This window comes from Burkholderia reimsis (genome assembly GCF_003294055.1).
Taxonomy (GTDB): Bacteria; Pseudomonadota; Gammaproteobacteria; order Burkholderiales; family Burkholderiaceae; genus Burkholderia; species Burkholderia cepacia.
Genome location: NZ_QMFZ01000045.1, coordinates 1 through 56,113 on the forward strand (window position 1 = coordinate 1; position 56,113 = coordinate 56,113).

General features: G+C 67.6%; 54 protein-coding genes and 1 tRNA gene (1 of these 55 cut by a window edge). 33 read left to right on the forward strand and 22 right to left on the reverse strand.

All coding sequences use genetic code 11. The features are described from left to right. Positions 1-549 precede the first annotated feature (549 nt). Positions 550-1,821 carry an SGNH/GDSL hydrolase family protein gene (locus DPV79_RS34955; protein ID WP_113047573.1) on the reverse strand — a complete coding sequence of 424 codons (1,272 nt, stop codon included), beginning with the start codon at positions 1,819-1,821 and terminating at the stop codon, positions 550-552. A 198-nt stretch (positions 1,822-2,019) separates the two neighbouring features. Here DPV79_RS34955 and paaA point away from each other — a divergent pair, with 198 nt between their 5' ends. The 8 genes from paaA (at position 2,020) to DPV79_RS34995 (ending at position 8,299) form a co-directional block, all read left to right on the forward strand. Then, positions 2,020-3,018, forward strand: coding sequence for a 1,2-phenylacetyl-CoA epoxidase subunit PaaA (gene paaA / locus DPV79_RS34960; protein WP_059490183.1), 999 nt, complete (start codon positions 2,020-2,022; stop codon positions 3,016-3,018). Positions 3,019-3,055: 37 nt separating this feature from the next. Continuing rightward, positions 3,056-3,340, forward strand: a complete 285-nt coding sequence (gene paaB / locus DPV79_RS34965; RefSeq protein WP_027788585.1) for a 1,2-phenylacetyl-CoA epoxidase subunit PaaB — start codon at positions 3,056-3,058, stop codon at positions 3,338-3,340. Between the two features lie 10 nt (positions 3,341-3,350). Then, the gene (paaC, locus tag DPV79_RS34970; protein ID WP_021158570.1) at positions 3,351-4,154 is read left to right on the forward strand and encodes a 1,2-phenylacetyl-CoA epoxidase subunit PaaC; all 804 of its coding nucleotides are present in this window, start codon (positions 3,351-3,353) and stop codon (positions 4,152-4,154) included. Positions 4,155-4,177: 23 nt separating this feature from the next. Next, positions 4,178-4,738 (forward strand): 1,2-phenylacetyl-CoA epoxidase subunit PaaD, encoded by a 561-nt coding sequence (gene paaD, locus DPV79_RS34975; RefSeq protein ID WP_021158571.1) that lies wholly within the window; start codon positions 4,178-4,180, stop codon positions 4,736-4,738. Between the two features lie 5 nt (positions 4,739-4,743). Next, a complete protein-coding gene (gene paaE / locus DPV79_RS34980) occupies positions 4,744-5,832 on the forward strand; it encodes a 1,2-phenylacetyl-CoA epoxidase subunit PaaE (protein ID WP_059620901.1) in 1,089 nt (362 codons plus the stop codon). A 128-nt stretch (positions 5,833-5,960) separates the two neighbouring features. Next, positions 5,961-6,785 carry a DUF1835 domain-containing protein gene (locus DPV79_RS34985; RefSeq protein ID WP_042974140.1) on the forward strand — a complete coding sequence of 275 codons (825 nt, stop codon included), beginning with the start codon at positions 5,961-5,963 and terminating at the stop codon, positions 6,783-6,785. A 16-nt stretch (positions 6,786-6,801) separates the two neighbouring features. Further along, entirely contained in the window at positions 6,802-7,407 is a 606-nt protein-coding gene (locus DPV79_RS34990; RefSeq protein ID WP_011350658.1) for a TetR/AcrR family transcriptional regulator, read from the forward strand. A gap of 244 nt (positions 7,408-7,651) precedes the next feature. Next, positions 7,652-8,299, forward strand: coding sequence for a GNAT family N-acetyltransferase (locus DPV79_RS34995; protein WP_021158574.1), 648 nt, complete (start codon positions 7,652-7,654; stop codon positions 8,297-8,299). 58 nt (positions 8,300-8,357) lie between these two features. On the opposite strand, the gene DPV79_RS35000 is transcribed toward DPV79_RS34995, so the two are convergent. After that, complete coding sequence (locus tag DPV79_RS35000; protein ID WP_113047557.1) at positions 8,358-8,882, reverse strand: Lrp/AsnC family transcriptional regulator; 525 nt, start codon at positions 8,880-8,882, stop codon at positions 8,358-8,360. A 212-nt stretch (positions 8,883-9,094) separates the two neighbouring features. Here DPV79_RS35000 and hppD point away from each other — a divergent pair, with 212 nt between their 5' ends. Beyond that, entirely contained in the window at positions 9,095-10,192 is a 1,098-nt protein-coding gene (gene hppD, locus DPV79_RS35005; protein ID WP_021158576.1) for a 4-hydroxyphenylpyruvate dioxygenase, read from the forward strand. Between the two features lie 130 nt (positions 10,193-10,322). Here the strand turns inward: hppD and DPV79_RS35010 are convergent, their stop codons facing one another. After that, the gene (locus DPV79_RS35010; protein ID WP_113047558.1) at positions 10,323-10,517 is read right to left on the reverse strand and encodes a hypothetical protein; all 195 of its coding nucleotides are present in this window, start codon (positions 10,515-10,517) and stop codon (positions 10,323-10,325) included. A 329-nt stretch (positions 10,518-10,846) separates the two neighbouring features. Here DPV79_RS35010 and DPV79_RS35015 point away from each other — a divergent pair, with 329 nt between their 5' ends. After that, entirely contained in the window at positions 10,847-14,437 is a 3,591-nt protein-coding gene (locus DPV79_RS35015; protein ID WP_113047559.1) for an indolepyruvate ferredoxin oxidoreductase family protein, read from the forward strand. 142 nt (positions 14,438-14,579) lie between these two features. Here the strand turns inward: DPV79_RS35015 and DPV79_RS35020 are convergent, their stop codons facing one another. Next, positions 14,580-16,850, reverse strand: a complete 2,271-nt coding sequence (locus DPV79_RS35020) for an NADP-dependent malic enzyme (protein ID WP_113047560.1) — start codon at positions 16,848-16,850, stop codon at positions 14,580-14,582. Between the two features lie 458 nt (positions 16,851-17,308). Between DPV79_RS35020 and DPV79_RS35025 the strand changes: the two genes are divergently transcribed. The 7 genes from DPV79_RS35025 (at position 17,309) to DPV79_RS35055 (ending at position 24,885) form a co-directional block, all read left to right on the forward strand. Continuing rightward, the gene (locus tag DPV79_RS35025) at positions 17,309-17,995 is read left to right on the forward strand and encodes an orotate phosphoribosyltransferase (protein WP_011546659.1); all 687 of its coding nucleotides are present in this window, start codon (positions 17,309-17,311) and stop codon (positions 17,993-17,995) included. Positions 17,996-18,235: 240 nt separating this feature from the next. Beyond that, positions 18,236-18,856, forward strand: coding sequence for a YbhB/YbcL family Raf kinase inhibitor-like protein (locus DPV79_RS35030; protein ID WP_113047561.1), 621 nt, complete (start codon positions 18,236-18,238; stop codon positions 18,854-18,856). Positions 18,857-19,101: 245 nt separating this feature from the next. Next, entirely contained in the window at positions 19,102-19,674 is a 573-nt protein-coding gene (locus tag DPV79_RS35035; RefSeq protein ID WP_021158582.1) for a flavodoxin family protein, read from the forward strand. 153 nt (positions 19,675-19,827) lie between these two features. After that, the gene (gene argC, locus DPV79_RS35040) at positions 19,828-20,778 is read left to right on the forward strand and encodes an N-acetyl-gamma-glutamyl-phosphate reductase (RefSeq protein WP_021158583.1); all 951 of its coding nucleotides are present in this window, start codon (positions 19,828-19,830) and stop codon (positions 20,776-20,778) included. A 437-nt stretch (positions 20,779-21,215) separates the two neighbouring features. Continuing rightward, the gene (locus DPV79_RS35045) at positions 21,216-22,643 is read left to right on the forward strand and encodes a DUF2957 domain-containing protein (RefSeq protein ID WP_048025341.1); all 1,428 of its coding nucleotides are present in this window, start codon (positions 21,216-21,218) and stop codon (positions 22,641-22,643) included. A 139-nt stretch (positions 22,644-22,782) separates the two neighbouring features. Further along, complete coding sequence (locus tag DPV79_RS35050; RefSeq protein WP_059687841.1) at positions 22,783-24,033, forward strand: DUF2957 domain-containing protein; 1,251 nt, start codon at positions 22,783-22,785, stop codon at positions 24,031-24,033. 18 nt (positions 24,034-24,051) lie between these two features. Then, positions 24,052-24,885: an OmpW/AlkL family protein gene (locus DPV79_RS35055; protein ID WP_113047562.1), complete on the forward strand. Its 834-nt coding sequence runs from the start codon at positions 24,052-24,054 to the stop codon at positions 24,883-24,885. A gap of 184 nt (positions 24,886-25,069) precedes the next feature. Here the strand turns inward: DPV79_RS35055 and DPV79_RS35060 are convergent, their stop codons facing one another. Next, positions 25,070-25,999 (reverse strand): LysR family transcriptional regulator, encoded by a 930-nt coding sequence (locus tag DPV79_RS35060; RefSeq protein WP_021158589.1) that lies wholly within the window; start codon positions 25,997-25,999, stop codon positions 25,070-25,072. A 97-nt stretch (positions 26,000-26,096) separates the two neighbouring features. Here DPV79_RS35060 and DPV79_RS35065 point away from each other — a divergent pair, with 97 nt between their 5' ends. Continuing rightward, positions 26,097-27,392, forward strand: coding sequence for an MFS transporter (locus tag DPV79_RS35065; protein WP_113047563.1), 1,296 nt, complete (start codon positions 26,097-26,099; stop codon positions 27,390-27,392). A gap of 75 nt (positions 27,393-27,467) precedes the next feature. On the opposite strand, the gene DPV79_RS35070 is transcribed toward DPV79_RS35065, so the two are convergent. Both DPV79_RS35070 and DPV79_RS35075 read right to left on the reverse strand, forming a co-directional pair. After that, on the reverse strand, positions 27,468-28,109 hold the full coding sequence (locus tag DPV79_RS35070; RefSeq protein ID WP_021158591.1) for a LysE family translocator: 642 nt from the start codon (positions 28,107-28,109) through the stop codon (positions 27,468-27,470). Positions 28,110-28,183: 74 nt separating this feature from the next. After that, on the reverse strand, positions 28,184-29,140 hold the full coding sequence (locus tag DPV79_RS35075; protein WP_306465135.1) for an NAD(P)-dependent oxidoreductase: 957 nt from the start codon (positions 29,138-29,140) through the stop codon (positions 28,184-28,186). Positions 29,141-29,149: 9 nt separating this feature from the next. Here DPV79_RS35075 and DPV79_RS35080 point away from each other — a divergent pair, with 9 nt between their 5' ends. Further along, positions 29,150-29,920: a Mut7-C RNAse domain-containing protein gene (locus DPV79_RS35080; protein WP_059687846.1), complete on the forward strand. Its 771-nt coding sequence runs from the start codon at positions 29,150-29,152 to the stop codon at positions 29,918-29,920. 80 nt (positions 29,921-30,000) lie between these two features. On the opposite strand, the gene DPV79_RS35085 is transcribed toward DPV79_RS35080, so the two are convergent. Next, positions 30,001-30,234, reverse strand: coding sequence for an invasion associated locus B family protein (locus tag DPV79_RS35085; protein WP_021158594.1), 234 nt, complete (start codon positions 30,232-30,234; stop codon positions 30,001-30,003). A 371-nt stretch (positions 30,235-30,605) separates the two neighbouring features. Here DPV79_RS35085 and DPV79_RS35090 point away from each other — a divergent pair, with 371 nt between their 5' ends. Genes DPV79_RS35090 through DPV79_RS35105 form a run of 4 tightly spaced genes read left to right on the forward strand, consistent with a single transcriptional unit; the run spans position 30,606 to position 34,868 of the window. Continuing rightward, on the forward strand, positions 30,606-31,811 hold the full coding sequence (locus DPV79_RS35090) for an efflux RND transporter periplasmic adaptor subunit (protein WP_113047574.1): 1,206 nt from the start codon (positions 30,606-30,608) through the stop codon (positions 31,809-31,811). A gap of 7 nt (positions 31,812-31,818) precedes the next feature. Beyond that, positions 31,819-32,517 carry an ABC transporter ATP-binding protein gene (locus DPV79_RS35095; protein ID WP_027788609.1) on the forward strand — a complete coding sequence of 233 codons (699 nt, stop codon included), beginning with the start codon at positions 31,819-31,821 and terminating at the stop codon, positions 32,515-32,517. A gap of 21 nt (positions 32,518-32,538) precedes the next feature. Continuing rightward, positions 32,539-33,693: an ABC transporter permease gene (locus DPV79_RS35100; protein WP_113047564.1), complete on the forward strand. Its 1,155-nt coding sequence runs from the start codon at positions 32,539-32,541 to the stop codon at positions 33,691-33,693. Positions 33,694-33,701: 8 nt separating this feature from the next. After that, the gene (locus DPV79_RS35105; RefSeq protein WP_021158597.1) at positions 33,702-34,868 is read left to right on the forward strand and encodes an ABC transporter permease; all 1,167 of its coding nucleotides are present in this window, start codon (positions 33,702-33,704) and stop codon (positions 34,866-34,868) included. Between the two features lie 19 nt (positions 34,869-34,887). Here DPV79_RS35105 and DPV79_RS35110 read toward each other — a convergent pair whose 3' ends face one another. The 3 genes from DPV79_RS35110 to DPV79_RS35120 all read right to left on the reverse strand — a co-directional run bounded on the left by DPV79_RS35110 (position 34,888) and on the right by DPV79_RS35120 (position 37,172). Continuing rightward, positions 34,888-36,219: a carotenoid oxygenase family protein gene (locus DPV79_RS35110; protein WP_113047565.1), complete on the reverse strand. Its 1,332-nt coding sequence runs from the start codon at positions 36,217-36,219 to the stop codon at positions 34,888-34,890. 17 nt (positions 36,220-36,236) lie between these two features. Next, positions 36,237-36,863, reverse strand: a complete 627-nt coding sequence (locus tag DPV79_RS35115; protein WP_113047566.1) for a DUF2239 family protein — start codon at positions 36,861-36,863, stop codon at positions 36,237-36,239. Between the two features lie 123 nt (positions 36,864-36,986). After that, a complete protein-coding gene (locus DPV79_RS35120; protein ID WP_244321855.1) occupies positions 36,987-37,172 on the reverse strand; it encodes a hypothetical protein in 186 nt (61 codons plus the stop codon). A 193-nt stretch (positions 37,173-37,365) separates the two neighbouring features. Here DPV79_RS35120 and DPV79_RS35125 point away from each other — a divergent pair, with 193 nt between their 5' ends. From DPV79_RS35125 to DPV79_RS35135, 3 genes are all read left to right on the forward strand, one after another. Beyond that, complete coding sequence (locus DPV79_RS35125) at positions 37,366-38,706, forward strand: MFS transporter (RefSeq protein WP_059687851.1); 1,341 nt, start codon at positions 37,366-37,368, stop codon at positions 38,704-38,706. Between the two features lie 62 nt (positions 38,707-38,768). Beyond that, a complete protein-coding gene (locus tag DPV79_RS35130; RefSeq protein WP_113047575.1) occupies positions 38,769-40,184 on the forward strand; it encodes an enolase C-terminal domain-like protein in 1,416 nt (471 codons plus the stop codon). Between the two features lie 117 nt (positions 40,185-40,301). Next, positions 40,302-40,613 (forward strand): hypothetical protein, encoded by a 312-nt coding sequence (locus DPV79_RS35135; protein ID WP_113047567.1) that lies wholly within the window; start codon positions 40,302-40,304, stop codon positions 40,611-40,613. Positions 40,614-40,735: 122 nt separating this feature from the next. Here the strand turns inward: DPV79_RS35135 and DPV79_RS35140 are convergent. The 5 genes from DPV79_RS35140 to DPV79_RS35160 form a co-directional block, all read right to left on the reverse strand. Beyond that, positions 40,736-40,811: transfer RNA gene (locus tag DPV79_RS35140), tRNA-Ala, on the reverse strand. 66 nt (positions 40,812-40,877) lie between these two features. Continuing rightward, entirely contained in the window at positions 40,878-41,240 is a 363-nt protein-coding gene (locus DPV79_RS35145; protein WP_021158617.1) for a c-type cytochrome, read from the reverse strand. Continuing rightward, positions 41,237-42,034, reverse strand: coding sequence for a BON domain-containing protein (locus tag DPV79_RS35150; protein ID WP_027788619.1), 798 nt, complete (start codon positions 42,032-42,034; stop codon positions 41,237-41,239). Before DPV79_RS35150 ends, DPV79_RS35145 begins: the two co-directional genes overlap by 4 nt. 17 nt (positions 42,035-42,051) lie before the next feature. Beyond that, a complete protein-coding gene (locus DPV79_RS35155; RefSeq protein WP_042974154.1) occupies positions 42,052-42,636 on the reverse strand; it encodes an SIS domain-containing protein in 585 nt (194 codons plus the stop codon). 126 nt (positions 42,637-42,762) lie between these two features. Continuing rightward, on the reverse strand, positions 42,763-43,191 hold the full coding sequence (locus DPV79_RS35160) for a YraN family protein (protein WP_208866761.1): 429 nt from the start codon (positions 43,189-43,191) through the stop codon (positions 42,763-42,765). Positions 43,192-43,237: 46 nt separating this feature from the next. Here DPV79_RS35160 and rsmI point away from each other — a divergent pair, with 46 nt between their 5' ends. Further along, positions 43,238-44,119, forward strand: a complete 882-nt coding sequence (rsmI, locus tag DPV79_RS35165; protein ID WP_021158621.1) for a 16S rRNA (cytidine(1402)-2'-O)-methyltransferase — start codon at positions 43,238-43,240, stop codon at positions 44,117-44,119. Between the two features lie 108 nt (positions 44,120-44,227). Here the strand turns inward: rsmI and DPV79_RS35170 are convergent, their stop codons facing one another. After that, positions 44,228-44,839, reverse strand: coding sequence for a septal ring lytic transglycosylase RlpA family protein (locus DPV79_RS35170; protein ID WP_027788623.1), 612 nt, complete (start codon positions 44,837-44,839; stop codon positions 44,228-44,230). A 657-nt stretch (positions 44,840-45,496) separates the two neighbouring features. Between DPV79_RS35170 and DPV79_RS35180 the strand changes: the two genes are divergently transcribed. The 3 genes from DPV79_RS35180 to DPV79_RS35190 all read left to right on the forward strand — a co-directional run bounded on the left by DPV79_RS35180 (position 45,497) and on the right by DPV79_RS35190 (position 47,347). Then, positions 45,497-46,141, forward strand: coding sequence for an MBL fold metallo-hydrolase (locus DPV79_RS35180; RefSeq protein ID WP_027788624.1), 645 nt, complete (start codon positions 45,497-45,499; stop codon positions 46,139-46,141). Continuing rightward, positions 46,138-46,797 carry a 3'-5' exonuclease family protein gene (locus DPV79_RS35185; protein ID WP_027788625.1) on the forward strand — a complete coding sequence of 220 codons (660 nt, stop codon included), beginning with the start codon at positions 46,138-46,140 and terminating at the stop codon, positions 46,795-46,797. Before DPV79_RS35180 ends, DPV79_RS35185 begins: the two co-directional genes overlap by 4 nt. Before the next feature lie 79 nt (positions 46,798-46,876). Continuing rightward, positions 46,877-47,347, forward strand: coding sequence for an Lrp/AsnC family transcriptional regulator (locus DPV79_RS35190; RefSeq protein WP_006477376.1), 471 nt, complete (start codon positions 46,877-46,879; stop codon positions 47,345-47,347). A gap of 45 nt (positions 47,348-47,392) precedes the next feature. Here the strand turns inward: DPV79_RS35190 and DPV79_RS35195 are convergent, their stop codons facing one another. The 3 genes from DPV79_RS35195 to DPV79_RS35205 all read right to left on the reverse strand — a co-directional run bounded on the left by DPV79_RS35195 (position 47,393) and on the right by DPV79_RS35205 (position 50,112). Further along, positions 47,393-48,550, reverse strand: coding sequence for a cation diffusion facilitator family transporter (locus DPV79_RS35195; RefSeq protein WP_113047569.1), 1,158 nt, complete (start codon positions 48,548-48,550; stop codon positions 47,393-47,395). A 243-nt stretch (positions 48,551-48,793) separates the two neighbouring features. Beyond that, positions 48,794-49,087, reverse strand: coding sequence for an H-NS histone family protein (locus DPV79_RS35200; protein WP_006491875.1), 294 nt, complete (start codon positions 49,085-49,087; stop codon positions 48,794-48,796). A gap of 365 nt (positions 49,088-49,452) precedes the next feature. Continuing rightward, the gene (locus tag DPV79_RS35205; protein ID WP_113047570.1) at positions 49,453-50,112 is read right to left on the reverse strand and encodes a HugZ family pyridoxamine 5'-phosphate oxidase; all 660 of its coding nucleotides are present in this window, start codon (positions 50,110-50,112) and stop codon (positions 49,453-49,455) included. Positions 50,113-50,352: 240 nt separating this feature from the next. On the opposite strand from DPV79_RS35205, the gene DPV79_RS35210 reads away from it, so the two are divergent. Next, on the forward strand, positions 50,353-51,570 hold the full coding sequence (locus tag DPV79_RS35210; protein ID WP_059493946.1) for an MFS transporter: 1,218 nt from the start codon (positions 50,353-50,355) through the stop codon (positions 51,568-51,570). Between the two features lie 104 nt (positions 51,571-51,674). Here the strand turns inward: DPV79_RS35210 and DPV79_RS35215 are convergent, their stop codons facing one another. Further along, complete coding sequence (locus DPV79_RS35215; RefSeq protein ID WP_027788629.1) at positions 51,675-52,817, reverse strand: branched-chain amino acid ABC transporter substrate-binding protein; 1,143 nt, start codon at positions 52,815-52,817, stop codon at positions 51,675-51,677. Positions 52,818-53,232: 415 nt separating this feature from the next. After that, positions 53,233-54,312, reverse strand: coding sequence for an NAD(P)H-dependent flavin oxidoreductase (locus DPV79_RS35220; RefSeq protein WP_060062336.1), 1,080 nt, complete (start codon positions 54,310-54,312; stop codon positions 53,233-53,235). Positions 54,313-54,594: 282 nt separating this feature from the next. On the opposite strand from DPV79_RS35220, the gene DPV79_RS35225 reads away from it, so the two are divergent. Together DPV79_RS35225 and DPV79_RS35230 are read left to right on the forward strand one after the other, a co-directional pair. Further along, positions 54,595-55,287 (forward strand): dienelactone hydrolase family protein, encoded by a 693-nt coding sequence (locus DPV79_RS35225; RefSeq protein WP_027788631.1) that lies wholly within the window; start codon positions 54,595-54,597, stop codon positions 55,285-55,287. Between the two features lie 81 nt (positions 55,288-55,368). Beyond that, positions 55,369-56,113, forward strand: partial view of an amidase gene (locus DPV79_RS35230; RefSeq protein WP_113047571.1) — the 5' portion only. It continues 737 nt past the right edge of the window; only the first 745 of its 1,482 coding nucleotides appear in the window; it begins with the start codon at positions 55,369-55,371; the stop codon falls past the right edge of the window.

A 56,113-nucleotide genomic window follows, 5' to 3' on the forward strand; every position in this document is an offset into this window, starting at 1 on the left:
TTTCGGTTCAGTTAAGAACCGGTCGCTCACTCAAAGCTGACAGGAATATGAATTGCTTCATAAACCTGACTTACTTTAGTGTGAGACTCTTGATACTTTTGCTATCTGATCCGAGGATCAGCTCGCTTTCATCAAGCGCCCACACTTATCGGCTGTTAATTTTTAAAGAGCAATCTGCGAGGAACTTCGTGTTTCTCAGCAGCGCTGCGTTTTCAGCAGCAGAGAAGCGAGATTATGAACCGTGTTTCGCAGCTCGTCAACAACTTTTTACACTACATCGTTGCGACTGCGGGGTTCAACTTCCAGGCCAGCCGCGCGCCCAAGACTGCAGCACACCACCGGCTTCGCTTCCCTCTCCCGCGCTGCGTTTCCGTTAGCGCGAAAGAGGCGTGATTCTAAGCACCCGCCCCCATCCACGCAAGCCCTTTGTGAAAATATTTTGAAAAGCCCCCGTGCGCTGGCGCGCACGGGGGCTAGGGCTCGGTGGGCCGCCGGAGGCAATCGACCACCAGGGCGCCGGCAACACTTCCCTCTATATATAGAAGCCCATTACTTGCCGCCCACCGCGGCCTGCAGTTGCTCGACCGGCACCGCGTCGGCCATCGCCGTGTATCCCGCGTCGCTCGGATGAATGCCGTCGCCACTATCGAATCGACGCTGCAGCACGCTCGGGCGCGCCGGATCGCGCAGCACCGCGTCGAAGTCCACTACGCCGTCGAACCCGCCACCGCTCCGGATCCACCGGTTCACCTCGAGCCGGATCGCCTCGCGCCCCGCCGGCAGCCCGGCCGGCGTCAGCGTCGCACCGAAAACCTTCACGCCCTGACGGTGTGCCGCGTCGATCAGCCGGCGGTAGCCGTCGATCAGCGATGCAGTCGTAACCTGCGTATGCGGGTGGTCGCAATCGAGCCCCGCGCGCGGCGGCATCGCCGCAAAGTTGATGTCGTTGATCCCGATCAGCACGATCGCCGCCTTCACGCCCGCGCGCGACAGCGCATCGCGCTCGAACCGCGACACCAGCGACGTACCATAGCACGCCGAATCACTGAGCAGCCGGTTTCCGCTGATCCCGAGATTCGCGACGCCGATCGATTCCGCGCCCGAGGCGGCCAGCCGACGCGCCAGTGCGTCCGGCCAGCGACGGTTCCGGTTCACGCTCGAGCGCAGCCCGTCGGTGATCGAATCGCCGATCGCGGCTACGCTGGCACGCGCGGAACCGGTCTCGACCGCGAGCTCGGTCACCCATGCAAATTGGGTAAAGCGGGTGCGGAACGCGGCAGCCCCCGGGTCACTCACGTGCTCGCCCGGCACCGACACATAATTGAACTGGTTCGACACGCGGTGCCAGACCGTCATCCGCTGGTTCGGCCCCATCTGGAGGCTGATCGCATACGGCTGCCCCGCTCTGACGTCGATCCCCACCGGATCGCTTTCGAGTTCCTGGCCCGGCGCAAGCGTCACCGACACCTTGCCGCCGAACCGGACCGGCACGGCCGCATCGCCGGACAGCGCCGCGCCTTCGCCAGCGCGCGCGAGGCTCGCCGCCTCGACGACGAGGGGGGAACGACCATATGCATTGCTGACGCGGATCCGTGCGGCGCGCCCCGACACTGTCGGATAGACGATCTGGCGCACGGTGCGACCGGCAACGTCGGGCGCGCGATAAAGCGGCGGCGGTGCGGCAAGGTCGGGAATCGGCTGCAACGCGGTCGCCCACGCGGCAACCCATCCCGCCGGCGCGGCCGAAGCCGACGCCACGAGCGGCGACACAAAAGCGGCCGCACCCAGCACGGCCGCGGCGATACTGCTTCGGAATGACATCGGCAAAATCCTCGTCGGAAAGCGGGCATTGTGCCGCAGAAGGCGCGGCTCCCGCGTGCCGGACGCCATCGCGCAGCATCATCGCGCCCCGATGTCCCTCGTTTACCCGAGTCTTTCCGCAAATCCGCAAGAAATTTATTAACCGACCGGTCGGTTGGTTTATACTTCGCACACATTCATCCGGACGAGAGCCTCGCCATGTACACGCAATCCCTCGACATCCCCGGCAACGTCGCGCCGCTCGACGCCGCAGCCGAGTCGCCCGAGCAGGCGCGGTTCGATGCGGTGATGGCCGCCGACGGCAAGATCGAACCGCAGGACTGGATGCCCGATGCCTATCGCAAGACGCTGGTTCGCCAGATCTCGCAGCACGCGCACTCGGAAGTCGTCGGCATGCTGCCGGAAGGCAACTGGATCTCCCGCGCGCCGAGCCTGAAGCGCAAGGCGATCCTGCTCGCGAAGGTCCAGGACGAAGCCGGCCACGGCCTCTATCTTTATAGCGCGGCCGAAACGCTCGGCGTATCGCGCGATTCGCTGATCGACGCGCTGCACGCCGGCAAGGCGAAATACTCGAGCATCTTCAACTACCCGACGCCGACCTGGGCAGACGTCGGCGTGATCGGCTGGCTGGTCGACGGCGCGGCGATCATGAACCAGATCCCGCTGTGCCGCTGCACGTACGGCCCGTACGCGCGCGCGATGATCCGCGTGTGCAAGGAAGAATCGTTCCACCAGCGTCAGGGCTTCGACGCGCTGCTGTCGATGATGAAGGGCAGCGACGCGCAACGCGCGATGGTCCAGCAGGCCGTGAATCGCTGGTGGTGGCCGGTGCTGATGATGTTCGGCCCGAGCGACGCCGATTCGGTCCACAGCAACCAGTCCGCGAAATGGGGCATCAAGCGGATCACGAACGACGACCTCCGGCAAAAATTCGTCGACGCGACGGTCGACCAGGCGAAGGTGCTCGGCGTGACGCTGCCCGATCCCGACCTGAAGTGGAACGAAGCACGTGGCCACCACGACTACGGCCCGATCGACTGGGACGAATTCTGGCGCGTGGTCAACGGCGACGGCCCGTGCAACAAGGAACGCCTCGCGACCCGCGTGAAAGCGCACGAGGACGGCGCCTGGGTACGCGAAGCCGCCCTCGCCCACGAAGCAAAGCGCCGCGCGCGCGCCGAACAGCACGCCGCCTGAGCGGCACACCATCGAATTCAGGATTCAGGAGAAAGTGATGAACAAGGAATGGCCGATCTGGGAAGTGTTCGTGCGCAGCAAGCAGGGGCTCGACCACAAGCATTGCGGCAGCCTGCACGCCGCCGACGCGTCGATGGCGCTGCGCATGGCGCGCGACGTCTACACGCGCCGCCAGGAAGGCGTGAGCATCTGGGTGGTGCCGTCGTCGGCGATCACCGCGTCGGATCCGAGCGAGAAGGCCGAGCTGTTCGAACCGGCGGGCGACAAGATCTACCGTCACCCGACGTTCTACACGCTGCCCGACGAAGTCAACCACATGTAACGCCCGCGCCATGACGATCACGCCCGAACACCTCTCCTACGTGCTGCGCCTCGCGGACAACACGCTGATCCTCGGTCAGCGCAATGCCGAATGGTGCGGCCACGGCCCGATCCTCGAGGAAGACATCGCGCTCACCAACATGAGCCTCGACCTCATCGGCCAGGCGCGCATGCTGTATACGCATGCGGCCGAACTCGAGCGCCAGCTCACCGGCGCGACGAAGACCGAGGACGATTACGCGTACTTCCGCACCGAGCGCGAGTTCGCGAACTTCACGCTCGCCGAACTGCCGCATTACGGCCCGCTCGCCGGCACCGCGCACGCCGACAAGGACTACGCGGTGACGATCGTGCGCAACTTCCTGTACTCGGCGCTGATGCTGCACGTGTGGACCGCGCTGGAAACGTCGGCCGACACGCAGCTCGCCGCGATCGCCGCGAAATCGGTGAAGGAAACCCGCTATCACGTGCAGCACGCACGCGAGTGGCTCGTGCGCCTCGGCGACGGTACCGACGAATCGCACCGTCGCGCGCAGGACGCGCTCGACTACCTGACGCCGTATACGCGCGAATTCTTCGCCGCCGATGCGATCGACGACGCAGTCGCGGCCGAGGGCATCGCCCCGGCACCGGCCACGCTCGAAGCGGCGTGGCGCGCGGACGTGGACGACGCGCTCGCGGAGGCGACGCTCACGCTGCCGGCCCCCGTGCAGCACGTGACGACCGGCAAGCAGGGCGAGCATTCGGAACACATGGGCTACCTGCTCGCGGAACTGCAAAGCCTCGCACGCCAGCACCCCGGCGCGACCTGGTAACCCCGACGCCACGGAGCCCGACGATGTCCGTCCAGACCGCCCCCGCCAACGCCGTGCCTGCCGCGCGCCGCGACGATCCGCTGCTCGCCCGCGCATGGGACGTGCTCGAAGCCGTGCCCGATCCCGAGATCCCGGTCGTGTCGATCCGCGAGCTCGGCATCCTGCGTGACGTCCGCCGCGCGGACGACGGCCAGCTCGAGGTCGTGATCACGCCGACCTACTCGGGCTGCCCGGCCATGTCGCAGATCGCCGAAGACATCGCCGCCGCGCTGCAGGCCGCCGACCTGCCGCCGCACCGGATCGAGACGGTGCTCGCGCCCGCGTGGACGACCGACTGGATCACGCAGGAAGCGCGCGACAAGCTGCGTGCGTACGGCATCGCGCCGCCGGTCGGCCAATGCGGCACCGCCGCGCCGCGGGAAAACGTCGTGCGTTTCGTGCCGCGGCCCGTCGCGGCACCCGCGTGCCCGCGCTGTGGCTCGGCACGCACCGAGCGTCTCGCGCAATTCGCGTCCACGGCCTGCAAGGCGCTGTATCGCTGCGTCGACTGCCGCGAACCCTTCGACTACTTCAAACCCTATTAATCGATATGGCGACCCCGCAATTTCATCCGCTGCGTATCCGCGACGTGCGGCCCGAGACCGCCGACGCCGTGACCGTCTCCTTCGACGTGCCGCCCGAGCTGCGCGACGCGTACCGCTTCACGCAGGGCCAGTTCGTCACGCTGAAGACCCACATCGACGGCGAGGAAACGCGCCGCTCGTATTCGATCTGCGTCGGCACGACGGACTACGACCGTGACGGCGAACTACGCATCGGCATCAAGCGCGTGCGCGGCGGCCGCTTCTCGAACTTCGCCTTCGATACGCTGAAGCCGGGCCACACGATCGACGTGATGACGCCGGACGGCCGTTTCTTCACGCACCTGAACGCCGACCACGGCAAGCAGTACGTCGCGTTCTCCGGCGGCTCGGGGATCACGCCGGTGCTCGCGATCGTGAAGACGACGCTCGAACTGGAGCCCCGCAGCACGTTCACGCTGATCTACGGCAACCGCAGCGTCGACGCGATCATGTTCGCGGAGGAGCTGGAGGACCTGAAGAACCGCTATATGAACCGCTTCGTCCTCTATCACGTGCTGTCGGACGACCAGCAGGACGTCGAGCTGTTCAACGGTGTGCTCGACCAGGCGAAATGCGCGGAATTCCTCGGCACGCTGACGCCGGCCGACGCGATCGACGAAGCGTTCATCTGCGGCCCGGCGCCGATGATGGACGCGGCGGAAGCGGCGCTGAAGGCAGCCGGCGTGCCGCAGGCGAAGGTACACGTCGAGCGCTTCGGCACGCCGCTGCCGCAAGCCGGTGCGCCGGTCGTCGAAATCACCGACCAGACGCCGGCGGCCGACCTCGAAATCGTGCTCGACGGCAAGAAGCGCAAGCTGCGGCTGCCGTACGAAGGCGTGAGCCTGCTCGATATCGGCCTGCGTGCGGGCCTCGCGCTGCCGTACGCGTGCAAGGGCGGCGTGTGCTGCACGTGCCGCGCGAAGGTGCTCGAGGGCGAAGTGCGGATGGAGAAGAACTACACGCTCGAGGAGCATGAAGTGAAGGACGGCTTCGTGCTCACGTGCCAGTGCCACCCGATCAGCGACAAGGTCGTCGTGAGCTTCGACGAGCGTTGAGCGACGTCGCGTCGCGGCGCCGGACGGTTTCTCGCCGTCACACATCTCGCTTACACTAGGGGCCGCCGGCCGGCTGGACATCGCAACGTCCACCCGGCCGGCGGTTTTCTTTTGTTGACGACAGGCCGATGAGTACCATTCATGTGATTCAGGGCGGCACCGCCGCCGCGTCGCTGCGCGAGGCACTCGCGCAAGCCGGGCGCGACGAGCACGTCGTCGGATTGCTCGACGACCTCGGCGTCGGGCCGCTCAAGGGCGCCGACGAGACGCCCGACACGCGCGCAGCCTTCTGGCAGCGCGTGCTCGGCGACCAGATTCCCGACTGGAACGCAGAGATCGAAGCCGAATTCGCACGCCTCGACCAGCTGGCGACGGAGACGGGCCAGGTGGTGGTGTGGCATGCGCCGAGCGTCGGCGACAAGCTGCTGCTGCGGCGCGTCGCCTATCACCTGCGCAATGTCCCGCAACGCCTGAACGAAGTGCGGCTGTCGGCCGCCGACCTCGAGCCGGCGCAGCGCGCGTCGCTGTCGCGCACCGACCAGGCATGCGCGACCGGCATGTTCTCGCCCGCCGAACTGGCGCGCAAGCGGCCGGTAGCCGCGCCGATCTCGGTGCTGCGCATCGGCCGCCTCGCGCTCGAATGGCAGGAGGCGAAGCACCAGAACGCCGAACTGCGCTACTGGGTCAGCAACACGATCAAGAGCGGCCACTATGAAGAACTCGACGCGCTGATCCTCGCGCGCGCGGAAACCGACTGGCTGCCCGCGCGGCGCCTCGTCGGCAGCATCATGGCCGACGCCGATCGCGGCGGGCTGTTCGTCAGCGACTCGATCGCCTGGTGGCGCTGCCGCGAACTCGCGGCGGCCGGCCGGCTCGAGCTGCAGGACGACACGCCCGACGCCCTCTCCTCCACGCAGGTGCGCGCGGCCCGCGCGGCCGCCACGCACCGCTAATCTTCCGCATTCGACCATGGCCCGTACCCGAGCGCCCGACCACGAATCCCAGCGCGAGCAGATCCTCGATCTGGCCGCCGACAAATTCGCGCAGACGAGCTACCCGAGCACGTCGATGTCCGATCTCGCGACCGCGAGCGGCACGTCGAAAGCACGCCTCTATCACTATTACGAGAGCAAGGAAGCGATCCTGTTCGACCTGCTCGACCGCTACACGAAACGGCTGATGCTGATCATCGCCGAGGTCGAGGGGGCGAGCCAGCGGCGCGGCCTCAGCGAGCGCGACGCGTTCGCGGAGCTCGTGCGCGCGTTCCTTGCCGAATACGAGACATCGCACAGCCGCCACGTCGCGCTGCTCAACGACGTGAAGTATCTCGAGGACGCGCAGCGCGAAATCGTGCTCGACCGCCAGCGCGACATCGTCGCGGCATTCACGCGACAGCTGGCGCGCGCGTACCCGGACCGCATCTCGAAGGAAAACCAGACTTCCGTGACGATGATGGTGTTCGGGATGATCAACTGGACGTTCACGTGGCTGAAGCCCGGCGGCCGCCTCGGCTACCGCGACTTCGCCGAGCAAGTGATCGACCTGATCGAACGCGGGCTGTCGACGGCCGCCTGATTGCCGCGCAGCAGCAAACGTTGCTCTACGGGCACACTGCGACCGCCCGCCGCGCGTTTCATATGATGAATTTTAAATCCATTAAAAATCAAATAGATAGCAGATTAACTAAGCGGATTTAGAATTCATCCTCCAGCTCAAACATCGTTAAATACGGGTTTTCCCCAATCCGAGGGCTGACGGTCGGGTAAAATGCTGCTGCATTGCACAACCCGCTGTACGGTCACACATTGAGGAACCCACGATGAACACGCGATTCAACGGCACGGCCGATGTCGTCGGCACCGCCGGTACTGCGCCGGTTCTCGTCAGGGAACTGGCTTCCAAAGACCGTGAGCAGATGCTCACCCACTTTCTCTCGCTCGACGAAGAGGACCGCCTGCTGCGCTTCGGCCAGATGGTGCCCGACCACGTGATCGAGAACTATGTCCGCACGATCGACTTCGGTCGCGACACCGTGTTCGGCGTGTTCGACCACGACCTCGAACTGATCGGCGTCGGCCACCTGGCCTACCTGCCGGCCGAGGGCGACAAGCGCACGGCCGAATTCGGCGTGTCGGTGCTCGAAAGCGCACGCGGCCGCGGCGTCGGCTCGAAGCTGTTCGAACGCGCGGCGATCCGCAGCCGCAACACGCACGTGACGATGCTGTACATGCACTGCCTGTCGCGTAACGCGACGATGATGCACATCGCGAAGAAATCCGGGATGCGGATCGAGTATGCGTACGGCGAAGCCGATGCGTACCTGTCGCTGCCGCCGGCCGACCACTCGACGATCATCGCCGAGATGCTGCAGGAGCAGGCCGCGGTGTTCGACTACGCGATGAAGCGCCAGGCGCGCCGCACCACGAAGTTCATCGAATCGCTGATGCCCGCCGCCCTGACGGCGTAACGTCGGCCAGCCGGGCCGCGCCTACCGCGCGCCCGGCCCTTCCCTCCCCCGCCGCGCACTAGCGCACCGACCGAATCGGCAACGCCGTCGTCTCCTTGAAGCATTCGAGCGAAAAGCTCGTCTTCACGTCGATCACCGACGGGTGATGCAGCAAATGCTCCTGCACGAAGCGGGAGAAATGCGCCATGTCCTCGACCTGCACGCGCAGCAGGTAATCCATGTCCCCCGTCATCGCGTGGCACGCGACCACTTCCGGCCAGGTCTGCACGGCCGCGCGAAACAGCTCCGCATGCGTTGCGCCCGCGCGCGCCGACGTTTCGTCGACCCGCACCGGTGCCAGGCCGCCGCGTTTCTCGAGCCGCACGCTCACGTACGCGAGCAGGTCGAGCCCGAGCTTCTGCGGATTCAGCAGCGCGACATAACCGGTGATCACGCCGATCTCCTCGAGCCGCCTGATCCGCCGCAGGCATGGGCTCGGCGACAGGTTCACGCGCTCGGCGATCTCCTGGTTCGACAGGCGCCCGTTCTGCTGAAGAATCGCGAGAATCCGCCGGTCGATGGCATCCAATTCGGCGTGCGCCATCTTCTGCCCTCCAATGATTATTTCGAGACTGGAAATTGCGCCATCGTAGGTTCGGGCAATCAAGTTCGCAAGTTTACGCTCGCGACTGCCCGCTACACTCTGTCGCACGTACCGATTCGTCGCGCACGCCGCCGCGTGTGCCACGTTCGACATCGACCCAGGCCGGACAGGCGCACGCCGCCGCGGCCGATCGCCCCCACAGGAGACACGCCATGCAGATCCCGAACTGGGACAACCCCGTCGGCACCGACGGCTTCGAATTCATCGAATACACGGCACCGGACCCGAAAGCGCTCGGACAGCTGTTCGAACGGATGGGTTTCACCGCGATCGCGCGCCACCGCCACAAGGACGTGACGGTGTACCGCCAGGGCGACATCAACTTCATCATCAACGCCGAACCCGATTCGTTCGCCCAACGCTTCGCGCGCCTGCACGGCCCGTCGATCTGCGCGATCGCGTTCCGCGTGCAGGATGCCGCGAAGGCGTACAAGCGCGCGCTCGAACTCGGCGCATGGGGCTTCGACAACAAGACGGGCCCGATGGAGCTGAACATCCCGGCGATCAAGGGCATCGGCGATTCGCTGATCTACTTCGTCGACCGCTGGCGCGGCAAGAACGGCGCGCAGCCGGGCGCAATCGGCGACATCAGCATCTACGACGTCGACTTCGAGCCGATCGCCGGCGCGAACCCGAACCCGGTCGGCCACGGCCTCACCTATATCGACCACCTGACGCACAACGTGCATCGCGGCCGCATGCAGGAATGGGCCGAGTTCTACGAGCGCCTGTTCAACTTCCGTGAAGTGCGCTACTTCGACATCGAAGGCAAGGTGACGGGCGTGAAGTCGAAGGCGATGACGTCGCCGTGCGGCAAGATCCGCATCCCGATCAACGAGGAAGGCTCGGATACGGCCGGCCAGATCCAGGAATACCTCGACGCATACCACGGCGAAGGCATCCAGCACATCGCGCTCGGCGCCAGCGACATCTACCAGGCGGTCGACGGCCTGCGCAGCAAGGAAGTGAAGCTGCTCGACACGATCGACACGTATTACGAACTGGTCGACCGCCGCGTGCCGAACCACGGCGAATCGCTGGACGAACTGAAGAAGCGCAAGATCCTGATCGACGGCGCGCGCGACGACCTGCTGCTGCAGATCTTCACCGAGAACCAGATCGGACCGATCTTCTTCGAGATCATCCAGCGCAAGGGCAACCAGGGCTTCGGCGAAGGCAACTTCAAGGCGCTGTTCGAATCGATCGAGCTCGACCAGATCCGTCGCGGCGTCGTGCAGGACAAGGCCTGACGCATCCGGCGGGCGGCTGCCCGGGGCAACCCGGCAACCGCCGATCCGGCGGCACAAAGAAAAAGGGCGGGAATCCGAGGATTCCCGCCCTTTTTGCATTCCGGCGCGGCCCGACGGCCGCGCGACCGGATCAACGCGCGTTCGCCTTCGACGCGCCGTCGCGCTCGGCCGACGGCAGCGCGACGGCGTCCTGGGCCGGCGCGATCTGTTGCATCTGCGCGCCGGCTGCCGCCAGTGCGCTCGCGCCTCGCGCGTGCACCGGGCCGGTCATCGAGAAAAACGCGGCGGACACGATCAGGAAACTCTGGATATGACGTGTGTTCATTGCACCTCCTATAAAACTGCCGGCGCCTCCCCGATGCGTCGAAACAGACCGACGCGACCGGGCACCTCCGGCAGGCCGACAAGATTAACGGCATTTGCGCGCAGATGAACGTGGCCTTACATGCTTTTACATGATGTAACGCATGATTCAGCCCTTTTTTACGGTGCGCCGCCGCGGCTCTCCCCGCATTCCAACCGATGGGCGGCGGGTTTGCCCCAGTGCTACCATCGCTTAAAACCGGCGAACATGCCGGCCACTGCCGACGCATCCAAAAGATGCCGACGCAACCGAAGTTTTGGTGATCCCAGACCGGGTGGAGGAGACAGTTAATGAATGCCCCGCTAGACGCAGACCAACGCGCGTCGCTAGAAGCCGCGCTGAAGTCCGTCACGCTTGACGACAAATACACACTTGAGCGCGGTCGCGCGTACATGAGCGGCATCCAGGCCCTCGTGCGCCTGCCGATGCTCCAGCAGGAACGCGACCGCGCCGCCGGTCTCAATACGGCCGGCTTCATCTCCGGCTATCGCGGCTCGCCGCTCGGCGGCCTCGATCTGTCGCTCTGGAAAGCCAAGCAGCATCTGGCCGCCCACCAGATCGTCTTCCAGCCCGGCCTCAACGAAGATCTCGCCGCCACGGCCGTGTGGGGCTCGCAGCAGGTGAACCTGTACCCCGGCGCGAAGCACGACGGCGTGTTCGGCATGTGGTACGGCAAGGGCCCGGGCGTCGACCGCACCGGCGACGTCTTCAAGCACGCGAACTCGGCCGGCTCGTCGCAGCACGGCGGCGTGCTGGTGCTCGCCGGCGACGACCACGCGGCGAAATCGTCGACGCTCGCGCACCAGTCCGAGCACATCTTCAAGGCCTGCGGGCTGCCGGTGCTGTTCCCGTCCAACGTGCAGGAATATCTCGATTTCGGCCTGCACGGCTGGGCGATGAGCCGCTACTCGGGCCTGTGGGTCGCGCTCAAGTGCGTGACGGACGTGGTCGAATCGTCGGCATCGGTCGACATCGACCCGCATCGCACCGAGATCGTGCTGCCGACCGACTTCATCATGCCGGAAGGCGGCCTGAACATCCGCTGGCCCGACCCGCCGCTCGTGCAGGAAGCGCGGCTGCTCGACTACAAGTGGTACGCGGCGCTCGCCTATGTGCGCGCGAACAAGCTCGACCGGATCGAAATCGATTCGCCGAACGCGCGCTTCGGGATCATGACCGGCGGCAAGGCTTACCTCGACGTGCGCCAGGCGCTAACTGACCTCGGCCTCGACGACGAAACCTGCGCGCGGATCGGCATCCGGCTCTACAAGGTCGGCTGCGTGTGGCCGCTCGAAGCGCAGGGCGCCCAGGCGTTCGCGCGCGGCCTCGACGAAATCCTCGTCGTCGAGGAAAAGCGCCAGATCCTCGAATACGCGATCAAGGAAGAGCTGTACAACTGGCCCGACGGCCAGCGGCCGCGCGTGTTCGGCAAGTTCGACGAAAAGGACGGCGCCGGCGGCGAATGGTCGGTGCCGATGGGCAACTGGCTGCTGCCCGCGCACTACGAGCTGTCGCCCGCGATCATCGCGAAGGCGATCGCGACGCGCCTCGAGAAGTTCGAGCTGCCGTCCGACGTGCGCGCGCGCATCGCCGCGCGGCTCGCGGTGATCAACGCGAAGGAAATGGCGCTCGCGAAGCCGCACGTGCAGACCGAGCGCAAGCCGTGGTTCTGCTCGGGCTGCCCGCACAACACGTCGACCAACGTGCCGGAAGGCTCGCGTGCGATCGCCGGCATCGGCTGCCACTACATGACCGTGTGGATGGACCGCAACACGAGCACCTTCAGCCAGATGGGCGGCGAAGGCGTGCCGTGGATCGGCCAGGCGCCGTTCACGGACGAGAAGCACGTGTTCGCGAACCTCGGCGACGGCACCTATTTCCACTCGGGCCTGCTGGCGGTGCGCGCGGCGATCTCGTCGAAAGCGAACATCACCTACAAGATCCTCTACAACGACGCCGTCGCGATGACGGGCGGCCAGCCGGTCGACGGCGTGCTGACGGTGCCGCAGATCACGCACCAGCTCGCGTCGGAAGGCGCGAAGAAGATCGTGATCGTCACCGACGAGCCGGAGAAGTACGACAGCCAGAAGGCGCTGCTCGCGCCGGGCGTGCCGATCCATCATCGCGACCAGCTCGACGACGTGCAGCGCGAGCTGCGCGAGATCGAAGGCACGACGATCCTGATCTACGACCAGACCTGCGCGACCGAGAAGCGCCGCCGCCGCAAGCGCGGCACCTATCCGGACCCGGCGAAGCGCGTCGTGATCAACGACGCGGTGTGCGAAGGCTGCGGCGACTGCTCGGTGCAGTCGAACTGCCTGTCGGTCGAGCCGCTCGAAACCGAATTCGGCACGAAGCGCCAGATCAACCAGTCGAGCTGCAACAAGGACTTCTCGTGCGTGAAGGGCTTCTGCCCGAGCTTCGTCACGGTCGAGGGCGGCCAGTTGAAGAAGCCGAAAGCCGTGTCGGTCGACGGCAACGCACTGCCGCCCATTCCCGAGCCGACGCTGCCGGACATCGACCGCGCATACGGCGTGCTCGTCACGGGCGTCGGCGGCACGGGCGTCGTCACGATCGGCGCGCTGCTCGGGATGGCCGCGCACCTGGAGAACAAGGGCGTGACCGTGCTCGACGTCACCGGCCTCGCGCAGAAGGGCGGCGCCGTGATGAGCCACGTGCAGATCTCGCACGCGCCGACCGACATCCACGCGACGCGGATCGCGATGGGCGAAGCCGACCTCGTGATCGGCTGCGACGCGATCGTCACGGCCGGCGACGAGTGCACGTCGCGGATGCGGCACGACACGACGCGCGTGGTCGTCAACAGCGCGCAGACGCCGACCGCCGAGTTCATCAAGAACCCGAACTGGGCGTTCCCGGGCCTGTCCGCCGAGAACGACATCCGCGCGGCGGCCGGTGAAGCCGTCGACTTCATCGACGCGAACCGCTTCGCGGTCGCGCTGCTCGGCGACGCGATCTACACGAACCCGTTCGTGCTCGGCTACGCATGGCAGAAAGGCTGGCTGCCGCTCACGCTCGCATCGCTCGAACGCGCGATCGAGCTGAATGCGGTATCGGTCGAGAAGAACCGTGCGGCATTCGACTGGGGCCGCCGCGCCGCATACGACCTGGCCAGCGTGAAGCAGGCCGCGGCCGGCGACGCACGCCCCGCGCAAGGCGCCACGGTGATCGCGCTGCACACGAAGAAGGCGGTCGACGCACTGATCGCGAAGCGCGTGGAATTCCTCACCGCGTACCAGAACGCCGCGTATGCGGCGCGTTATGCGGCGTTCGTCGACAAGGTGCGCGCCGCCGAGCGCGCACTGGCGGACGGCGACACGGTGCAGGAGCAGCTGACTGAAGCAGTCGCCCGCAACCTGTTCAAGCTGATGGCGTACAAGGACGAATACGAGGTCGCGCGGCTGCAGTCCGATCCCGCGTTCCTCGCGCGCCTGTCCGCGCAGTTCGAAGGCGACTGGAAGCTGAAATTCCACCTCGCGCCGCCGCTGTTCGCGAAGACGGACGCACACGGCCACCTGGTGAAGAAGGCGTACGGCCCGTGGATGATGACGGCCTTCCGCTGGCTCGCGAAGGCGAAGTTCCTGCGCGGCACGGGGCTCGACCCGTTCGGCCGCACCGAGGAACGCCGCTCCGAGCGCGCGCTGATCGGCGAGTACGAAGCGCTGATCGACGAAGTGCTGGCCAGGCTGAACGCGGCCAACCGCCCGCTCGCCCTCGAGCTCGCGGCGCTGCCGGACGGCATTCGCGGCTACGGCCACGTGAAGGAGAACAACCTGCGCGCGGTACGCCAGAAGTGGAGCACGCTGCTCGCGAAGTGGCGGGCGCCGGCTGGCGGCCAGTCGCACCAGCAGGTCGCGTAACGGCCAGCCGGCGGGCGCGGGCATTCGCGGTTCGAACGCCCGCCACGGGCGGCGATTCGCAATAAAAAAACGCCACGGAACGCAGGTTCCGTGGCGTTTTTCCTTGCGCCGCGCCTGAAGCGCGGCACACGCGGGCGTGGACTTACTTCGTGTTCACGTTCGCGGCGGCAACGGCCGTCATGTTGATGATCCGGCGCACGGTCGCAGCCGGCGTCAGGATGTGGACCGGCTTCGCCGCGCCGAGCAGGAACGGACCGACCGTCACGCCTTCGCCGCCGACCATCTTCAGCAGGTTGTACGCGATGTTCGCCGCTTCAACGTTCGGCATGATCAGCAGGTTCGCTTCACCCGACAGCGTCGTGCCGGGGAACGCCTGCTTGCGGATCAGTTCCGACAGCGCCGCGTCGCCGTGCATTTCGCCGTCGACTTCGAGGTTCGGCGCACGTTCGACGATCAGCTTGCGGGCCTCGCCCATCCGGCGCGACGACGCCGACGGCGCGCTGCCGAAGTTCGAGTTCGACAGCAGCGCGGCCTTCGGCGCGATGCCGAAGCGCTCGATCTCGGCCGCGGCCTGGATCGTCATGTCGGCGAGCTGTTCGGCGCTCGGCAGCTCGTTCACGTACGTGTCGCACACGAACAGGTTGCGGCCCGGCAGCATCAGCAGGTTCATCGCGGCGAAGTGCTCGGCGCCCTTCGCGCGGCCCAGCACCTGCTCGATGAACTTCAGGTGGCTGTGGAACGTGTCGATCATCCCGCAGATCATCCCGTCCGCATCGCCCAGGTGCACGAGCATCGCGCCGATCAGCGTGTTGAACTTGCGCATCGCGGCCTTCGCGACTTCCGGCGTCACGCCGTCGCGCGCGCCGATCTCCTGATACGCCTGCCAGTAGCGGTGGTAGCGCGCATCGTCTTCCGGATCGACGATTTCGAAATCGGTGCCGGCCTTGAGCTTCGAGCCGATCTTCTGCAGGCGCATGTCGACGACCGACGGACGGCCGATGATGATCGGCTTCGCGATCTTTTCCTGCAGCACGAACTGCGCGGCGCGCAGCACGCGCTCGTCTTCACCTTCGGCAAACACGATGCGCGCCTGCTTCTGCTTCGCGGTCGCGAACACCGGGCGCATCACCATGCCGGTGCGGTAGACGGTCGCGCCGAGCTGCTCGCGGTAGGCGTCCATGTCCTGGATCGGACGCGTGGCGACGCCCGAATCCATCGCGGCTTGCGCAACGGCCGGCGCGATCTTGATGATCAGGCGCGGATCGAACGGCTTCGGAATCAGGTAGTCCGGCCCGAATTCGAGCGAGTGGCCTTCATACGCCTTCGCGACTTCCTCGCTCTGGTCGGTTTCTTCCGCCAGTTCGGCGATCGCGCGCACGCACGCGAGCTTCATTTCTTCCGTGATCGTCGTCGCGCCGACGTCGAGCGCGCCGCGGAAGATGAACGGGAAGCACAGCACGTTGTTGACCTGGTTCGGGTAGTCCGAACGGCCGGTCGCGACGATCGCGTCCGGGCGCACGGCCTTCGCGTCTTCCGGGCGGATTTCCGGTTCCGGGTTCGCGAGCGCCAGGATCAGCGGCTTGTCGCCCATCGTCTTGACCATGTCCTGCTTCAGCACGCCCGCGCTCGAGCAGCCGAGGAACACGTCCGCACCGACGATCGCGTCGGCGAGCGTGCGTGCGTCGGTGGTCGCCGCATAGCGCTGCTTCGACGGATCGAGATTGCCGCGCCCTTCGTAGATCACGCCCTTCGAATCGGCGACGAGGATGTTCGACTTCGTCAGGCCGAGGTTGACCAGCAGGTCCAGACACGCGATCGCCGCAGCGCCCGCGCCCGAGCACACGAGCTTCACTTCGGCGAGCTTCTTGCCGACGACCTTCAGGCCGTTCAGGATCGCGGCCGACGCGATGATCGCGGTGCCGTGCTGATCGTCGTGGAAGACGGGGATCTTCATGCGCTCGCGCAGCTTCTGCTCGATGTAGAAGCATTCCGGCGCCTTGATGTCCTCGAGGTTGATGCCGCCGAGCGTCGGCTCGAGCATCGCGATCGCCTCGACGAGCTTGTCGGGGTCGGATTCCGACAGTTCGATGTCGAACACGTCGATGCCCGCGAATTTCTTGAAGAGGCAGCCCTTGCCTTCCATCACCGGCTTCGCGGCCAGCGGGCCGATGTTGCCGAGGCCCAGCACGGCCGTACCGTTCGTGATGACGCCGACGAGGTTGCCGCGCGACGTGTACTTCTGCGCATCGAGCGGATCGGCGTGGATCGCTTCGCACGCAGCGGCGACGCCCGGCGAATACGCGAGCGACAGGTCGAGCTGGTTCGACAGCGGCTTGGTCGGGGTGACCGAAATCTTGCCGGGTTTCGGGTTCTGGTGATAGGCGAGTGCGGCCTGCTTCAGTTGTTCGTCCATGATTGACCTGCGAGAGACATGCGAAATATTGACGGTTCAGTCCACAGCACCTTGGGCCGCGTCTGCTTGAATCGAGGGGATGGTCGACTGCGAGACGGCACGCAGCGCGCCGGGTCGGCACGCCATCGAACCTTGGCGGATGGCAAGAGGAAAGTACAAAGTACTGAACGATTTCTAAGGGTCGCCTAGTGTACACCCCCTAAATGACCTCCGTTGGTGCAGCGCCGCATCCTCCGCATCAGCGCAAGCGATCCCGCCCCGTTTGTTTCGCCGGTGGCGAGCCGAGCGGTGAACCCGCGCGAATTCCGCCGAAAACCGGCCTGAATCGGGTAAAATAGCGGGCTACGCGCGCAGCGATGCGATTGGCCCTCCGATCGCGCCCCGGCCCCCAGGGCAGGTTCCCCTTGCTGCGCCACCGGGCCCGCGCCCGCTCTTCGCTCATCACCCAAGGAATGCCCATGACAGGCTACGATCGTCAGTCGATCTCGGATACGACCGCCAAAATCCTGCTCGAAGTGCAGGCAGTACACTTCAACGCAGAAAAACCGTTCATCTTCACGTCCGGCTGGGCAAGCCCCGTCTATATCGACTGCCGCAAGCTGATTTCGTATCCGCGCGTGCGCCGCGCGCTGATGGAAATGGCTGAAACGACGATCACGCGCGACATCGGCTTCGAGCAGATCGACGCGGTGGCGGGCGGCGAGACCGCCGGCATCCCGTTCGCGGCCTGGATCGCGGACCGGATGATGGTGCCGATGCAGTACGTGCGCAAGAAACCGAAGGGTTTCGGCCGCAACGCGCAGATCGAAGGCCATCTGGAAGAAGGCTCGCGCGTGCTGCTCGTGGAAGACCTGACGACCGACAGCCGCAGCAAGATCAACTTCGTCAATGCGCTGCGCACCGCGGGCGCGACGGTGAACCACTGCTTCGTGCTGTTCCACTACGACATCTTCAAGGAAAGCGTGTCGGTCCTGAAGGATATCGACGTCGACCTGCACGCGCTCGCCACGTGGTGGGACGTGCTGCGCGTCGCGAAGGCTTCGGGCTACTTCGAGACGAAGACGCTCGACGAAGTCGAGAAATTCCTGCACGCACCGGCCGAGTGGTCGGCGGCGCACGGCGGCGCGACGGCCCCGAAGGAATGACGCCGCGCCGGCCCGCAGGCCGGCGTCCTGGCTGAACAAGCCGCCCGCTTCATCGCGGGCGGTTTTTTTTCGTCCGCCGATTCGCGCAGCAAACGATCGCGGCGATGGGTCGCGGTGTGCATCGCTCATCGAACCCTAATGCTAGACTTGATCCATCGTCGCCATCAGCTGCGCGGGCAACGCACAACGCCAACAACGCCGGAAGCATCGGTCCGGCCCACGTGACGGGAGAAGCGCCATATGCGTGTGGATCGCCGGATCACTCCGCCTGCGCCATCGGGTGGCCCGTCGCCGTTCCTTGCCGCCCTCCTCGCTCTCTTCGCCCACCTCGCCCTCCTTTATGCCGCCGCGTTCACCGCCGTGCCCGCGCATGCAGAAGGCGCGTTCACCGTGACGAGCGACGACCTGACGCCGGGCGGGCGCGTCCGTGCCGCGAACGTGTTCGACCGCGGCGACTGCAAGGGCGGCAACCACTCGCCGCAGCTCGCGTGGCACAACCCGCCGCCCGGCACGCGCGGCTACGCGGTCACGATCTTCGATCCCGACGCGCCGGGGCACGGCTGGTGGCACTGGGCCGTGGCGGGCATTCCCGCGACGGTCACGAGCCTGCCCGCCGACGCGAGCGCATCCGGCTTCCTGCGGCGCATCGGTGCAAGCGAAGCGCGCAACGACTTCGGAATCGACGGTTACGGCGGCCCGTGCCCGCCGCCCGGCAAGCCGCACCGCTACGTGATCACCGTCTACGCGCTGAAGGGCGACGACCTGCGCGTCGCGCAGGGGCGCCCCGCGCCGATGTTCGAGCACGAGATCGGCACGCTGGCGATCGGCACCGCGCAACTCACGGTCAACTACGGGCAATAACGGGTGACGGGCACCCGGCGACGGGCATCGCCCCCTGCCGCGCGCCGCCGCGATCGCCTGCCGCTGCGCACTGGCGTACTCCGGGCGTATTCCGCGCCCGCGTGTTTTCCCGTCATTTCGGCTTGCTAGACTCGTCGTCACCGGTCGCGGCGCCACGCCGCGCATCCGTCGCGTCGCCGGCCGGCGGCGCGTGACGCGGCGTGCCGCTGCGGCCGCCGTTCCCGTTCCTTTCCGGAGAACGCCTCATGTCGAACATCGTCATCGTCTATCACAGCGGCTACGGTCACACGCAGAAACTGGCCGAGGCCGTTCACGCGGGCGCGCAGGACGCCGGTGCGACCGTGCGCCTGCTCGCGGTCGGCGACGTCGACGACGCGGGCTGGGCCGCGCTCGACGCGGCCGACGCGATCGTCTTCGGGGCACCGACCTACATGGGCGGACCGTCGGCGCAGTTCAAGCAATTCGCCGATGCAACGTCGAAAGCGTGGTTCACGCAGAAATGGAAGGACAAGATCGCCGCGGGCTTCACGAACTCCGCGACCATGAACGGCGACAAGTTCTCGACGATTCAATACTTCGTCACGCTGTCGATGCAGCATGGGATGGTGTGGGTCGGCACGAGCCTGATGCCGGCCAACTCGAAGGCGGCCACGCGCAACGACATCAACTACCTGGGCGGCTCGACGGGCCTGCTCGCGCAGTCGCCGGCGGATGCGACGCCCGACGAAGGCCCGCTGCCGGGCGACCTCGAAACCGGGAAGGCATTCGGCCGGCGGGTTGCGGAAGCGACGGCCCGCTGGGTTGCCGGCCGCGGCTGAACACGCGCCGGCGAGCGCGCCGGTAAGCGTCAAAGGGACACAAGACGGCCCGCCGGCCGTCTTTTTTTCGACCCGCGCGATGCAGGCCCGCCGGATGACGTCTTAAAATGGCGGATTCAGGGCGCGGGCCCCGTTTCATTCAGTGAGAGCGAAATGAGCACCAAAGTTTTTGTCGACGGCCAGGAAGGCACGACCGGCCTCAAGATCTTCGAATACCTGTCGGCACGCAGCGACATCGAGATCCTGCGCATCGATGAAGCGAAGCGCAAGGACGTCGAGGAGCGCCGCCGCCTGATCAACGCGTCGGACGTCACGTTCCTGTGCCTGCCGGATGTCGCGTCGCGCGAATCGGCGTCGCTCGTCGAGAACCCGAACACGACGCTGATCGACGCGAGCACCGCATTCCGCACCAGCGCCGACTGGGCCTACGGCCTGCCGGAACTGACCCGCGCGCAGCGCGAGAAGATTCGCACGTCGAAGCGCATCGCGGTGCCGGGCTGCCATGCATCGGCCTTCGTGCTCGCGATGCGTCCGCTCGTCGATGCGGGCATCGTCGCACCGACGTTCGCCGCGCACAGCTACTCGATCACCGGCTACAGCGGCGGCGGCAAGTCGATGATCGCCGACTACGAAAGCGCGGCGCCGGGCGGCAAGCTCGCGAGCCCGCGCCCGTACGCGCTCGGCCTCACGCACAAGCACCTGCCGGAAATGGCCGCGCACACGGGCCTCGCGAACCCGCCGATCTTCACGCCGATCGTCGGCCCGTTCCTGAAGGGCCTCGCGGTGACGACCTACTTCACGCCCGGGCAGCTCGCGAAACGCGCGACGCCGCAGGACGTGCAGCGCGTGTTCGCCGAGTACTACGCGGACGAAGCCTTCGTGCGCGTCGCGCCGTTCGATGCGGACGCGAACCTCGACGGCGGCTTCTTCGACGTGCAGGCGAACAACGACACGAACCGTGTCGACCTGTTCGTGTTCGGCAACGAAGAGCGCTTCGTCACGGTCGCGCGCCTCGACAACCTCGGCAAGGGCGCATCGGGCGCCGCGATCCAGTGCATGAACCTGAACATCGGCGCGGCCGAGGATGCGGGTCTCAAACGCTGATTCAACATCGCATGCAATGCAAAGCCGGCCACTGGCCGGCTTTTTATTTACCGGTATCACGCAATATATAAAAAAATTACCGATCGCGCATTTACAAATATTTACAAGCTTTCGATTGCGCGATTACCAGTGAATTAATTCCGCCCCCTCTTTATCCAGTCAATCCCGAATAGGGATAAACCGGATACCGGCTGCTTTAAACGCTGCCGTTTTACGCAGGAAGGCTCCTCGCCGGCCTGTCCGGCGTCGCACATTCCCCACTCCGGCAGCTTCAGGCAGCCTGTCGCACGTTTTAATTCTTACTGAATACCCTGTCGGACAAGGATTCAAAACACGATGCCCGTTTCAATCGCCTTTTTTAGACGGGTTCATCAATTGACAGCAAAAATCCAGGCAGCGACATTAGCTCGCACAATTAAACGATTGGAGACAGCGGCATGTCGCACGCCTTATCGAAGGGGGTGGCAACGGCCTTTGCCATTGCCCCTTTCCTGGTTGCCTGTGGTGGGGGGGACGGCGGCGCACCCGCGCCGATCAATGCGCCCCAATGTTCCGGATCGAGCTGCGGCACGCAAGGGCCGCCGCCTTCGCAGCCCGTCAACGGAGCGCTGTGCCCGGCCAACGCGGACATCGTGAAGAGCACGTACCTCGGCGGCGCCGGTAGCGGCGAGATCGTCAGCGTCAACATCGACGCCGTGGCGATGACCTACACGCTCAAGTGGCTCGAATCGCCGATTCCGCTCGCGACCGGCACGGTGACGCCGAGCCGCGCCGGCACGACGATCACCGGTGCGGTCATGCACCCGCCGACCGGCACGCTGCCGACCGCCGAGCAGACGCGCTGCGCGTTCATCCTGACGCCGGGCACGGGCAAGGCGCCGAGCGGCGCCACGTACTCGACGGCCGCCGACTTCAACCAGGCGAACCCGCCGATGCTGCTGGTCGGCATGGGCGTCGCGGGCGGCGGCATTCCCGGTGCGACGATCCAGTACGACGGGCTGACGATCGCCATCGGGCCGATCGTGGTGGCCAAGGACGTCGGCAAGGTGCCGAACCGTCACTTCGACTTCTATCCGTTCCTCGGCTTCGCGAACACGACGACCGACCTGTCGAAGCTGCCGGGCACGTACAACGCGCTGATCTACCACCTGGTGCCGTCGGGCGACTACGCGACGAAAGGCACGAACTCGAGCGAGACGTTCGATGCGAACGGCGCGTGCACGTCGAGCGGCTCGGGCGGCTGCCAGACGACCGGCGACCCGTGGAAGACGAGCGCGAACGGCGGCTACTTCGACAGCACGAAGGCGCCGCAGACGCTGCCGCAGACGCAATTGCCGATCGTCGGCGCGACCGGCAAGTCGGCCACCGCGCATATGGTCATCGGCCAGCTCAACGGCGCGACGGTGCCGGTGATCGTACGCACGGGCAACGTGAACCTCGGCACGCCGCCGCTGCATACCGACGCGCAGGTCGACGACGAATCGGGCATCGCGGTGCTCGGCGCGGCAACGGCGATCCAGTCGGGCGCGATCGACGGCGGCTACGCGGGCGCGGACTCGAACTTCAAGTACACGGCGGCCCTGATCCGCGGCAGCAACGCGTCGTTCATCAACCCGAGCACGCAGGTCGAGGAAGACGGCTTCACGCTCGACTACGGCCAGGCGACGCCGGGCCTGCTGAACGCGACGACGACACCGCCGAGCGGCGCGTCCTACCCGTCCGCAACTGGCGTGGTGATCGCGACGGGCGGGCTGTACGCGGCGCTGATCCAGGGCACGGTGAACGGCGGCGTCACGTCGACGTCGGCGAACTCGACGACTTCGTCGACACCGTACTTCGGCGTGGGCGCGCAGATCAGCAAGTAGCGGACGAGGACGCGACGGCGGGCTGGCCGCCGTCGCGTGACGCACGAGCGCGCGGCACGGCGCAGGCAGGACGAGCACAAGCAACAGAAGCGGCCGACAGGGAGCTGGCCGCCGCACAAGACAAATCTGGAGGAGCAACATGAAGCGCAACCTCATTCTGGCGGCGGCCCTTGCCGCCCCCCTTCTTTCTGCCTGCGGCGGCAGCGGCAGCGGCGGCGACAATCCGCCCCCGCTCGTCGAAGACCGGCTCTGCCCTGCGTCGCTCGACTACACCACCGTGTTTACGGGCGGCGCGGGCAGCGGCGAGCTCGCCAAGGTCCAGCTCGACACGACCAAGATGACCTGGCAGGTCACCTACGTCGAATCGCCGGTTCCGCAAACGACCGGCACCGTCGTGCCGACCCGCGCGGGCACCGTCGACAGCGGCACGCTCACGCAGGAAACGCTGCTGCCGACCAACAAGCTGAACCAGTGCGCATTCCGCCTGAACGGCGCGAGCCTCGATCCGTCGCGCCCGGCGCGCATCTTCGTCGGCATGGGCGTTGCGGGCGGCACGATTCCCGGCAAGGAGATCCAGTTCAACGGCGTGCTCGGCCAGGCCGCGGTGCCCGACACGAAATTCCCGTACTACCCGTTCATCGGCTTCTCGTCGATCGAAACCGACATCACGAAGGTGGCGGGCACGTACAGTCACACGGGCTTCGGTGAAGTGCCGTCGCAGAACTTCGCGCCGGCATCGATCGACGCGAAGGTGACGATCAACGCCGACGGCACCTGGACCAAGTGCGACTCGACCGGCCAGTTCGCCGGCGGCGCGTGCACGCAGCGAGGCACGAACTTCGTGCAGTCGGCGGACGGCAGCGGCGCGTTCCAGTCGAACAACTATGCGAGCCAGCTGAAACCGACGCTGTCGACGACGCCGCAGGGCAAGGCCTTCATGATCGTCGGCAAGCTGCGCAACCAGCTCGTGCCGATCCTCGTGCGCACCGGGGTGGCGAACCCGAACCCGACGCCCGACAGCAACGGGGTGCCGGGCCTCACCGCCGACGACGAATCGAGCATCTCGATCCTCGCGCCGCAGACGACGGTCGCGGTCGGCTCGCAGAACGGCGAGTACATCGGCGTGGACAGCCAGTTCGACTACCGCACCACGGCGCTGGCGAACAACCAGGCGACGCTGCTCGATCCGTTCAACGCGTCGCAGGCCTCGCTCGCGACCCCGCTGGATCTCGACTACACGCAGAAGGTGCCGGGCACGGTCACGACGATCCACACGGGTGCCAGCAGCACGACGCCGACCGGCAAGTTCATCTTCACGGGTGGCGTGTTCGGGTTCCTCGACAACGCAGGATCGACGCCGTATTTCACGATCGGCGCGTTCGTCCAGTAAGCGGAGGGGAATGCCGTGATGAAGAGAACCTTACGCTGCGTGGCGGCCGGCGCCGCCGTGCTGGCGCCGCTCGCGGCGCACGCGCAGAGCGCCGGCAGCAACGTCGTCACGCTGGGCTGGTTCCACGTGATGCCGCAGCAGAGCAGCACGCCGATGACGACCAACGTCGCACCGACACCGATCAACACACCGCTGCGGCTGCCGCCGTCGTTCACGTCGCCGGGCACCGGGCTGCACACGAGCGGCGCCGACACCGTCGGCCTGACGGTCAGCCACTTCCTGACCGACCACATCGCGGTCACGTCGGTGGCCGGCGTGCCGCCGGTGTTCAAGGTGTCGGGCCAGGGCACGATCAAGCCGCCCGGCCCGGCCGGCGCGCTCGGCACGCAGAACATCGGGCTCGCGTCGGTCAACCCGATCGTGAAGAGCGTGCGGCAGTGGAGCCCGGCCGTGCTGCTGCAGTACTACTTCGGGCAGGCCACCGCGAAGTTCCGGCCGTTCCTCGGCCTCGGCGTGTCGTACAACTGGTTCAGCGACCTTCAGCTCAACACGAACTTCATCAAGCAGACCCAGGACAACCTCGGCGCGATTCTCGCGGCGGGCGCGGGCAAGCCGGGTACGACATCGGTGGAGGCGAAGGCGTCGTCGTCATGGCAGCCGGTGTTCAACGCCGGCCTGCAGTACAACATGACCGAGCATTTCGGGCTGATCGCGTCGGTGACGTACATCCCGCTGAAGACGACGTCGACGGTGACGATCAAGGCGGCCGACGGCACGGTGCTCTCGGAATCGAAATCGGACCTGAAGGCCGACCCGATCATCAGCTACGTCGGGATGACGTACAAGTTCTGAGCGCCGCGACGGACGACGCATGGCATGCCGCGGGAAAATCGCAGGCAAAAAAAAGCCCGCCTAAGAGGCGGGCTGAATCCATATCAGAGGAGACATGGAGGAGACAGGTGCAATTCTAGCGAATCGGTTTCCGCAATGCAACATTTCCGTAGAGAAAATACGGACTTTCCCTCGAATGCCGACTCTAGATCGCCTTCACTGCATCTGACCCCACCCTGTTTTCCCGGTCGAGCACTTCGCCGAGCGCATCGCGCAGCAGCGCGACGGGCCGCACCAGCCGGCCCGGCAGCGCGCCGTGCACGATCCACACGTTGATCCGCGTCTCCAGTCCCGCCGTTTCCACCACCCTCAGCGCATCGCGGTGCGCGCTGCGCGCCAGCGCGTTCGGCGCGGCGATGCCGATGCCCGCGCCGCGCGCGACGAGCGACAGCTGCAGCTCCGAGCCGAATGCCTCGACCGCGACGTCGAACGGCAGCCCGGCCGCGCCGAGCGTGCGGCTCAGCGCCGAACGCATCCCGCAGCCGTCCTGGCTCAGCACCCACGGAAAACGCGACAGCGTGTCGATCGACAACGGGCCGTCGGGCAGCGGAAAGTCGCGCGCGGCGACGAGCACCGTCGGCTGGGTGCCGAGCAGCGTCGACGTGAACGTATCGGGCAGCACCGAACTCGCCGGCACCATCACGGCCGCGACGTCGAGCGTGCCGCGCTCGACGCCCTGCATCAGCGCCGGCGACCAGCCGGCCGTCACGCGCAGCGTGAGGCGCCCGAACGCGTCGCGCAGCCGGTCGATCGGCTGCTCGAGCGCCAGCTCGGACAGGAACGGCGGCACGCCGATGCGCAGCTCGCCGGACGGCTCGCTGTCCGGCGCGCCCGCCGCCATCAGTTCGTCGACCGCGCCCAGCACGTTGCGCGCGAGCGCGTAGACGTCGCGCCCGGCGGCAGTCGGCTTCAGCGGCTTGCTTTGCCGTTCGAGCAGCGGCATGCCGAGCAGCGTTTCGAGATTCTGCACGCGCCGCGTCAGGCCCGGCTGCGTCAGGTGGAGCTTCGCGGCCGCGGCGACCATCGACCCGCTGTCGACCACCGCGACGAACGCCTGGAGATCACGCGTATTCAAAACAAACTCGCATAATCATGTTAGAGATATTTCAATTGTCGCATAAACATCGGGCACCTACGATGGGGACTCCTTCGACCCACTCGCCAGGCTTCCGATGAACTGCCCCGCCAACCCTTGCCCCGCCGCCGTCCGGACGCCCGAAAGCGCGCCCGCCGGCACGCCGCCCGCGTTGAGCGCGGGCATGACGCTGTTCTTCGCCGCGACGGTCGGCGTGATCGTGATGGATCTGTTCGCCGCGCAACCGCTGACGGGCCCGATCAGCGCCGATCTGCATCTGCCGCCCGGCCTTGCCGGCCTCGTCGCGATGCTGCCGCAGCTCGGCTACGCGGCCGGGCTCGTGCTGCTCGTGCCGCTCGTCGACCTGCTCGAGAACCGCCGCCTGATCGTCGCGACGCTGGCCGCATGCGCGGCTGCACTCGCGCTGCCCGCGTTCACGCGGTCGGGCACCGTGTTCCTGCTCGCCACCCTCGTGGCCGGTGCCGCGTCGAGCGTGATCCAGATGCTCGTGCCGATGGCCGCGGCGATGGCGCCCGAGGCGCAGCGCGGCCGCGCGGTCGGCAACGTGATGAGCGGGCTGATGCTCGGCATCCTGCTGTCGCGGCCGCTCGCGAGCCTGATTGCGGGCTCGGCCGGCTGGCGCGGCTTCTATCTGCTGGCCGCGCTTGCGAACGCTGCCATCGCCGTCGTGCTGGCCCTGCGCCTGCCGTCGCGCACGCCGTCGATCACGGCCGGCTATCGCGCGCTGCTCGCGTCGATGGGGCGCCTGCTGGCCGAGGAGCCGGTGCTGCGCCGGCATGCGCTGTCGGCCGCGCTCGCGATGGCCGCGTTCAGCGCATTCTGGACCGCGGTCGGGCTGCGGCTCGCGCAGCCGCCGTTCGGCCTCGACCTGCACGGGATCGCATGGTTCGCGTTCGCCGGCGCGAGCGGCGCGATCGTCACGCCGCTCGCGGGCCGTGCCGGCGACCGCGGCCTGGGGCCGGCCGCGCAGCGGATCGCGCACCGCGCGATGCTCGTGGCGCTCGCCCTGCTCGGGATCGCGGGTGCCGGCTGGTTCGGCTTCGACGCGCACGCGCATCGCGGCCTCGCGCTCGCGCTGCTGGCCGGCGGCGCGGCGCTGCTCGACGCGGGCGTGATCGTCGACCAGACGATCGGCCGCCGCGCGATCAACCTGCTGAACCCGGCCGCACGCGGCCGCCTGAACGGGCTGTTCGTCGGGCTGTTCTTCATCGGCGGCGCGCTCGGCGCGGCGCTCGCCGGCAGTGCGTGGGCGTGGGGCGGATGGAGCGCGGTGTGCGGCGTCGGGTTCGCGTTCGCCGGCGCGGCCGCCGTCTTCGGGCTCTCGGCCGGACGCGACGCCGGCGCAGCGGCGTTGACTCGCCCGCGCGCGTGAGGCGAGCCCCAAAAGCCGAACGCCCCGCCCTCTGGCGAGGGACGGGGCGTTCGGCGTACCGGCGCCGGATCGAAATCAGTGACGGACCAGCGCCATCATCGCACCGAAGCCGACGAACAGCCCGCCCGTCAGCCGGTTGAAGATCTTCGCAACGCTCTGGCTCTTCAGCGTCGCGCCGATGCGCGTGCCGAACGACGCGTAGACGAGATACCAGCTCACCTCGATCACCGCGAACGTGACGACGAGAATGCCGAATTGCGGCAGCGTCGGCTCGGCCGCGTTGATGAACTGCGGCAGCAGCGCGGCCGCGAACAGGATCGCCTTCGGGTTGCTGCCCGCGACCAGGAAACCGTTGCGGAACAGCACCCCGCGCGATGCCGGCGTGGCCTGGCGCGACACGGTTTCGACGTCGGCGGCAGGCTGCTCGTCGTCCACGCGTGCGCGCCACGCCTTCACGCCGAGGTAGATCAGGTAGGCCGCGCCCGCGAAGCGCAACGTGTTGAACATCGCCGGCCAAGCCTCGAGCACGGCCCCGAGGCCGGCCGCCGACACCGACAACATCAGCACCAGCGCGGAGAGGCAGCCTGCCATCGTCCATGCCGAACGGCGCAGCCCGTGGCGCGCGCCGTGCGTCATCACCAGCAGCATGTTCGGGCCCGGAATCGCCGACACGACGAACACCGTCGCCACGAAAAGCCACCACGTATGCAAGTTCATGACCGCCTCTGCCTCGATGCAAGGAAAACGAAACGTCGATTATGCCGGTGCGCTCGACTTCTGTCGCGGGCGGATCAGCGGCCCGCGCGACGCAGCGCGACTTCGCCGAGCACAGCGAAATCCTGTTCGCCGCCGCCGTGCGCAAGCGCGTCGAGCAGGTTGTCGCGCACGACGCTCGCCACCGGCAGCGGCACCGACACGGCGTCGCCGGCTTCCAGCGCCAGGCGAACGTCCTTCAGCCCGAGGCGCGCCTTGAAGCGCGCAGGCTCGTAGCGCCGCTCGGCGATCATCGAGCCGTAACCCTCGTAGACGGGCCCCGGAAACACGCTGCCGGTGATCACGTCGAGGAAGTCGCGCATCGCGACGCCGTGTGCGCCCAGCAGCGCGGACGCCTCGCCGAGCGTCTCGATCGCCGACGCGAGCGTGAAGTTCGCGGCGATCTTCGCGACGTTCGCGTGCTGCGGCAGCGAACCGAACCGCCAGGTCTTCTGGCCGATCGCGTCGAACAGCGGCTGCACGCGGTCGATCGCCTCGGCCGGGCCGCCCGCCATGATCGTCAGGCGCGCGGCGGCCGCGACATCGGGGCGCCCCATCACCGGCGCGGCGACGTAATGGATGCCGCGCGACGCATGCGCGTGCGCGAGCGATTCGGCCAGCGCGACCGACACCGTCGCCATGTTGACGTGGATCAGGCCGCGCGGCGCCTGCGCGAGCAGCGTTTCGTCGAAGATCTCGCGCGCGGCGGCATCGTCGGCCAGCATCGAGAACACCGCGTCGCCGCGAAACGCGTCGGCCGGCGTGTCGACGATCTGCGCGCCGACCGCGGCCAGCGGCTCGGCGCGCTCGCGCGACCGGTTCCAGACCCGCACCGTGTGTCCGGCCTTCAGCAGGTTCGTCGCGATTGCCTGCCCCATTTCGCCCAGCCCGATAAATCCGAGATCCATTTCCCGCTCCTTCGCTCCGTGAAGCGGGGAGTTAAACACAGATGCGGGGTGCCTGCAGGGCACGCGGCCGGCCATGCGCGGTGCCATACTGCGCGCATGGCGACCGCGACCTTCCGCTTCCACGACGAACTGAACGCCTTTCTCCCGCGCGCGCAGCGCGACCGCGCGTTCGGGCACGCCTGCGCGCGCGATGCGACGGTGAAACACGCGATCGAGGCGCTCGGCGTCCCGCATACCGAAATCGGCCGGCTGTGCATCAACGACGTGCCGGCCGCGCTCGACCGGCCGCTCGACGACGGCGACCGGGTCGAAGCCTTTCCGGAGCGCGCGCAACCGGCAGCCCGCGGAGTCGCCGCGCCGCCGCCGGCGCAATGGCGCTTCGTCGCCGACGCGCATCTCGGCGGCCTCGCGCAACTGCTGCGCCTCGCGGGCTTCGACACCTGCTACGACAACCACTACCGCGACGACGAACTGGCGGCGCTCGCCGCGCGCGAGGGCCGGATCGTGCTGACCCGCGACCGCGAGCTGCTCAAGCGGCGTGCGGTCGAGCGCGGTTGCTACCTGCACGCGCTGCAGCCGGCCGACCAGCTGCGCGAACTGTTCGAGCGGCTCGATCTCGCGCCGCACATGCGCCCGTTCCGGTTATGCCTGCGCTGCAACGCCCCGCTGCATCCGCTCGACGCGGCCGCCGCCGCGCCGCGCGTGCCGGCCGGCGTCCGGCAGCGGCACCGGCGCTTCGCCGCGTGCGACGTGTGCCGGCGCGTGTTCTGGGAAGGCTCGCACTGGCGGCGCATGCGCACGGTGGTCGACGCGATGCGCGCGCCGCCGCCCGTCCGGCTCGACGAACCGGGCAAATCGAGCCCCTGAAAAAACAAAACCCCGCATGCCGGAGCATGCGGGGTTGGCCAACCGATGACCGGCAACGCCGGCCGTGGCCGGCAAGCCGCTCAGTTCTGCGCGCCTGCGTCGTTCGTGCCGGCGGCCGATGCGGCTGCAGCCTTCGCCTGGCCCTTCTTCGAACCGTGGTGCTTCAGCTGGTGCTTCGGCTTGCTGTGATCCTTCTTGGCGGGTGCGGCAGCCGACGTGTCGCCAGCCGGTGCCGATGCTGCTTCCTGTGCGAATGCCGAAACCGATGCGAGCGCGAATGCTGCAGCGATGATCGAAGCGAGCGTCTTCTTCATTGTTCTTCCTTTAGCGGAGAAAAAATCAAACGTACCGGTAAGTAAAGATGCGAGGCATTCGCATCGGAGCCCCAGGCCGCGAGGCCGGCTTCCGCCGTTCCGTCGCGACAAAACCTGACGCACTGGTTCCATAACGCACCGCATTCGCGACGAGTTGACACGTTGCTTGCACCCTTCGGGTTTCCCCGGAGGCGTACCCGTATTTCCCTGTCCGTGACCGGTTCGGCCGCCGCAGCCGCGGCGCCGCAAACGCGCTCGCACGCCGCCGGGGCGACGCTTATACTGGCGTCCATCCGTCCCTTTCCCCGGAAACCGGATCGCGGCCGGCCTTGATACCGATACGGGGCCGCCGCCGTCTCGAGGCGCTCAAATTGCCCGATCACAATCTGGACAAACTGAAAATCGACCGGCGTCCGCTCGCATCGGCGCCCCGCCCGCGCCGGTGGCCCCGCTATGCGGCCGCCGCCGCGATCGTCGTCGTCGCGATCGCCGCCGGCCTCGCGCTGACCGGCCGGCCGGCCGTCGACACCACCACCGTCACGTCTGCCTTCCCGTACCAGAACGACACGCAGCTCAATGCGACCGGCTACGTCGTGCCGCAGCGCAAGGCCGCGGTCGCGTCGAAGGGCCAGGGGCGCGTCGAATGGCTCGGCGTGCTGGAAGGCACGCGCGTGAAGAAGGACGAAATCATCGCGCGGCTCGAAAGCCGCGACGTCGAGGCGTCGCTCTCGCAGGCGCTCGCCCAGGTGAAGGTCGCCCGCGCGAACCTCGGCGTGCAGCAGGCCGAGCTGAAGGACGCCGAAATCGCGCTGCGCCGCACCGCGGCGCTTGCGCCGAAGGGCGCCGTGCCGGCCGCGCAGCTCGACATCGATACGGCCCGCGTGAACAAGGCGCGCGCATCGCTCAGCAGCGGCGAGGCCGCGATCGCGTCCGCCGACGCCAACGCGCAGGCCGCGCAGGTCGCGGTCGACCAGACGGTGATCCGCGCGCCGTTCGACGGCATCGTGCTCGCGAAACACGCGAACGTCGGCGACAACATCACGCCGTTCTCGTCCGCGTCGGACAGCAAGGGGGCGGTCGTGACGATCGCCGACATGGACACGCTCGAGGTCGAGGCCGACGTCGCCGAATCGAACATCGCGAAGATCCGCGCCGAGCAGCCGTGCGAGATCCAGCTCGACGCGCTGCCCGACATGCGCTTCGCGGGCCGCGTGTCGCGCATCGTGCCGACCGTCGACCGCTCGAAGGCCACCGTGCTCGTGAAGGTGCGCTTCGTCGACCGCGACGAGCGCGTGCTGCCCGACATGAGCGCGAAGATCGCGTTCCTGTCGAAGCCGGTGTCGGCGCAGGACCGGCAGCCCGTGACGGCCGTGCAGGCGAGCGCGGTGGTCGAGCGCGACGGCCGGCCGGTCGTGTTCGTCGTGAAGGACGACGTCGTGCATGCAACGGCCGTGACCGCCGGCATGCGGATCGGCGAGCTCGTCGCGATCCGCGGCGTGAAGCCCGGCGACACGGTCGTGCTCGCGCCGGGCACGAAGCTCAAGGACGGCGCGAAAGTGACCGTCGCGAAGAAGTAACGCACGCGTGAACGACGCCCCGCCGCCCCTCGTCGAGCTCAGCCACGTCGCGAAGTCGTACCGGCGCGGCAACCAGATCGTGCCCGTGCTGACCGACATCACGCTCGACATCGGCGAAGGCGACTTCGTCGCGCTGATGGGGCCGTCCGGCTCCGGCAAGAGCACGCTGCTGAACCTCGTGGCCGGCATCGACCGGCCCGACAGCGGCGAGCTGCGCGTGGGCGGGCTCGACATCTCGCTGCTCGCGGAGGCGCAACTGGCCGAATGGCGCGCGGCGAACGTCGGCTTCATCTTCCAGTTCTACAACCTGATGCCGGTGCTCACCGCGTTCGAGAACGTCGAGCTGCCGCTGATGCTCACGCACCTGTCGCGCCGCGAGCGGCGCGAGCGCGTCGAGCTCGTGCTCGACATGGTGAACCTCGGCGACCGCACGAGCCACTACCCGTCCGAGCTGTCGGGCGGCCAGCAGCAGCGCGTCGCGATCGCGCGCGCGCTGATCACCGACCCCGTGCTGATCGTCGCCGACGAGCCGACCGGCGACCTCGACCGCGCGTCGGCCACCGACGTGCTCGCGATGCTGCAGCGGATGAACGCCGAGCTCGGCAAGACGATCATCATGGTGACCCACGACGCGCACGCGGCCGGCGCCGCGCGCTCCCTCGTGCACCTGGAAAAAGGGGAGCTGATCGATGGGCACGCCGGCTGACCGGCTGCGGGAGCGCGCGCGATGTACGTGCTGAAGCTGATCGCGCGCAACGCGCTGCGGCACCGGCTGCGCACGCTGCTGACCGTGCTCGGGCTCACCATCGCGGTGCTCGCGTTCGGGCTGCTGCATACGGTGGTCGACGCGTGGTACGCGGGCGCGGCCGCCGCGTCCAGCGGGCGGCTCGTCACGCGCAACGCGATCTCGCTCGTGTTTCCGCTGCCCGTGAGCTACGAGAACCGGATCCGCGGCGTCGAAGGCGTGACGGCCGTGGTGCGCTCCAACTGGTTCGGCGGCATCTACCGCGACCCGAAGAACTTCTTCGCGAGCTTCGCGGTATCGGACAACTACCTCGACCTGTACCCGGAATTCATCGTGCCCGGGCAGCAGCGCGCCGACTACAACCGCGACCGGCGCGGCTGCCTGGTCGGGCGCCAGCTCGCGGATCAGTTCGGCTTCAAGGTCGGCGACGTGATCCCGCTGAAGGGCACGATCTATCCGGGTACGTGGGACTTCGTCGTGCGCGGGATTCTCGACGGCCGCGACGATTCGACGATCACGCGCCAACTGGTGTTTCACTGGGAATACCTGAACGAGACGGTGCGGCAGCGCACGCCGAAGCAGGCCGACCAGGTCGGCGTATTCGTGCTCGGCGTCGCGAACCCCGACGACGGCGCGGCGATCGCACGCAACGTCGACGCGGTGTTCAGGAACTCGCTCGCCGAGACGCTGACCGAAACCGAGCAGGCGTTCCAGCTCGGCTTCGTCGCGATGTCGAACCAGATCATCGCGGCGATCCGCCTGGTGTCGTACGTGGTGATCCTGATCATCATGGCCGTGATGGCCAACGCGATGGCGATGAGCGCGCGCGAACGCACGGCCGAATACGCGACGTTGAAGGCGCTCGGCTTCGGCCCCGGATTCCTCGCGCTGATCGTGTTCGGCGAATCGGTCGTGATCGCGGTGGCCGGCGGCGGGCTCGGGATCTTCGCGACACCGCCCGCCGCGAGCCTGTTCAAGCAGGCGGCAGGCGGCATCTTCCCGGTGTTCAAGGTGTCGACCGGGACGGTCGCGCTGCAGGCCGCGTGCTCGGTCGCGGTCGGCTTCGCGGCCGCGATCGTGCCGGCGTGGCAGGCGGCGCGCGTGCGTGTGGTCGAAGGCCTGCGGGCGATCGGGTAACGACACGCATGGCCATCCCGCTCAACTACATCGCGCGCAACCTGTGGACCCGGCGGCTCACCACCGCGCTGACCGCCGGCGGGATGGCGCTCGTGATCTTCGTGTTCGCGACGGTGCAGATGCTCGACGCGGGGCTCACGAAGACGCTCGTCTCGACCGGCGAACCCGACAACGCGGTAGTGATCCGCAAGGGCGCCGAAACCGAGATCCAGAGCTCGATCGACCATCAGCAGGCCAATGCGCTCGAGATGCACCCGGCCGTCGCGCCCGGCCCCGACGGCCGGCCGCTCGTGTCGAAGGAAGCGGTCGTGCTGATCTCGCTGGTGAAGACGTCGACCGGCAAGCCGTCGAACGTCGTGATCCGCGGCGTGTCGCCGGCCGGCCTCGCGCTGCGCCCGCACGTGACGCTCGCCGCCGGCCGCATGTTCGCGCCCGGCTCGTCGGAAATCATCGTCGGCAGCGCGATCGCGAAAGGCTTCAGCGGCACGCAGCTCGGCGACAGCCTGCATTTCGCGCAGCGCGACTGGACCATCGTCGGCATCTTCGACGCGGGCGGCAGCGGCTTCGATTCGGAGATCTGGGGCGACGTCGACCAACTGATGCAGTCGTTCCGGCGCACCAGCTATTCGTCGATGGTGCTGCGCATCCCGGGCGCCGACGGCTTCGCGCGCTTCAAGGCCGACATCGACGTCGACCCGCGGCTGACCGACGAGGCGAAACGCGAGCAGACCTTCTACGGCGACCAGTCGAAGGCGCTGTCGAAGTTCATCAACATCCTCGGCATCACGCTGTCGACGATCTTCTCGATCGCCGCGATGATCGGCGCGATGATCACGATGTACGCATCGGTCGCGAACCGCGTCGCCGAGATCGGCACGCTGCGCGCGCTCGGCTTCAAGCGCACGAACGTGCTCGCCGCGTTCCTGCTGGAAGCGCTGCTGCTCGGCTTCGTGGGCGGCGTCGCGGGGCTCGCGTGCGCGTCGCTGATGCAGTTCGCGTCGTTCTCGACGACCAACTTCCAGACCTTCGCGGACCTGTCGTTCCGCTTCGTGCTGACGCCCGCGATCGTCGTGAAGACGCTGCTGTTCTCGCTCGTGATGGGGCTCGTCGGCGGGTTCCTGCCGGCAATGCGCGCCGCGCGGCTGAAGATCGTCGACGCGCTGCGCGCGCAGTGACGCGCGCCGCCGCGCACGTTCAACGCTCGCGCGGCACCCACGCGCCGTGGAACCCGGCCGGCACGCGGCGCGGCAGGTGCACGGTCGCGACCGGCCCCGCGTCGATCGCGCGCGCATCGAGGATCACGACGTCGCTGGTATCGGTCGCCGCGCGGTAGACCATCACCAGCAGCCAGCCGTCGTCCTCGTCGACGCCGCCCGGGCGCGGCACGAACACCGGCTCGCTGTTCTGGTCGCCGACCGGCACCGCATAGCGCGTCGTCGTGCCGCTCGCGTGGTCGAAGCGCATCACGCCGCGCATTTCCGCATTGTTCGGCTGTTCCACCGCATACAGGTAGCGGTAGCGGCGCCCCGTGCGGCTTTCGTTGATGCGCGGCATCTCGATGCCGCCGTCGGCGAGCGGCCCTTCGTCGATCAGCCCGTTCGCCGTATCGATCACGTAGCGCCACAGCTCGCCGACCGGGTTGTCGGCGAAGCGGCCCGTGCGCGCGTCGAGCCGCAGGAACCACGGATAACGCACCGCATCGAGCACGATGCACGACGCGTCGCAGTCGTATGCGTTCACGACGTGCTGGATGAAGCACGGCTCGATGCCGAACCAGCGCACCGCGCCGCCGTGGCGCGGGATCACGCCGATGCGCGCGGGCCGGTCGTCGTGCCAGCGCAGCGGCATCCGGTGGCCCTGCTTCAGCAGCGAGAAGTCGTAGCCGACGTTCAAGTCAAGCAGCAGGCTGCGGGTTTCGGTGATCGCGAGGTCGTGCATCATCGACGGCGCGCTCAGGTCGATTTCGATCTCGACGCGCTGCACGCCCTGCGCGTCGGCCACGCCGTAGCGCAGCCACGGCGCACGCCAGTCCGCACGAAAGGCAATCAGCTCGCCCGTTACCGGATCGACCTTCGGATGCGCGGTCATCCCGCCGCCGAAGCCCGCGTGCCGCGCCGGCGCGCCGAGCGAATCGAGCGCGGCCGTGATTGCGAGCGGCGCGCCGCCCTCGGCCAGCGCGAGCAATTCGCCCGCATGCTGCAGCACGTTCACGTTCGGATTGGTGTCGGGAAGATGCGGCGCCTGCCCGGGTGCATGCACGGCGGCCCAGCGCTGCGTGCGCGCCCAGCGGTTCCGGTAGCCGGTCGCGCGGCCGCCTTCGAACGCGATCGCATGCAGCATCGCGGCCTCCGGCCACCACGACAGCATGTCGTTCCCTTCGAAGCGGCCGCCCGGCGGATTCGGGCCGTTGCGCAGCAACGTGCCGTCGAGATCGCGCGGGACGGCGCCGGTCACGCGCAGGTCGACGAGATCGGCCTCGTCGGCCACCGGCGCGATCGCGCCACGGTTCAGGTCGAATACGGTCATTGCGTCGGAAGCTCCTTTCAGCAGTCGTCGGTGGACGGCGGCAGATCGCCGCGCGACAGCGCGAGCGCATGGTCGCGCACGTCGTCCGGCCAGCCGGCGATCAGCCCGGCGAGCCGCGCCAGGTCGTTCGCATACAGCGCGCGCGCGGCCTCCTCGAAACCGGGCAGGTCGCCCGCCATCGCCGACATGAAGTGGTAGGCGCGCGCCTGCGCGTCGCGCAGACGATCGGCCGCCGCATGCGTGCGCCGCGCGTCCTCGACGAGCTTGCGCAATGCGACGGACGCGCCGCCCGGCTGCGCCGCAAGCCATTCCCAGTGACGCGGCAGCAGCGTGACCTCGCGCGACACGACACCGAGCTTCGGCCGGCCGCGGCCGCGCGGCTCGCCCGCCCCGGCCGGCTCGCCGACCGTTGCGGATACGTCGTCGCCCGACGGCGGCGCGAAGCGCGCGCGGATCTCGTCCGGCGTGCCGCGCAGGTCGAGGTCGATCGAGCGGCCGGCCGCGTCGTCGAAGATCAGGATCGTGCCGGCGCTCGCGTCGCCGGCCTGCCGGGCCGCGAGCGCGACCGACACGAGCGGGCCCGTCGCGAGCCGCCGGTGGCCGTCGAACACCGTGTACGAAGGAAGAAGCGTGGAGGTTGTCATCGTGGTCGCCCGCAGGCAGGAATCGGAATGGCGCTATTTTCATCCGGGTATAAATTGAATGTCAATATCATCCGGGTAAAAATATAGCCAGCATCCCGCCGGGCGGGCGACCGCGTGGCGCGGTCAGTTCCTCAGTGCCGGTGCCGGCGTCGCCGCGCCGCGCACGCTCGCGAGCACGTCGTCGAGCGACACATGGCCTCCGAACGCCGACGAAGCCGGCAGCGGCAGGCCTTCCTCGACTGCGTGCGCGAATTGCACGCCGGCATCGTCGGCCAGCCGCGCCCCGCGCGTCGCGGCCGATCGATTCAAAGACTGAATCGATCAAGTCAGTAATTGGCATGAAAGCGCAAATATCGACATGACAGAATGATCCGGACGCCCCGCTCGGGCCCGCACGGGCCTCGGCGTCCGGCCTCCGGCCGGCAGCACCGTCACCCAGAAACGCGCGCTTTCGACGCGCCAGCCGCACGACGGCACCTTCCGCCCTTCGGAGGAGACAGTCATGAATCCGCTTCACGCGCTGCCGGCGTCCGCGTCGGCAACGGCCCGGCGCACCCGCGTGCGCTGGCTGGTGCTGGCCGTCCTGTTCGCGGTCACGACGATCAACTACGCGGATCGCGCCGCGATCGCGATCGCCGGCCCGAGCCTCGCCCGCGCACTGCACCTGAGCCACGTACAGATCGGCTTCATCTTCTCCGCATTCGGCTGGTCGTACGTGGTCGCGCAACTGCCGGGCGGCTGGCTGCTGGACCGCTATGGATCGCGCATCGTCTATGCGTTCAGCATCTTCTTCTGGTCGCTGTTCACGCTGCTGCAGGGCACGATCGGCTTTTTCGGCGGCGCGGCCGCGTTCGCGCTGCTGTTCGGGCTGCGCTTCCTGGTCGGCGCGGCCGAAGCGCCTTCCTTCCCGGCCAACAGCCGGATCGTGTCCGCGTGGTTCCCGGCCGCCGAACGCGGCACCGCATCGGCGATCTTCAATGCCGCGCAGTACGCGGCGACCGTCGTGTTCGCGCCGCTGATGGGCTGGCTCGTGCACGCGTTCGGCTGGCAGTCGGTGTTCGCGGTGATGGGCGTGCTCGGCTTCGCGTTCGTCCTGGTGTGGAACCGCACGATGTACGACCCGAAGGACCACCCGACCATCAACCGCGCGGAACTCGACTACCTCGCCGAAGGCGGTGCGCTCGTCAACATCGACCAGGCGACGGGCGGCCGCGACGGCGGCCCGTCGATGCGTCACGTCAAGGCGCTGCTGGGAAACCGGATGCTGATCGGCGTGTACGTCGCGCAGTACTGCATCAACGCGCTCACCTATTTCTTCATCACGTGGTTTCCCGTCTATCTCGTGCAGGCGCGCGGGATGTCGATCCTCAACGCGGGGCTCGTTGCATCGATCCCGGCCGTGTGCGGGTTCCTCGGCGGGATTCTCGGCGGCATCGTGTCCGATGCGCTGCTCAGGCAGGGCCGCTCGCTGTCGGTCGCGCGCAAGGTGCCGATCGTGTTCGGCATGCTGCTGTCGATGTCGATGATCGTCTGCAACTACACCGATTCGCACGTGCTCGTCGTGCTGTTCATGGCGCTGTCGTTCTTCGGCAAGGGACTCGGCGCGCTCGGCTGGGCCGTCAACGCCGACACCGCGCCGCGCCAGATCGCGGGATTGAGCGGCGCGCTGCTCAACACGTGCGGCAACCTCTCCAGCATCACGACGCCGATCGCGATCGGCTACATCGTCGACCGCAGCGGCTCGTTCAACGGCGCGCTCGTCTATGTGGTCGCGCACGCGCTCGTCGCGGTGATCTGCTACGTGTTCGTCGTCGGCGAGATTCGCCGCGTCGAGCTTCGATGAACGGCGCGGGCCGCGCCGGCTCGGCCGACGGCCCGTGCACCACCGGAACCAGGAGCGAACCGATGTCCGAATCCCGCCATGCCGGCACCCCGCGCGTCACGCGCATGCGGGTGATTCCCGTTGCCGGCCGCGACAGCATGCTGCTCAACCTGTGCGGCGCGCACGCGCCGTATTTCACGCGCAACCTCGTGATCCTCGACGACAGCAGCGGGCACACGGGCGTCGGCGAAGTGCCGGGCGGCGAAGGCATCCGGCATGCGCTCGAGCGCATGACGGATCTCGTGGTCGGCCAGTCGATCGGACGCTATCAGGCCACCCTCAACGCGGTGCGCGCGGCGCTGTCCGGCACGGGCCCGGGTGCGGGTGCGGGTGCGGGTGCGGGCCGCACGATCCGGCACGAAGTGACGTCGGCGGGCGAGGCGGCGGTACTGCGCCAGCCGCACGAAATCAACCTGCGGCTCGACAACGTGATCACCGCGATCGAGGCGGCGCTACTCGACCTGCTCGGGCAGTTTCTCGACGTGCCCGTCGCCGCGCTGCTCGGCGAAGGCCAGCAGCGCGACGCGGTGCCGATGCTCGCTTATCTGTTCTACCTCGGCGACCGACGGCGCACTGATTTGCCGTATCGCGACGAAACGCACGCGTCGGACGCGTGGTTCCGGCTGCGCAACGAGGAAGCACTCACGCCGGCCGCGATCGCGCGGCAGGCGGAGGCCGCCGTCGAGCGCTATGGTTTCGCCGATTTCAAGCTGAAGGGCGGCGTGATGCCCGGCGCAGACGAGATGGAAGCGATCGCCGCGATCAAGGCGCGCTTTCCGGAGGCCCGCGCGACGCTCGACCCGAACGGCGCGTGGTCGCTCGACGAGGCCGTCGCGCTGTGCCGCGGGCAAGGCCACCTGCTTGCGTATGCGGAGGACCCGTGCGGGCCGGAGGGCGGCTATTCGGGCCGCGAGGTGATGGCCGAATTCCGCCGTGCGACGGGGATCCCGACCGCGACCAACATGATCGCGACCGACTGGCGGCAGATGGATCACGCGGTGCGGCTGCAGGCGGTCGACATCCCGCTCGCCGATCCGCATTTCTGGACGATGCAGGGCTCGGTGCGGCTCGCGCAGCTGTGCCGCGACTGGGGGCTCACGTGGGGCTCGCATTCGAACAACCACTTCGACGTGTCGCTCGCGATGTTCACGCATGCGGCGGCGGCCGCGCCCGGCACGATCACCGCGATCGACACGCACTGGATCTGGCAGGAAGGCGACGCGCGGCTCACGCGCGAGCCGCTCGCGATCGTCGGCGGCAAGGTCGCCGTGCCGGAGCGGCCGGGGCTCGGGATCGAGCTCGACATGGCGCAGGTCGAGGCCGCGCATGCGTTGTACAACGCGGTCGGCGGGACGGCGCGCGACGACGCGGTCGCGATGCGGTATCTCGTGCCGGGGTGGACTTACGATCCGAAGCGGCCGAGTTTCGGGCGGGGGTGAGCCTGACGGTGGGCGGTGGTTGCCAAACACCGGAAACGCCCGCATCCTGCCGGCTGCCTGAGCCGGCCCGCTTGGCGGACGGTTCTGGCCCCTCCCACTCAACATGAAGCGCCCAGCATGACGTCTCCCGACCCGACACCGCGGCAGATCATCGTCTTCGTGCTGTATTCGGTGCTGTGCCTGCCCGCGAGCATGACCGTCGCTGGTTATGCCGCGACCCGGATCACGCAGAACGTATCGAATTTCGAAGGCGGTGCAGGCTACGCCGCGCTCTGGTGGATCATCGTTCTGACCTGCGTGTTCTACGGACTGTCGATCGCCCTCTTCGCGCTGCTGCGAAAGAGGATCGCGATCCTTGCGGCCATCACGGTAGGGTTCGCCGTGCTGTCGGTGCCGGCGTTCAGGTTCATTCACGAGCTGGCGACCTAGGCGCGGCGAGTTTGCGCCTCACGTCGAAAGCGGCGCACCCGACGGTGCCGCCCACGCCCACCGTCGCAGCGGAACCCAAAAACAAAAGGCCCGATCTTGCGATCGGGCCTTTCGGATTCCGTTGGTGGAGCGGAGGAGGATCGAACTCCCGACCTTCGCATTGCGAACGCGACGCTCTCCCAGCTGAGCTACCGCCCCAACAGTCGACCATCATACACACGCATTTCTGCGCTTGGCAATAGGGGTTGAGTCACCCCCGATACCTTACTTTGACGGCGCCCCAGCCAGTACCCATTCGACCACCGAACGCGCGTCGGCGTCGCTCATGCGCGGATGCGCAGGCATCGGAATCGCGCCCCAGACGCCGGAGCCGCCCTCCTTCACCTTCTTCGACAGCTTTGCCACGGCCTGCGGATCGGCCTTGTAGCGGGCGGCGATTTCCTTGAACGACGGGCCGACGAGCTTGCGGTCGACCGCGTGGCAACCCATGCACGCATTGCCGCGCGCCACCTTCAGGCCGTCACCGACATCCGCATGCGCGGCGCCCAGCGTGCCCGCCACGAGCGCCGCGGCTGCGGCGCCCTGCATCATCCACGGTTTCAATTGCTTCATCTGCATGCTCTTCATTGCGACGGTGCCTTCGGGTTGCCCGGGTGCACGCTCGACGAATTCGAGATCGGTGCGGGCGGCTGCAGCGGCGTCGACTGCACCGACGCGTCGGGCACGGCGCCCACCGTCGCGGTATCCGCCGGCGCGGCGGCCTGCGCACCGGACGCGCCGCTCGCGGGCGACGCCGCCTGCAGCGCCTGCGCGTCCTGCGGCTTCACGTACTGGAACACCTTCACGACCTTCTCGACGCCGGGCACCTGGCTGGCGGCTTCCGCGCCGCGATTGCCCTCGTCGACCGTCACGAGCCCCATCAGGTAAAGGTTGCCGCGTTCGCTGACCACCTTGTAGTAGTTCGCCGAGATGCCCTTCGTCGCGATCAGCTCGGACTTCACGCGCCCCTCGAGGTACGAGTCGTTCGCGCGCGACGACAGCGACGACGCCGGCTCGACCGACAGCTCGTTGACGATGCCGTTCACGTTGTTGATGCCGCGCACGATTTCCTCGGCGCGCTGCTTCGATGCGTCGTTCGGCACCTCGCCCGTCAGCAGCACGCGGCGGTTGAACACCGTGACGTTCACGTGCGACTGGTCGGGCAGCCCGTTGTTGATCTGCGTGAGCGACTTGACCTGGATCTCACGATCCTCCGTCTGCGCACCGAGCGTACGGCGGTCGGTCGCGACCAGCGCGCCGCCGCCGGCCGCTGCGCCGACGATCCCGAGCACACAACCCTGCAGCGACACGGCGAGGCCCGCCGTCAGCGCGGCAAGCAGCGTGGTTCTGACGAGCGTCTGTTTGACGCGGCTTTGATTCATCGACGGCTCTCCTTCGTTCAATCCTCACCCAGCAGCATCGCGTCGATGCCGTCGCACAGGCAGTGGATGGTCAGCAGATGGACTTCGTGGACGCGCGCCGCACGAGCGGCGGGCACGTTGATCGGAATATCGGTGTCGGACAGCGCGGCCGCGACCGCATGGCCGTCGCCGCCCGTCAGCGCGACGACGGTCATCTCGCGCTCGTGCGCTTCGTCGATCGCCGCCAGCACGCGCGGCGACGCGCCGCCCGGATCGAGCACCAGCAGGATGTCGCCGGTCTGGCCGAGCACGCGCACCTGCTGGGCGAACAGTTGCTCGGCGGACACCGCCCCCGCGAGGCCGCCCTGCGACGCATCGGTGGCCAGCGCGATCGCGGGCAGGCCCGGACGCTCGCGCTCGAAGCCGCCGACGAGCGACACGGCGAGGTAGTGCGCGGCGGCGGCCGACGGGCCGTCACCACACGCGACGATCTTGTTGCCGTTCGCCAGCGCGGCGAACATCGCATCGACCGCGGCTGCGATCGGCAGCGACAGTGCGTCGGCCGCTTCGGCGTGAAGCGCGGCGCTGTCGTGGAAATGTTGCTGAATACGTTCGACTGACATCGATTCCTGGTGAACTGGGCGCGCGGCACGCATCGCGCGACATCGTGGGTGCGGCGAGTTTACCGTACTCCGGCACGCTCTCCGGGGGTCCGGCAAGAACTCTTTACATCTCGTCACAGCTCGCGGCTACGCATCGTCGGCACGAAATGCGTCGCGCAGCCACACGAGCCGCCCGGCCTCGAACGCGACGACGTCGAAGCGGCACGCGGCACCGGCGCCGTGGCGCGCCCAGAACTGGAGCGCGGCCGCCACCAGGCGCCGCCGCTTGCGCCAGCCGACGCTCGCGGCCGCGCCGCCATGCCGGACGCTGCGCCGCGCGCGCACCTCGACGAACACGAGCATGCCGTCGGGCTCGCGCATCACGAGATCGAGTTCGCCGCCGCGCATCGTCACGTTCGCCGCGACGAACACGAGGCCGCGGCGTTCGAGAAACTGCCGTGCACGCTGCTCGAACGCCGCGCCGACCGGCCTGGATCGCGCCACGCCGGAAAAGTTGTCGCCCGCGCGCGGCAAACCGCGCCCGTCGCCCGGCCGCGCCGGCGCCGCGTGGCACAATGCCGTCCTTGTTCCGCTTGCGCCGCGATTGCGCGCATTGCCTGCCATGACTGCCCTCCTCGAACTCGCGCAAACGCAGCACTACCCGGAAGCCGCGCTCTACGTGGTTGCCACGCCGATCGGCAACACCGCCGACATCACGCTGCGCGCGCTGCACGTGCTCGGCCTCGCCGACCGCATCGCGGCCGAAGACACCCGCAACACGGGCCAGCTGCTCGCCCGCTACGGGATGTCGAAGCCGCTCGTCGCCGTGCACGAACACAACGAACGCGAAGCCGCGCAGCGCGTGATCGAACTGCTGCGCGGCGGCGAACGCGTGGCCTACGTATCGGACGCCGGCACGCCCGGCATCTCGGACCCCGGCGCGCGGCTCGTCGACGCGGTGCGCGCCGCCGGCTTCGCGGTGATCCCGCTGCCGGGCGCGAGCGCGGCGGTGACCGCGCTGAGCGTGGCCGGCGACTGGGCCGGCGCGTTCACGTTCGCGGGCTTCCTGCCGCCGAAGGCCAGGCAGCGCGCGACCGCGCTGCAGGCGCTGGTATCGCACCCGTATGCGCTGGTGTTCTACGAAGCGCCGCACCGGATCGCCGAAACCGTCGCCGCGCTCGCCGACGCATTCGGCCCCGCGCGCCGGCTGCTGATCGCGCGCGAACTCACCAAGCTACACGAGCAACTGTTCCAGGGCACCCTGGCCGAAGGACAGACCTGGCTCGCCGGCGATGCGAACCGGCAGCGCGGCGAATTCGTGCTGGTCGTCGAAGGCGCGCCGGCGACGAGCGGCGAAGCCGACGACACCGCGCACGACGCGCTGCTCAGGCTGCTGCTGGAAGAGGTGCCGGTGAAGAGCGCGGCGAAGCTCGCGGCCGCGCTGACGGGCGCGTCGCGCAACACGCTGTATGCGCGGGCGCTCGCGCTGAAGGATGAAAACTGACGCGCGAGCCGGCCGGCACCGGGACACCGGTGCCGACGTCGCGCCGTGCAGGAAAGACAAAGGGCTGCCCTCGGGCAGCCCTTTTGCATGAGCGGTCGATCCGCCGCGTTACTTCGTCGAGACCGACGCGAGCATTTCGTCGCGTGCTTCGCGCGCTTCCTGGGGCGACAGCCCTTCGATCTTCACGCGGCCCGTGCCGGCGTGCACGAGGCCGATCATCTTGGCAGCGGCATACGACAGGTCGAGCACACGGCCGCGCTTGAACGGCCCGCGATCGTTGACCTTCACGACGACCCACTTGCCGGACGACGCGTTCGTCACCTTGATGTACGACGACAGCGGCAGCGTGCGGTGCGCGGCGGTGAGCGCGTTCATGTTGAAGCGCTCGCCGTTCGCGGTGCGGCGGCCGTGGAAATCCCGCCCGTACCACGATGCGCGGCCCGTCTGACGGAAGTCGGACACATCCTTGCCGTCGATCGGCTCGGCGTCCGCCAGCGACGACTTCTTCGCGTCCTTGGCGTCGGCAGCCGGCATCGACGCCAGTGCGGAATCGAAATTCAGTTGCTGCTTGTCGTTGTCCGCCTTCGCGGCACCGGCCGTCTTGTCGACCGCGTTCTTCTGGTTCGCGCTTCCGGTGGTCTGGCTGGGTGGCACCGCACAGCCCGTCAACGCGAAAAATAATGCAATGGTCCCGAAACGAGTCGGAAATCGTACGTTCATCGACGTGTCGCCTTCTGGTTCGGGCCGCTCCTTCGTCACGCTGCTTCACAGCGCGGACACGCGGCCCGGACGGCAAATGCGTGCACGCCCCGCTCGGATGCGAGCAGGCGGCTAGCATGGGCGCGGCTTTCGTCTATGCCGCAACCGTCCTGATTAGCTTTCACGTCTGGCGCAACCTGTCCCCAACAGCCTGACCAGACCCCACATGCCGCCATCGAACATGGCTTTCACGTTCGCGCGCGTCGAAACGACCAACGCACAGGAACGGCGGCACAGGCCTCATCCGGCGGCGCGGCAGCAGGGCCGCAGGCGGGCGCGCAGCACCCGGCCGGACAAGACGTGAGCACCGAATGCTCGGTGCTGGATACACCGCCGGACTCCCCGGCGGCTGATGCTTGACGGTGCTTCCGACGCCCCTTTTTAACGGGGCCGAAACACCAGCGAATGGCGTGAAATTCACGCGCAATGGAGCGCATTATACATAAATCAAAACGCTGTCCTGAAAAGCACCGCCGGCGGACCATTGATTCTCACTATGGCTGTAACAATCGACATGCTCCGGGAATGCCCGGAGGCGCGCACCGCGACGCGCGTCGCGCGGCCGGCAAGCGGCACGCGCGACCGGTACAATCGCTCCTTTTAGCCGCCGGTGCCTCCATGAAAGTCACGCTCATTCCGGTCACGCCGTTCCAGCAGAACTGCTCGCTGCTCGTCTGCGAGAAGACGGGCCGCGCCGCCGTCGTCGATCCGGGCGGCGATCTCGACCGGATCCAGCAGGAAGTCGCGCGGCAGAACGTGCAGGTCGAGAAGGTGCTGCTCACGCACGGGCACATCGATCACTGCGCGGGCGCGAAGACGCTCGCGACGCACTACGGCGTGCCGATCGAAGGGCCGCAGGAAGAAGAGCGCTTCTGGATCGAGAAGCTGCCGATGCAGAGCGAGCGCTTCGGCTTTCCGGCCGCCGAAACCTTCGAGCCGGATCACTGGCTGAACGACGGCGACACCGTGCAGTTCGGCGACGAGACGCTCGAGGTCTATCACTGCCCGGGCCACACGCCCGGCCACGTCGTGTTCTTCAGCCGCGCGCATCGCGTCGCGATCGTCGGCGACGTGCTGTTCGCCGGCTCGATCGGCCGCACCGATTTCCCGCGCGGCAATCACGAGGATCTCGTCCGCTCGATCAAGGAGAAGCTGTGGCCGCTCGGCGACGACGTGACGTTCGTGCCGGGCCACGGCCCGGTGTCGACGTTCGGCGACGAGCGCCGCACGAACCCGTTCGTGTCCGACAAGGCATTCGGATGAACCAGACCGCCATCCCGGAAATCTACGTCAGCACCGACGTCGAGGCCGACGGCCCGATCCCCGGCCCGCACTCGATGCTGAGCTTCGCGTCGGCCGCCTATACCGAGGACAAGCAGCTGATCGCGACCTTCTCGGCCAACCTCGAGACGCTGCCGGGCGCGCAGGCGCACCCGGTGCAGGAAGCGTGGTGGAAGACCGAGCCCGAGGCATGGGCCGCGTGCCGCCGCGACCTGCAGGCGCCCGAGGCGGCGCTCGTCGCGTACGTCGACTGGGTCGAGGCGCTGCCCGGCAAGCCGGTATTCGTCGCGATGCCGGCCGGCTTCGATTTCACGTTCATGTTCTGGTACATGATGCGCTTCGCCGGGCGCTGCCCGTTCTCGTGGTCGGCGCTCGACATCAAGACGCTCGCGTTCGCGATGACGGGCCTGCCGTACCGCAAGGCGATCAAGCCGCGTTTTCCGAAGCACTGGTTCGACGACCATCCGCACACGCACGTCGCGCTCGACGACGCGATCGAGCAAGGCGCGCTGTTCTGCAACATGCTCGCCGACCTGCGCCGCCAGCAGGCCGCGCTCGCGGGCCTCGCGGTGTCGGACACCGATCGGTCGGAAAACGCGGGGGCGGGACAAAACCCCACGGATCCGCGAGCAAATTAGCGAATCTCGCTCAGCAACGCGACGCCAGATTGCCTTTCCTTTCCCGGCCCTCTAACATTCAGCATGTTGTTGCTGCCGCATGGAGGCGCAGGTGACGCTCGATTCCTTTTCGCAAAAAATCCTTCGCCTGTTGCAGCTCGACGCGCGCCGTTCCGTTCAGGAAATTTCCGACCAGGTCGGCCTGTCGAGCACGCCGTGCTGGCGCCGCATCAAGGACATGGAACAGTCGGGCGTGATCCAGCGCTACACGGCGCTGCTCGATCGCGAGAAGCTCGGCCTGCACGTCTGCGCGCTCGCGCACGTGCACCTGACCCGCCACAACGAAGGCGGCGTCGAGCAGTTCGAGCGCGAGATCGCGACCTGCCCGGAAGTCACCGAGTGCTACAGCACGACCGGCGAGGCCGATTACATCCTCAAGATCGTCGCGCCGGACATCAAGGCCTACGACGTGTTCCTGCACGAACGCATCTTCAAGATTCCCGCCGTGTCGCAAGTGCGCACGAGTGTCGTGCTGCGCGAGATCAAGTTCGACACGCAGCTGCCGCTGTAACGGCTGTAACGCGCACGCCCGCGCGCACGGCCCGCCGGCGGCAGATCACGCCTGCGCGGGCATCGTGCGCGTGAAGCCGATCCGGCGCGCGCCGAACTCGCGCTCCAGCGCGTCGACGTCGAGCCGGCCGGCCAGCGCCGCATCGGTGTCGTGCGGATCGCACGCCAGCGTCACGTCGATCTCGAGCCCCGTGCTCAGGTAATGCAGGTTGATCGCCGCCGCATGCAGCCCGCGCTGCGCGAGCGCGGCCTCGAGCCGCGCCGCGATCTCGCCGCGCGGCGGCAGCGCGAGCGCCGGACGGCGCGCCGCGTCGTTCTCGGGGTCGACGTGGATCAGCGCGTCGAGCACGCGCGGGTCGCGCAGCACGCGTGCACGTGCGGTTTCCGCGATGTAATGCCCTTCGGAGACGGAGATCATCGGATCGACGAGGATGTGCGCGTCGACGAGCGCCGCATCGCCCATCTTGCGCGTGCGCAGGTCGTGCACGTCGCGCACGCCCGGCGTTGCCGCGAGCAGTGCGCGGATCTCGGCCGTGTCGGTCGTATCGAGCGCGCGGTCGGAGAGGTCCTGCAACGCGTCATAGCCGAACGTCCAGCCCATGCGCGCGACCATGAAGCCGACGATCGCCGCCGCGATCGGATCGAGCAGCCGCACGCCGGCCAGGCTGCCGACGATGCCGATCGCGACGACGAGCGACGAGGCGGCATCCGAACGCGCATGCCATGCGTTCGCGACGAGCATCGCCGAGCGCACGCGCCGCGCTTCGCGCAGCATGTAGCGAAACAGCGCCTCTTTCGACACGAGCACCGTCAGCGCGACGACCAGCGCGGAAAAATGTACCGCCGGAATATTTTCGAGATTAACGAGACGGTCGCCGGCCCGCCACAGCATGCCGACGCCCACTGCAATCAGGATTGCGCCGAGAAACAGCGACGCGACGGTCTCGTAGCGGCTGTGCCCGTAATTGTGGTCGGCGTCCGGCGATGCGCCGCTATGCCGATTCGCAACCAGCACGACGAAATCCGAGATCAAATCGGAAATCGAATGCACGCCGTCGGCAATCAATGCTTGCGAATGCGCAATCGTGCCGACGACGATCTGAAATGTCGCAAGCACGACATTCAGCACAATACTGACGAACGTGCTCTTGCGTGCAACCGCGTGCTTATCTGCGCTCTGCGCGTCGCCGGAAAACGTGGACATGAAATATGAGATATCGGTGTGCGGTACCCAATTCTATCAAGGGCGCCCCGCGAATCCCGCCAATACCCGTAAATTTCTTATTCAAATCAATCGCTTATGCGAACAGGTCGTATTTCCATTCGCACCCTCGATTATTACATTTTCATGACAACGCGATGCGCGCGGCGGCCGCTGAAAACAAAAAAGCCGCGCTCCTGAACGGACACGCGGCTCTTTTGAAGCGCAGGTGACTTAAACAAACGTTTAAATCGCAAACTGTTCGCGGTTCTTGCCAGCGATCCAGCGCGGCGGCTTGCCGCGGCCCGACCACGTCGCGCCCGTTTCCGGATCGCGGTATTTCGCGGCGACGCCGGCGCGCGGACGGCCAACCTTGCCTGCCTTCGCGCGGCTGAGACCGAGTTCGGCGAGCGAAAAGCCGTAGTCGGCAATTTTCTGCTTCACGTCATTCAGCACTTCAGCGTATTCACGCGACTTCGCTTCTTCGATTTGCTTCTCCAGCTTCTCCCGCTGGGCCAGCAGGTCCTTGTAAGAAGACATAGTTTCCCTTTCTATCTGACTAATGGCGCCGGTCTGCAGCCAGCTCACCATTCATGAAATATATGTGCCTCGGATTTTCGAAGGCAGAGATTAGCACAAAAAAGATTTGATAGAAGCGAGATTCATGAAAATCCCGAGATCAATTGAAATTCACTCGTGTCATTTTGACCGGTCGCGGCCTTTTCTCAAATTTTTACGTTCCTACACAGAGATTAGGACATTAGCCATTGGCTATTAGGCCTATCAACATACGCAATTACCCTGCATTCGGAAAAATAGAAGCTTTCATCGGACGACAGTTTTACGAAAATCGGACGGCGCAACACGCTAAACGGACAAACCGCGGACAAGCCCGCACCGCGACGTCACGCCACATCCCGCGCGCACGCAATCAGCCGCTCGTGCAACGCGCCCGCGTCGGCCAAAGGCGTATCGAACGGCGTGCGCACGCGGCGGCCGTCGTGTCGCCAGTCGGCGCCGTGACGATCGACGCCGAGCAATTCGAGCCCGTCGCGGCGCGCCGCGCCGCCGTCGTACGCGTCCCATAACGCCTGTTCCTCGTCGAAGGCGAGCGGCGGCAGCGCATCGAGATGCGCGCCGTCGACCCAGCCCATGCGCCCGAAACCGCCGATATAGCGCAGCCGCTCGACGTCGAGCGCCCAGAACGTGAAATCGCCGAGCGCCAGATAACGCGCGGCGTCCGGCTCGTAGCGCAGGTAGCGCGCGGTGACGTGCGGATCGTCGCCGAGCGGCACGAACCGGCCGAGCAGCGTCGCGCGCTCGGCGTTCAGCACGTCGCCGCCGGACGCGTCGACCACGAGGAAGCCCGCGCGCGGATCGGCGGCCAGGTTGCGCGTGTGCTCCGCGAGGCCGCTCACGAGGATCACCGGACGATGGCTTGCATCGGGTGCAAACGGAACGACCGTCGGATACGGGAAGCCCTGCGGATCGCGCGCATGGGTGGCGAGCGTGCCGAGCGGGCAGCGGTGCAGCAGATGCAGGGCGAGAGCGGGATCGATGTTCAAGAGGACTCCTGCGGTCGAAGGGCGGCGCGCCGGGCACGCCATGCGCTTCGATGTTACCCGCGGGCGCGGCACGCCGCGCATCGGTCGAACGGCCAATGCGGCGTATCCCGGAGGGCACCGCGACCGCCCGGACATCGGCCAAGCGGCCATCGCCCGGCAGGATCGTAAGCGGTTCGATAGAATCGGACGGGTCCGACGGGCGCCGCGTGCGTCCGCGCATTTCCTTTGACGAGCCTTTCCGTGTCCGAATCCTCCTCCCCCGAATCGTCGTCCCCGTTCGCCGCGCCGCCCGACGCGCATCGCGTGCTGCCGCTGCCGGCCCGCCAGCGCGCACGCACGGCGTCGATGGCGCTGTTCTTCGTCGCCGGCATGATGTACGCGTCCTGGGGCGTGCACGTGCCGACCGTGCGCGACAAGTTCGCGCTGAGCCCCGGCCTGCTGTCGATCGCGCTGTTCGCGGTCGCCGGCGGCTCGATCGCCGCGATGCTGACCATCGCGCGCTGGATCACCCGCGTCGGCTCGCGCACCGCGTGCCTCGCCGGCGGGCTCGTGATGTCCGCGTGCGCGGCGCTGATCCTCGTCGTGCCCGATTACTGGATGCTGCTCGCGGTGCTCGCGCTGTTCGGTTTCTCGATGGCCACGCTCGACGTCGCGATGAACGCCGAGGCCAGCGCCGTCGAGATCGCGCTCGGCAAGCCGATCATGTCGTCGCTGCACGGGATGTTCAGCATCGGCGGGATGGCGGGCGCGGCCGCCGGCGGCGCGCTGCTGTCGGCCGGCATGGCGCCGGTCGTGCATCTCGCGCTCGCGGCAGCCGTGAGCGCCGCGGTGCTCGTGGCCGCCAGCCCGGCCGTGTTGCCGCACGTGCCGCACCACGAACACGCGCATGGCGGCGGCAACCGCTGGCGCTCGCCCGCGTTGTGGATGCTCGGCGGCATCGCGCTGATTGCACTGGTCGCCGAAGGCGCGATGTACGACTGGGCGACGGTCTACATGCGCGACGTCGTCGCGGCGAGCCCCGCGCTCGCGAGCGCCGCGTATGCGGCATTCTCGGGCGGGATGGCCATCGCGCGCTTCGCGGGCGACGCCGTGCGTGCGCGCTTCGGCGCGCCGCAGCTCGTATTCGCGAGCGCGTCGCTCGCATGCGCGGGGATGATCGGCGCGCTGCTGCTGCCGAACCCGGTCGCGGTGCTGACCGGCTTCACGCTGATGGGCCTCGGCCTCGCGAACATGATGCCCGTGCTGTTCGCGGCCGCCGCGCGCGTGAAAGGCATCCACGCGGCCGAAGGGCTCGCGCACGTGGCGGGGCTCGCGTATTTCGGGCTGTTGTTCGGCCCGGTCGTGATCGGCGCGGTCGCGCAGGCCGCGAACCTGACGATCGGCCTGTCGGTCGTCGCGCTGTGCGCGGCGCTCGTCGCGCTGGTCGCGCCGAAGGTGCTCGCACATCTGAAGATCTGACGGTACGGCGCTCGCCGGGCCGAACGGCCAAAGGGAAACAAAAAGAAAACGCGCATGCGTTGCCGCATGCGCGTTTTCACCCCTTCTGTTGACCGCCTGTTGCGTTACATCTTCACTTCGTCGAGCAGCGACTTCTTGCCGCCCTTGTAGTTGTACAGCGAGATCACGCCGTGCTGCAGGTCGCCCTTCGAGTCGAAGGTCGTCGTGCCGATCACGCCCGAGTAGTTCGTCGCCGGCATCGCGGCGAGGATCTTCGCCGGATCGGTCGAGTTCGCGCGCTTCATCGCGTCGACGATGATGTACACGGCGTCATACGTGAACGGTGCGTAGATCTGGATCGGCTGGCCGAAGCGCTTCTCGTACTTCGCCTTGAACGCCGCGCCGCCCGCCATCTTCTCGAGCGAGGCACCGGCTTCCGAGCACACCACGTTGTCGGTCGCGTCGCCGGCCAGGTCGGCCAGCTTTTCCGTGCACACGCCGTCGCCCGCGAAGATCTTCGCGCGCAGGCCGAGCTGCTTCGCCTGTTTCGCGAACGGGCCGCCGGTGGCGTCCATGCCGCCGTACATGATCGCGTCCGGATTCTCGCCCTTGATCTTGGTCAGAATCGCGCGGAAGTCGACCGCCTTGTCGTTCGTCGCGTCATGCGACATCACCTTCAGGCCGAGCGCCTTGGCCTTCTTCTCGAACTCGTTCGCGAGACCCTGGCCGTACGCGGTCGAATCGTCGACCACCGCCACGCTCTTGATGCCCTTCGAGTGCGCGTAGTTCGCGAGTGCCGGGCCCTGCTGCGCATCGGTGGCCACCACGCGGTACGTGGTCTTGAAGCCCTGCTGCGTGTAGGCCGGGTTCGTGGCCGACGGCGAGATCTGCACGATGCCCGCATCGCTGTAGATCTTCGACGCCGGGATCGACGTGCCCGAGTTCAGGTGGCCGACCACCGCGACGACCTTGTCGTCGACGAGCTTCTGCGCAACCTGCGTGGCCTGCCGCGGGTCGGCCGCGTCATCCTGCGGGTCGAGTTGCAGCGTGATCTTCTGGCCGCCGACCGTGAGACCCTTCGCGTTGATCTCCTCGACTGCGAGACGCGCGCCGTTTTCGTTGTCCTTGCCCAGGTGTGCAATGCCGCCCGTCAACGGCGCGACGTGGCCGATCTTGACGACTTGATCGGCTGACGCGTTGCTTGCAGCTGCAGCGCACAGCATCGCTGCGGCGGTGATCGGCAACAGCTTTTGCATCTTGATATTCATGTAAGTCTCCAGTTCGGTCCCAAAAAACGCCATCGCCCGGTGCCCCGCTGCCATCCCTGTGTTTGCAATCACTGGACGATTCGCCGGATGCATCGTTCATGCACTTGGCCTCAAGCACGTGAAAACCGCCGCTTTTAGCAGCCGCCCGTCCGTACTTGCGCGCAAGTGTAGGTGATCAAATTAATTTGTGGGACTTTTTTGGGGTAGTGGTAACACTACCGATATGCGCACTTTGGAACGACTACTCGAATATCGCTGCAAGCCCCGCCGGATAAGGGTTTCCGCTAATTCCAGAGGCGTCGCCGAAAGGTCGCTTCAAAGTATTCCCGGGGCATTTCGATTCGGTATTTTGTGCCCGGGATCATTGAATGAAACGCGCGTGACAGCGCGCGTTTCGTCGTCCGGCATGAACGATTCAGGCAGCCGCCGCACGCCATTCGGCATCGAGCGCGGCGACGAGCTGCGACGTCGTCAGCGCATCGCCGCGCCGCCGCGCGAGCGGCGCGCCCTGCCCGGCCCACAGCGACAGGTAGTCGCCGTCGTTCGCGCGCGCGGCGGCCTGGCGCAGCGGCTGCGTCAGCGCGTTCTGCACCGGGTACGGCGCGACGTCGGCCACGCGTTCGCCGAGCCGCGCCATCAGCGTATTGCGCAGCCCGCGCGCGTGGCGGCCGGTGATCGCGCGCGTGACCTGCGTCGACGTATCGGTGCTCGCGAGCAGGCGCGCCTTCCAGTCCGCCGCGATCGCGCTTTCCGTGCAGGTGAGGAACGCGGTTCCGAGCTGCGCGCCCTGTGCGCCGAGCGCAAGCGCGGCCGCGATCCCGCGGCCGTCCATGATGCCGCCGGCGGCGAGCACGGGCAGGCCCGTCGCGTCGACCAGTTGCGGCACGAGCGCGAACGTGCCGATCAGCGCATCGTCGGCGGAACCGATGAACGTGCCGCGATGGCCGCCCGCCTCGGCGCCCTGCGCGGACAACGCGTCGGCGCCGGCCGCCTGCCATGCGAGCCCCTCGGCCACGTGCGTCGCCGTGCCGATCACGTAGGTGCCGGCGGCCTTCAGGCGCGCGACGTCGGCCGCGTCGAGCACGCCGAACGTGAAGCTTGCAACGGGTACGCGCAGCGCCACCAGCGCATCGAGTTGCGCACGGAAATCCGGCGCGTAGCGCGCGGGCGCGGTGCCCGGCGGCAATCCGAGCGCCGCGTTCAGCGGGTCGATCGCGGCCAGCGCACGCGCGACGGTCGCCGCGTCGGGCGTCGCGTCCGGCAGCACGAACAGGTTGATCGCGAACGGGCGGGCGGTCGCCGCGCGGATGGCTTCGACTTCGGTCGCGAGGCGCTCGGGCGCGAACGCGGCGGCGCCGAGACTGCCGAGCGCGCCGGCATTCGATGCGGCGGCGACCATCGCAGCCGTGGTCGCGCCGACCATCGGCGCCTGCACGAGCGGCAGGCGCAGGCCGAAGCGTTCGGAAAAGGGTGTGGAAAACAGGCGGGCAGACATGACGAGTCCTTCGATGACGATGCGCGAAAGCGCTTTGTAAAGGCTGGCACATCGACTCTATCGAAGCGGCGCCGCGCCGAAAAATGAATAATCGAGATCGAAACGATCGCTGCGCGAGAAGCAGGCACGCGTCCTGCGCCGATACACGACCGGTGGCACATGAGGCCGCCTCCCTCACCCGGGGGCGCGCGTCCTGCATCGTCACACGATCGGTGGCACACTAGGCCGCCTCTTTCACCCCGGGGCGCGCATCGCGCACCCCGTTCGCCAGGAGTTCAGAACGTGACTGCCCAATGGATCGACATCCCGACCGGTAACGACAGCTTCGGCGGCTATCTCGCGCTGCCCAAGCGCGGCACTGGCCCTGCCGTCATCATCATCCAGGAGATCTTCGGCGTGAACTCGCACATCCGCGCGGTCGCCGACCAGTACGCGTCCGACGGCTTCGTCGCGCTCGCGCCGGACGTGTTCTGGCGCACGCAGCCGCGCGTCGAGCTGACCTATGAAGGCGCGGACCGCGACAAGGGCATCGAGCTGATGAAAAAGACCGATGTGGGCCTCGCGGTCGCGGACATCGGCGCGGCCGCCGATGCGTTGCGCGCGCGCCCCGAAGTGGCCGGCAAGATCGCCGCGATCGGCTACTGCTTCGGCGGCCAGCTCGCGTACCGCGCGGCCGCGACCGGCAAGATCGACGCGGCCGTGGCCTACTACGGCGGCGGCATCCAGAACGCGCTCGACCTCGCCGGCAAGGTCACGCAGCCGATCCTGTTCCACTACGCCGAAAACGACCACGGCATCCCGCTCACGGCCGTCGACCAGGTGAAGGCCGCGTTCGCCGGCCACGGCCATGCGTCGTTCCACGTCTATCCGGGCGCCGAGCACGGCTTCAACTGCACGGATCGCGCGTCGTACAACCAGCGCGCATCGGCGCTCGCGCACGGCCGCACGCTGACCTTCCTCGCCGAGCACCTCTAAAAGCGGCCGGCAGCGGGCCCCTCGCAGCGGGCCCGCGTTATGCTGCCGACATCGCCACGCGTCACAACGGGGGTGACTGCGATGCACTCGGACTATCTCGCGCACGACGCGATCGGCCTCGCCGCACTGGTACGCGAACGCAAGGCGAGCCCGCGCGAACTGCTCGACGCCGCGATCGGCCAGGCCGAAGCGGTCAACAGCGCGATCAACGCGATCGTGCTGCAGGACTACGAAGCCGCACGCCAGCGTGCGGTCGCCACGCCGGACGGCGGCGGCGCCGACGCACCGTTCGCCGGCGTGCCGTATCTGGTCAAGGATCTCGGCGCGGCGGTGGCCGGGCTGCCGCTGTCGATGGGCAGCCGGCACTACCGGTATTTCGTGCCTGACGACGATTCGCCGGTGATCGCGCGAAGCCGCGCGGCCGGGCTCAACGTGTTCGGCAAGACCAACACGTCGGAAATCGGCGAGATGCCGTACACGGAACCCGAACTGTTCGGCGCGTGCCGCAATCCGTGGAATCTCGATCACACGCCCGGCGGCTCGAGCGGCGGCGCGGCCGCGGCCGTCGCGGCCGGCATCGTGCCGCTCGCGCATGCGTCCGACGGCGGCGGCTCGATCCGCATTCCGGCGTCGTGCTGCGGGCTGTTCGGCCTGAAGCCGACCCGCAACCCGGTCCTCGTCGACCGGCCGTCGAACGGCGAGCTGGTGGTCCAGCATGCAGTCACGCGCAGCGTGCGCGACAGCGCGCTGCTGCTCGACGTGACGACCGGCCAGACCTTGCCGGCCGGCGCGCCCGGCACGTTCCTCGGCGAGCTCGACACGCCGC

Bases quoted from the DNA above. Each gene is read 5' to 3' on its own strand.
- DPV79_RS35155 (WP_042974154.1), bottom strand. From the start codon at position 42,636: ATGTCAGTCGAACGTATTCAGCAACATTTCCACGACAGCGCCGCGCTT.
- DPV79_RS35200 (WP_006491875.1), bottom strand. From the start codon at position 49,087: ATGTCTTCTTACAAGGACCTGCTGGCCCAGCGGGAGAAGCTGGAGAAG.
- DPV79_RS35185 (WP_027788625.1), top strand. From the start codon at position 46,138: ATGAACCAGACCGCCATCCCGGAAATCTACGTCAGCACCGACGTCGAG.
- DPV79_RS35065 (WP_113047563.1), top strand. From the start codon at position 26,097: ATGAACTGCCCCGCCAACCCTTGCCCCGCCGCCGTCCGGACGCCCGAA.
- DPV79_RS35025 (WP_011546659.1), top strand. From the start codon at position 17,309: ATGACAGGCTACGATCGTCAGTCGATCTCGGATACGACCGCCAAAATC.
- DPV79_RS35050 (WP_059687841.1), top strand. From the start codon at position 22,783: ATGAAGCGCAACCTCATTCTGGCGGCGGCCCTTGCCGCCCCCCTTCTT.
- DPV79_RS35115 (WP_113047566.1), bottom strand. From the start codon at position 36,863: ATGACAACCTCCACGCTTCTTCCTTCGTACACGGTGTTCGACGGCCAC.
- DPV79_RS35190 (WP_006477376.1), top strand. From the start codon at position 46,877: ATGGAGGCGCAGGTGACGCTCGATTCCTTTTCGCAAAAAATCCTTCGC.
- DPV79_RS35150 (WP_027788619.1), bottom strand. From the start codon at position 42,034: ATGAATCAAAGCCGCGTCAAACAGACGCTCGTCAGAACCACGCTGCTT.
- DPV79_RS35015 (WP_113047559.1), top strand. From the start codon at position 10,847: ATGAATGCCCCGCTAGACGCAGACCAACGCGCGTCGCTAGAAGCCGCG.
- DPV79_RS35035 (WP_021158582.1), top strand. From the start codon at position 19,102: ATGTCGAACATCGTCATCGTCTATCACAGCGGCTACGGTCACACGCAG.
- DPV79_RS35070 (WP_021158591.1), bottom strand. From the start codon at position 28,109: ATGAACTTGCATACGTGGTGGCTTTTCGTGGCGACGGTGTTCGTCGTG.
- DPV79_RS35105 (WP_021158597.1), top strand. From the start codon at position 33,702: ATGGCCATCCCGCTCAACTACATCGCGCGCAACCTGTGGACCCGGCGG.
- DPV79_RS35180 (WP_027788624.1), top strand. From the start codon at position 45,497: ATGAAAGTCACGCTCATTCCGGTCACGCCGTTCCAGCAGAACTGCTCG.
- DPV79_RS35100 (WP_113047564.1), top strand. From the start codon at position 32,539: ATGTACGTGCTGAAGCTGATCGCGCGCAACGCGCTGCGGCACCGGCTG.
- paaB (WP_027788585.1), top strand. From the start codon at position 3,056: ATGAACAAGGAATGGCCGATCTGGGAAGTGTTCGTGCGCAGCAAGCAG.
- DPV79_RS35045 (WP_048025341.1), top strand. From the start codon at position 21,216: ATGTCGCACGCCTTATCGAAGGGGGTGGCAACGGCCTTTGCCATTGCC.
- DPV79_RS35020 (WP_113047560.1), bottom strand. From the start codon at position 16,850: ATGGACGAACAACTGAAGCAGGCCGCACTCGCCTATCACCAGAACCCG.
- DPV79_RS35135 (WP_113047567.1), top strand. From the start codon at position 40,302: ATGACGTCTCCCGACCCGACACCGCGGCAGATCATCGTCTTCGTGCTG.
- DPV79_RS35000 (WP_113047557.1), bottom strand. From the start codon at position 8,882: ATGGCGCACGCCGAATTGGATGCCATCGACCGGCGGATTCTCGCGATT.
- DPV79_RS35215 (WP_027788629.1), bottom strand. From the start codon at position 52,817: ATGAATATCAAGATGCAAAAGCTGTTGCCGATCACCGCCGCAGCGATG.
- paaA (WP_059490183.1), top strand. From the start codon at position 2,020: ATGTACACGCAATCCCTCGACATCCCCGGCAACGTCGCGCCGCTCGAC.
- hppD (WP_021158576.1), top strand. From the start codon at position 9,095: ATGCAGATCCCGAACTGGGACAACCCCGTCGGCACCGACGGCTTCGAA.
- paaD (WP_021158571.1), top strand. From the start codon at position 4,178: ATGTCCGTCCAGACCGCCCCCGCCAACGCCGTGCCTGCCGCGCGCCGC.
- DPV79_RS35130 (WP_113047575.1), top strand. From the start codon at position 38,769: ATGTCCGAATCCCGCCATGCCGGCACCCCGCGCGTCACGCGCATGCGG.
- paaC (WP_021158570.1), top strand. From the start codon at position 3,351: ATGACGATCACGCCCGAACACCTCTCCTACGTGCTGCGCCTCGCGGAC.
- DPV79_RS35055 (WP_113047562.1), top strand. From the start codon at position 24,052: ATGAAGAGAACCTTACGCTGCGTGGCGGCCGGCGCCGCCGTGCTGGCG.
- DPV79_RS35080 (WP_059687846.1), top strand. From the start codon at position 29,150: ATGGCGACCGCGACCTTCCGCTTCCACGACGAACTGAACGCCTTTCTC.
- DPV79_RS35125 (WP_059687851.1), top strand. From the start codon at position 37,366: ATGAATCCGCTTCACGCGCTGCCGGCGTCCGCGTCGGCAACGGCCCGG.
- DPV79_RS34955 (WP_113047573.1), bottom strand. From the start codon at position 1,821: ATGTCATTCCGAAGCAGTATCGCCGCGGCCGTGCTGGGTGCGGCCGCT.
- DPV79_RS35085 (WP_021158594.1), bottom strand. From the start codon at position 30,234: ATGAAGAAGACGCTCGCTTCGATCATCGCTGCAGCATTCGCGCTCGCA.
- rsmI (WP_021158621.1), top strand. From the start codon at position 43,238: ATGACTGCCCTCCTCGAACTCGCGCAAACGCAGCACTACCCGGAAGCC.
- DPV79_RS35030 (WP_113047561.1), top strand. From the start codon at position 18,236: ATGCGTGTGGATCGCCGGATCACTCCGCCTGCGCCATCGGGTGGCCCG.
- DPV79_RS35220 (WP_060062336.1), bottom strand. From the start codon at position 54,312: ATGTCTGCCCGCCTGTTTTCCACACCCTTTTCCGAACGCTTCGGCCTG.
- DPV79_RS35075 (WP_306465135.1), bottom strand. From the start codon at position 29,140: ATGGCACCGCGCATGGCCGGCCGCGTGCCCTGCAGGCACCCCGCATCT.
- DPV79_RS34990 (WP_011350658.1), top strand. From the start codon at position 6,802: ATGGCCCGTACCCGAGCGCCCGACCACGAATCCCAGCGCGAGCAGATC.
- DPV79_RS35145 (WP_021158617.1), bottom strand. From the start codon at position 41,240: ATGAAGAGCATGCAGATGAAGCAATTGAAACCGTGGATGATGCAGGGC.
- DPV79_RS34995 (WP_021158574.1), top strand. From the start codon at position 7,652: ATGAACACGCGATTCAACGGCACGGCCGATGTCGTCGGCACCGCCGGT.
- paaE (WP_059620901.1), top strand. From the start codon at position 4,744: ATGGCGACCCCGCAATTTCATCCGCTGCGTATCCGCGACGTGCGGCCC.
- DPV79_RS34985 (WP_042974140.1), top strand. From the start codon at position 5,961: ATGAGTACCATTCATGTGATTCAGGGCGGCACCGCCGCCGCGTCGCTG.
- DPV79_RS35010 (WP_113047558.1), bottom strand. From the start codon at position 10,517: ATGAACACACGTCATATCCAGAGTTTCCTGATCGTGTCCGCCGCGTTT.
- DPV79_RS35110 (WP_113047565.1), bottom strand. From the start codon at position 36,219: ATGACCGTATTCGACCTGAACCGTGGCGCGATCGCGCCGGTGGCCGAC.
- DPV79_RS35170 (WP_027788623.1), bottom strand. From the start codon at position 44,839: ATGAACGTACGATTTCCGACTCGTTTCGGGACCATTGCATTATTTTTC.
- argC (WP_021158583.1), top strand. From the start codon at position 19,828: ATGAGCACCAAAGTTTTTGTCGACGGCCAGGAAGGCACGACCGGCCTC.
- DPV79_RS35195 (WP_113047569.1), bottom strand. From the start codon at position 48,550: ATGTCCACGTTTTCCGGCGACGCGCAGAGCGCAGATAAGCACGCGGTT.